Origin of the sequence: Enterobacter sp. CC120223-11 (genome assembly GCF_900215375.1) — a bacterium.
Lineage (GTDB): Bacteria > Pseudomonadota > Gammaproteobacteria > Enterobacterales > Enterobacteriaceae > Scandinavium.
In genome coordinates this window covers 56,651-107,650 of sequence record NZ_OBEF01000017.1, presented here as the reverse complement: position 1 = coordinate 107,650, position 51,000 = coordinate 56,651, and the positions used below count along the sequence as shown (strand labels likewise).

The 51,000-nt window shown below is 57.7% G+C and carries 47 protein-coding genes, 2 tRNA genes, 1 pseudogene and 1 riboswitch (1 of these 51 running past the window's edge); of the genes and pseudogenes, 21 read left to right on the top strand and 29 right to left on the bottom strand.

Annotated features, from left to right (window positions below):
* Positions 1-40: 40 nt before the first annotated feature.
* A tRNA-Asn gene (locus CRO87_RS18170) sits at positions 41-116 on the bottom strand.
* A 69-nt stretch (positions 117-185) separates the two neighbouring features.
* Between CRO87_RS18170 and CRO87_RS22965 the strand changes: the two are divergent.
* Positions 186-398: pseudogene (locus CRO87_RS22965) on the top strand (DUF5951 family protein); the annotation flags it as partial.
* Positions 310-1,734: an EmmdR/YeeO family multidrug/toxin efflux MATE transporter gene (locus tag CRO87_RS18165; RefSeq protein ID WP_097164330.1), complete on the top strand. Its 1,425-nt coding sequence runs from the start codon at positions 310-312 to the stop codon at positions 1,732-1,734. The pseudogene CRO87_RS22965 and the gene CRO87_RS18165, both read left to right, overlap by 89 nt.
* A 55-nt stretch (positions 1,735-1,789) precedes the next feature.
* Here CRO87_RS18165 and CRO87_RS18160 read toward each other — a convergent pair whose 3' ends face one another.
* The 4 genes from CRO87_RS18160 to puuD form a co-directional block, all read right to left on the bottom strand.
* Positions 1,790-3,070 (bottom strand): FAD-binding oxidoreductase, encoded by a 1,281-nt coding sequence (locus CRO87_RS18160; RefSeq protein WP_097164329.1) that lies wholly within the window; start codon positions 3,068-3,070, stop codon positions 1,790-1,792.
* A 2-nt stretch (positions 3,071-3,072) separates the two neighbouring features.
* Positions 3,073-4,560 carry an aldehyde dehydrogenase PuuC gene (gene puuC, locus CRO87_RS18155; RefSeq protein ID WP_097164328.1) on the bottom strand — a complete coding sequence of 496 codons (1,488 nt, stop codon included), beginning with the start codon at positions 4,558-4,560 and terminating at the stop codon, positions 3,073-3,075.
* A gap of 132 nt (positions 4,561-4,692) precedes the next feature.
* Entirely contained in the window at positions 4,693-5,250 is a 558-nt protein-coding gene (gene puuR, locus CRO87_RS18150; RefSeq protein WP_097164327.1) for an HTH-type transcriptional regulator PuuR, read from the bottom strand.
* A 25-nt stretch (positions 5,251-5,275) separates the two neighbouring features.
* The gene (gene puuD, locus CRO87_RS18145; RefSeq protein WP_097164336.1) at positions 5,276-6,040 is read right to left on the bottom strand and encodes a gamma-glutamyl-gamma-aminobutyrate hydrolase; all 765 of its coding nucleotides are present in this window, start codon (positions 6,038-6,040) and stop codon (positions 5,276-5,278) included.
* Positions 6,041-6,252: 212 nt separating this feature from the next.
* Here puuD and CRO87_RS18140 point away from each other — a divergent pair, with 212 nt between their 5' ends.
* The 3 genes from CRO87_RS18140 to CRO87_RS18130 all read left to right on the top strand — a co-directional run bounded on the left by CRO87_RS18140 (position 6,253) and on the right by CRO87_RS18130 (position 9,656).
* Complete coding sequence (locus CRO87_RS18140; RefSeq protein ID WP_097164326.1) at positions 6,253-7,671, top strand: glutamine synthetase family protein; 1,419 nt, start codon at positions 6,253-6,255, stop codon at positions 7,669-7,671.
* Positions 7,672-8,088: 417 nt separating this feature from the next.
* Entirely contained in the window at positions 8,089-9,477 is a 1,389-nt protein-coding gene (locus tag CRO87_RS18135) for an APC family permease (RefSeq protein WP_097164325.1), read from the top strand.
* A 103-nt stretch (positions 9,478-9,580) separates the two neighbouring features.
* A tRNA-Asn gene (locus CRO87_RS18130) sits at positions 9,581-9,656 on the top strand.
* Between the two features lie 48 nt (positions 9,657-9,704).
* Here CRO87_RS18130 and CRO87_RS18125 read toward each other — a convergent pair.
* The 6 genes from CRO87_RS18125 to bioA form a co-directional block, all read right to left on the bottom strand.
* Entirely contained in the window at positions 9,705-10,007 is a 303-nt protein-coding gene (locus CRO87_RS18125; RefSeq protein ID WP_097164324.1) for a helix-turn-helix domain-containing protein, read from the bottom strand.
* A gap of 3 nt (positions 10,008-10,010) precedes the next feature.
* Positions 10,011-10,364, bottom strand: a complete 354-nt coding sequence (locus CRO87_RS18120) for a type II toxin-antitoxin system RelE/ParE family toxin (RefSeq protein ID WP_097164323.1) — start codon at positions 10,362-10,364, stop codon at positions 10,011-10,013.
* A gap of 276 nt (positions 10,365-10,640) precedes the next feature.
* Positions 10,641-12,407: an aminopeptidase P family protein gene (locus tag CRO87_RS18115; RefSeq protein WP_097164322.1), complete on the bottom strand. Its 1,767-nt coding sequence runs from the start codon at positions 12,405-12,407 to the stop codon at positions 10,641-10,643.
* Positions 12,408-12,424: 17 nt separating this feature from the next.
* Positions 12,425-13,879 carry an AMP nucleosidase gene (locus CRO87_RS18110; RefSeq protein ID WP_097164335.1) on the bottom strand — a complete coding sequence of 485 codons (1,455 nt, stop codon included), beginning with the start codon at positions 13,877-13,879 and terminating at the stop codon, positions 12,425-12,427.
* 95 nt (positions 13,880-13,974) lie between these two features.
* Positions 13,975-14,451, bottom strand: a complete 477-nt coding sequence (locus tag CRO87_RS18105) for a kinase inhibitor (protein WP_097164321.1) — start codon at positions 14,449-14,451, stop codon at positions 13,975-13,977.
* Positions 14,452-14,493: 42 nt separating this feature from the next.
* Positions 14,494-15,783 carry an adenosylmethionine--8-amino-7-oxononanoate transaminase gene (bioA, locus tag CRO87_RS18100; RefSeq protein WP_097164334.1) on the bottom strand — a complete coding sequence of 430 codons (1,290 nt, stop codon included), beginning with the start codon at positions 15,781-15,783 and terminating at the stop codon, positions 14,494-14,496.
* Between the two features lie 87 nt (positions 15,784-15,870).
* On the opposite strand from bioA, the gene bioB reads away from it, so the two are divergent.
* Genes bioB through bioD form a run of 4 tightly spaced genes read left to right on the top strand, consistent with a single transcriptional unit; the run spans position 15,871 to position 19,486 of the window.
* Entirely contained in the window at positions 15,871-16,911 is a 1,041-nt protein-coding gene (gene bioB, locus CRO87_RS18095; protein ID WP_097164320.1) for a biotin synthase BioB, read from the top strand.
* A complete protein-coding gene (gene bioF, locus CRO87_RS18090) occupies positions 16,908-18,065 on the top strand; it encodes an 8-amino-7-oxononanoate synthase (RefSeq protein WP_097164319.1) in 1,158 nt (385 codons plus the stop codon). Before bioB ends, bioF begins: the two co-directional genes overlap by 4 nt.
* The gene (gene bioC / locus CRO87_RS18085; protein WP_097164318.1) at positions 18,049-18,804 is read left to right on the top strand and encodes a malonyl-ACP O-methyltransferase BioC; all 756 of its coding nucleotides are present in this window, start codon (positions 18,049-18,051) and stop codon (positions 18,802-18,804) included. The genes bioF and bioC overlap by 17 nt, the downstream gene beginning before the upstream one ends.
* Positions 18,797-19,486 carry a dethiobiotin synthase gene (gene bioD / locus CRO87_RS18080; RefSeq protein WP_097164317.1) on the top strand — a complete coding sequence of 230 codons (690 nt, stop codon included), beginning with the start codon at positions 18,797-18,799 and terminating at the stop codon, positions 19,484-19,486. The genes bioC and bioD overlap by 8 nt, the downstream gene beginning before the upstream one ends.
* On the opposite strand, the gene CRO87_RS18075 is transcribed toward bioD, so the two are convergent.
* Positions 19,461-20,183, bottom strand: a complete 723-nt coding sequence (locus CRO87_RS18075; protein ID WP_097164316.1) for an ABC transporter ATP-binding protein — start codon at positions 20,181-20,183, stop codon at positions 19,461-19,463. The genes bioD and CRO87_RS18075 overlap by 26 nt on opposite strands.
* A gap of 767 nt (positions 20,184-20,950) precedes the next feature.
* Between CRO87_RS18075 and uvrB the strand changes: the two genes are divergently transcribed.
* Positions 20,951-22,972, top strand: coding sequence for an excinuclease ABC subunit UvrB (uvrB, locus tag CRO87_RS18065; protein WP_097164315.1), 2,022 nt, complete (start codon positions 20,951-20,953; stop codon positions 22,970-22,972).
* Between the two features lie 198 nt (positions 22,973-23,170).
* Here the strand turns inward: uvrB and pmrB are convergent, their stop codons facing one another.
* The 4 genes from pmrB to yvcK form a co-directional block, all read right to left on the bottom strand.
* Entirely contained in the window at positions 23,171-24,247 is a 1,077-nt protein-coding gene (gene pmrB, locus CRO87_RS18060; protein WP_097164314.1) for a two-component system sensor histidine kinase PmrB, read from the bottom strand.
* The gene (gene pmrA / locus CRO87_RS18055) at positions 24,248-24,919 is read right to left on the bottom strand and encodes a two-component system response regulator PmrA (protein WP_097164313.1); all 672 of its coding nucleotides are present in this window, start codon (positions 24,917-24,919) and stop codon (positions 24,248-24,250) included.
* The gene (eptA, locus tag CRO87_RS18050) at positions 24,920-26,560 is read right to left on the bottom strand and encodes a phosphoethanolamine transferase EptA (RefSeq protein WP_097164312.1); all 1,641 of its coding nucleotides are present in this window, start codon (positions 26,558-26,560) and stop codon (positions 24,920-24,922) included. It abuts the gene before it with no gap.
* A 107-nt stretch (positions 26,561-26,667) separates the two neighbouring features.
* Positions 26,668-27,576 (bottom strand): uridine diphosphate-N-acetylglucosamine-binding protein YvcK, encoded by a 909-nt coding sequence (gene yvcK, locus CRO87_RS18045; RefSeq protein WP_097164311.1) that lies wholly within the window; start codon positions 27,574-27,576, stop codon positions 26,668-26,670.
* A 222-nt stretch (positions 27,577-27,798) separates the two neighbouring features.
* A riboswitch (molybdenum cofactor riboswitch) is annotated at positions 27,799-27,930 on the top strand.
* Here yvcK and moaA point away from each other — a divergent pair.
* The 6 genes from moaA to CRO87_RS18015 all read left to right on the top strand — a co-directional run bounded on the left by moaA (position 27,916) and on the right by CRO87_RS18015 (position 31,407).
* A complete protein-coding gene (gene moaA / locus CRO87_RS18040) occupies positions 27,916-28,905 on the top strand; it encodes a GTP 3',8-cyclase MoaA (protein WP_097164310.1) in 990 nt (329 codons plus the stop codon). It overlaps the preceding riboswitch by 15 nt.
* Before the next feature lie 27 nt (positions 28,906-28,932).
* On the top strand, positions 28,933-29,445 hold the full coding sequence (gene moaB, locus CRO87_RS18035) for a molybdenum cofactor biosynthesis protein B (protein WP_097164309.1): 513 nt from the start codon (positions 28,933-28,935) through the stop codon (positions 29,443-29,445).
* A 3-nt stretch (positions 29,446-29,448) separates the two neighbouring features.
* Positions 29,449-29,934, top strand: coding sequence for a cyclic pyranopterin monophosphate synthase MoaC (moaC, locus tag CRO87_RS18030; protein ID WP_097164308.1), 486 nt, complete (start codon positions 29,449-29,451; stop codon positions 29,932-29,934).
* On the top strand, positions 29,927-30,172 hold the full coding sequence (gene moaD / locus CRO87_RS18025; RefSeq protein ID WP_097164307.1) for a molybdopterin synthase sulfur carrier subunit: 246 nt from the start codon (positions 29,927-29,929) through the stop codon (positions 30,170-30,172). The genes moaC and moaD overlap by 8 nt, the downstream gene beginning before the upstream one ends.
* Before the next feature lie 2 nt (positions 30,173-30,174).
* Positions 30,175-30,627, top strand: coding sequence for a molybdopterin synthase catalytic subunit MoaE (moaE, locus tag CRO87_RS18020; RefSeq protein WP_097164333.1), 453 nt, complete (start codon positions 30,175-30,177; stop codon positions 30,625-30,627).
* 75 nt (positions 30,628-30,702) lie between these two features.
* Entirely contained in the window at positions 30,703-31,407 is a 705-nt protein-coding gene (locus tag CRO87_RS18015) for a Bax inhibitor-1/YccA family protein (protein WP_097164306.1), read from the top strand.
* Positions 31,408-31,497: 90 nt separating this feature from the next.
* On the opposite strand, the gene CRO87_RS18010 is transcribed toward CRO87_RS18015, so the two are convergent.
* The 4 genes from CRO87_RS18010 to CRO87_RS17995 are packed head-to-tail and all read right to left on the bottom strand — an operon-like array spanning position 31,498 to position 35,042.
* Entirely contained in the window at positions 31,498-32,037 is a 540-nt protein-coding gene (locus CRO87_RS18010; RefSeq protein WP_097164305.1) for a lipocalin family protein, read from the bottom strand.
* 43 nt (positions 32,038-32,080) lie between these two features.
* Positions 32,081-33,043, bottom strand: coding sequence for a lysylphosphatidylglycerol synthase domain-containing protein (locus CRO87_RS18005; RefSeq protein ID WP_097164304.1), 963 nt, complete (start codon positions 33,041-33,043; stop codon positions 32,081-32,083).
* Positions 33,043-34,284: a cardiolipin synthase ClsB gene (clsB, locus tag CRO87_RS18000; protein WP_097164303.1), complete on the bottom strand. Its 1,242-nt coding sequence runs from the start codon at positions 34,282-34,284 to the stop codon at positions 33,043-33,045. The genes CRO87_RS18005 and clsB overlap by 1 nt, the downstream gene beginning before the upstream one ends.
* The gene (locus CRO87_RS17995) at positions 34,281-35,042 is read right to left on the bottom strand and encodes an endonuclease/exonuclease/phosphatase family protein (RefSeq protein ID WP_097164302.1); all 762 of its coding nucleotides are present in this window, start codon (positions 35,040-35,042) and stop codon (positions 34,281-34,283) included. Before CRO87_RS17995 ends, clsB begins: the two co-directional genes overlap by 4 nt.
* A gap of 131 nt (positions 35,043-35,173) precedes the next feature.
* On the opposite strand from CRO87_RS17995, the gene CRO87_RS17990 reads away from it, so the two are divergent.
* Positions 35,174-35,584, top strand: coding sequence for a YbhQ family protein (locus tag CRO87_RS17990; protein WP_097164301.1), 411 nt, complete (start codon positions 35,174-35,176; stop codon positions 35,582-35,584).
* On the opposite strand, the gene CRO87_RS17985 is transcribed toward CRO87_RS17990, so the two are convergent.
* From CRO87_RS17985 to cecR, 5 genes are read right to left on the bottom strand one after another with little or no spacing between them, the layout of a single operon-like run.
* Positions 35,546-36,652 carry an ABC transporter permease gene (locus CRO87_RS17985; protein ID WP_097164300.1) on the bottom strand — a complete coding sequence of 369 codons (1,107 nt, stop codon included), beginning with the start codon at positions 36,650-36,652 and terminating at the stop codon, positions 35,546-35,548. The genes CRO87_RS17990 and CRO87_RS17985 overlap by 39 nt on opposite strands.
* Before the next feature lie 9 nt (positions 36,653-36,661).
* Positions 36,662-37,795 (bottom strand): ABC transporter permease, encoded by a 1,134-nt coding sequence (locus CRO87_RS17980; protein WP_097164299.1) that lies wholly within the window; start codon positions 37,793-37,795, stop codon positions 36,662-36,664.
* Complete coding sequence (locus tag CRO87_RS17975; protein ID WP_097164298.1) at positions 37,785-39,524, bottom strand: ATP-binding cassette domain-containing protein; 1,740 nt, start codon at positions 39,522-39,524, stop codon at positions 37,785-37,787. Before CRO87_RS17975 ends, CRO87_RS17980 begins: the two co-directional genes overlap by 11 nt.
* The gene (hlyD, locus tag CRO87_RS17970) at positions 39,517-40,524 is read right to left on the bottom strand and encodes a secretion protein HlyD (RefSeq protein ID WP_097164297.1); all 1,008 of its coding nucleotides are present in this window, start codon (positions 40,522-40,524) and stop codon (positions 39,517-39,519) included. The genes CRO87_RS17975 and hlyD overlap by 8 nt, the downstream gene beginning before the upstream one ends.
* A 4-nt stretch (positions 40,525-40,528) precedes the next feature.
* Positions 40,529-41,197 carry a transcriptional regulator CecR gene (gene cecR, locus CRO87_RS17965; protein WP_097164296.1) on the bottom strand — a complete coding sequence of 223 codons (669 nt, stop codon included), beginning with the start codon at positions 41,195-41,197 and terminating at the stop codon, positions 40,529-40,531.
* Between the two features lie 233 nt (positions 41,198-41,430).
* On the opposite strand from cecR, the gene rhlE reads away from it, so the two are divergent.
* From rhlE to ybiB, 3 genes are all read left to right on the top strand, one after another.
* Positions 41,431-42,828, top strand: coding sequence for an ATP-dependent RNA helicase RhlE (gene rhlE / locus CRO87_RS17960; protein WP_097164295.1), 1,398 nt, complete (start codon positions 41,431-41,433; stop codon positions 42,826-42,828).
* Positions 42,829-42,924: 96 nt separating this feature from the next.
* A complete protein-coding gene (dinG, locus tag CRO87_RS17955; RefSeq protein ID WP_097164294.1) occupies positions 42,925-45,069 on the top strand; it encodes an ATP-dependent DNA helicase DinG in 2,145 nt (714 codons plus the stop codon).
* 17 nt (positions 45,070-45,086) lie between these two features.
* Complete coding sequence (gene ybiB / locus CRO87_RS17950) at positions 45,087-46,049, top strand: DNA-binding protein YbiB (RefSeq protein WP_097164293.1); 963 nt, start codon at positions 45,087-45,089, stop codon at positions 46,047-46,049.
* A 104-nt stretch (positions 46,050-46,153) separates the two neighbouring features.
* Here the strand turns inward: ybiB and ybiJ are convergent, their stop codons facing one another.
* The 3 genes from ybiJ to CRO87_RS17935 all read right to left on the bottom strand — a co-directional run bounded on the left by ybiJ (position 46,154) and on the right by CRO87_RS17935 (position 47,889).
* Entirely contained in the window at positions 46,154-46,414 is a 261-nt protein-coding gene (ybiJ, locus tag CRO87_RS17945; protein WP_097164292.1) for a DUF1471 family protein YbiJ, read from the bottom strand.
* A 433-nt stretch (positions 46,415-46,847) separates the two neighbouring features.
* The gene (mcbA, locus tag CRO87_RS17940) at positions 46,848-47,111 is read right to left on the bottom strand and encodes a DUF1471 family periplasmic protein McbA (protein WP_097164291.1); all 264 of its coding nucleotides are present in this window, start codon (positions 47,109-47,111) and stop codon (positions 46,848-46,850) included.
* A 163-nt stretch (positions 47,112-47,274) separates the two neighbouring features.
* Entirely contained in the window at positions 47,275-47,889 is a 615-nt protein-coding gene (locus tag CRO87_RS17935) for a flavin reductase family protein (RefSeq protein ID WP_097164290.1), read from the bottom strand.
* A 94-nt stretch (positions 47,890-47,983) separates the two neighbouring features.
* On the opposite strand from CRO87_RS17935, the gene rlmF reads away from it, so the two are divergent.
* Positions 47,984-48,910, top strand: a complete 927-nt coding sequence (gene rlmF / locus CRO87_RS17930) for a 23S rRNA (adenine(1618)-N(6))-methyltransferase RlmF (protein WP_176504337.1) — start codon at positions 47,984-47,986, stop codon at positions 48,908-48,910.
* Here rlmF and ybiO read toward each other — a convergent pair whose 3' ends face one another.
* Positions 48,911-51,000 carry the 3' portion of a mechanosensitive channel protein gene (gene ybiO / locus CRO87_RS17925; RefSeq protein WP_097164288.1) on the bottom strand. Its footprint extends 139 nt past the window's final position, so only the last 2,090 of its 2,229 coding nucleotides appear in the window; its start codon lies off the right edge, out of view; its stop codon occupies positions 48,911-48,913.

Sequence of the window (51,000 nt, the reverse complement as noted above, 5' to 3'; positions counted from 1 at the left end):
AAAAGCAAAAAGCCCGCTCGAAAGCAGGCTTTTTTGAATTTGGCTCCTCTGACTGGACTCGAACCAGTGACATACGGATTAACAGTCCGCCGTTCTACCGACTGAACTACAGAGGAATCGGTTAGGAGGCTTATCTTAGCGGCGAAAAATCTTTTGTCAAACGCCAAAGCGCCTCATTCTGCTCGACTGGCGGTTACGTCAACAATTTGTTGTATTTACCCACAATTTTACGGCAAATCCACATTGCAGGAATGGCGTTTCTCCCTCATTATTTAAAACGAGGTTTCAACTTTCTCTCTAAGGCACCCTTTGAACGTCTCTGCCGCTGTTCGCCAGGCCGTCACCCGCACCACCTGGTACAAAAATCGCAAAACTTACCGTGTACTGTTCTGGCGTGAAATCACCCCCCTTGCCGTACCTATCTTTCTGGAAAATACCTGCGTTCTGCTGATGGGCGTGCTCAGCACCTTCCTGGTGAGCTGGCTGGGTGCAGATGCGATGGCGGGCGTGGGCCTCGCAGACAGTTTTAACATGGTAATCATGGCGTTTTTTGCCGCTATCGATCTTGGGACCACGGTCGTTGTGGCCTTTAGCCTCGGGCGGCGAAACCGGAAGCAGGCGAGGGCGGCAGCCCGTCAGTCGCTGGTCATCATGACCCTGTTCTCGATCATTCTTGCGGCGGTGATCCATTACTTTGGGCGTGAAATTATCGAAGTGGTGGCCGGGGCGGCCACGGCACACGTCAAAGAGCTGGCGCTGACCTACCTCGAGCTAACGGTGCTGAGTTACCCGGCGGCAGCAATTGCGCTGATTGGCAGTGGCGCGCTGCGCGGAGCGGGCAATACCAAAATTCCGCTGCTGATTAACGGCGGGATGAACATCCTCAACATCATTATCAGCAGCATCCTGATTTACGGTGTCTTTTCCTGGGACGGTCTTGGTTTTGCCGGGGCAGGCCTGGGGTTGACTATTTCCCGCTACATCGGCGCGGCGGCGATTGTCGCCGTGCTCGCCGTGGGCTTTAACCCGGCGCTGCGTATTCCGCTGAAGAGCTATATCAAACCGCTAAACTTCGCCATCATCTGGGAAGTGATGGGGATTGGTATCCCAGCGAGCATTGAATCGGTGCTGTTTAACAGCGGCAAATTGCTGACGCAGATGTTTGTCGCGGGGATGGGCACTGACGTTATCGCCGGGAACTTCATTGCCTTCTCGGTGGCGTCGCTGATTAACCTGCCGGGGAACGCGCTGGGTTCGGCGTCCACCATTATTACGGGTAAACGACTCGGCAAAGGGCAAATTGGCCAGGCGGAGAAGCAGCTTCGCCATGTGTTCTGGATGTCGACCATTGTGCTGACGGCAATTGCATGGGGCACCGCGCCTTTTGCCGGGCTGTTTGCTTCGTTCTATACGCATGAAGCAGATGTGAAAGAAGTGGTGAAAGAGCTGCTGTGGCTCAACGCCGCGTTTATGCCCATCTGGTCGGCGTCGTGGGTTTTACCTGCGGGGCTGAAAGGCGCGCGCGATGCACGGTTTGCGATGTGGGTTTCCATGTTCAGCATGTGGGGCGCACGCGTGGTGGTCGGCTATCTGCTGGGAATTGTGCTTGGCATGGGCGTGGTCGGCGTGTGGCTCGGTATGTTCCTCGACTGGGCGGTGCGCGGCGCGGCGTTCTACTGGCGAATGGTTAGCGGGCGCTGGCTATGGAAGTATCCGCGGGTGAAATCGACGTAAAAAAAACGCACAAGGGGGGATCTCCCTTGTGCGTCGGGCAAAACACCAGAGCTCATTACACCCCAAGGCGATCGCGAAGACTGTAGTACGCGGCTCCCATAGCCGTGAACGGAATACGGAACGTGCGGCCACCCGGGAACGGGTAGTGCGGCAGGTTAGCAAAGGCATTGAAGCGTTCGGCATCCCCGCGAAGCAGTTCGGCAATCAGACGACCTGCCAAATGCGTATAGGTGACGCCGTGGCCGCTGCAGCCCTGGCTGTAATAAATATTGTTCTCCAGACGGCCAACCTGCGGCAGGCGAGAGAGTGTCAGCAGGAAGTTGCCGGTCCAACTGTAGTCAATTTTCACGCCTTTCAGCTGCGGGAAGGTCTTCAGCAGGTTTGGCATTACCAGACGTTCGATATCCGCCGGGTCGCGCGCGCCGTACACCACGCCGCCGCCGTAGAGCAGACGGTTGTCGGCAGTCAGTCGGTAGTAATCCAGCAGATAGTTACAGTCTTCCACGCAGTAGTTTTTCGGGATCAGCGAGCGGGCCACGTCCTCACCCAGCGGCTCGGTGGTGAGCACCTGCGTGCCACACGGCATGCTGCGTTTGGCCAGATCCGGCTCGAGCTTATTACCGAGATAGGCGTTCCCCGCCACAATCACGTATTTCGCCGTGACCTGGCCTTTGGCAGTACTCACCACTGCCGGGCTGGTGTGCTGAATGTTAGTCACCGGAGACTGCTCAAACACGCGCCCACCGTTCAGGCGGATAGCATTCGCTTCGCCAATCGCCAGGTTCAGCGGATGAATATGACCGCCGCTGTGGTCAAGCAGCGCGCCGACGTAGCGGTCGCTGTTCACTTCACGCTTCAGCTCGTTGGCATCCAGCAGCTCCAGTTGGGTGTTGCCGTAGCGCTCCCAGTTGGCTTTCTGATCTTCCAGTTTTTCCAGCTGCTTGTGGTTCATCGCCACGAACAGGCCGCCCGGACGATAGTCGCAGTCAATCTGATAGCGCTTGATACGCTCACGGATGATCTCGCCGCCTTCAAACATCATGGCACCGAGCTGTTTTGCCGCTTCCGGGCCATAGCTGCGTTCGATAACGTCGATGTCGCGGCTGTAGGAGTTAACCAACTGCCCGCCGTTGCGGCCGCTGGCGCCAAAGCCGATGCGAGCCGATTCCAGCAGCACCACGTCATAACCCATTTCAGACAGATGCAGCGCCGCGGAGAGGCCAGTGTAGCCGCCGCCGACCACGCACACGTCGCAGGTCAAGGATTCGTTCAGCTCCGGGAACGGTTCATACTGGTTCGCGCTTGCGGCGTAATAGCTGGTGGTATGTTCAGTCATGATTAAGGCTCCAGGGCAATCCAGATAGTTTTAAGTTCGCTAAATTTTTCCAGCGCGTGCAGGGACTTGTCGCGCCCGTTGCCGCTCTGCTTATAGCCGCCAAACGGCACGGTCATGTCGCCATCGTTGTAGTTATTGACGAAGACGGAGCCCGCTTTCAGGCGGCGGCTCATACGGTGCGCACGGGAGAGGTCGCGCGTCCACACGGCGGCACCGAGGCCGTAGTCGCTGTTGTTCGCGATTTCCAGCGCCTGGGCTTCACTGCTAAAGCGGGTGACGACCAGCACCGGGCCGAAGATCTCTTCGCGGCCCACGCGGGCATCCGGGGTGGTGTCCACAAAAATGGTCGGGCCGATGGCCGCAGGATGCTTGCCGTTGCGGCCATCCAGCGCCAGCGTGCCCTGCGTTTCGCCATCGCGAATAAATCCGTGCACGGTTTCGGCATGGGCGCAGTCAATCAGCGTGCCCATGGTGGTGTTCGGGTCGAGCGGGTTGCCCGGCAGCCAGTTTTTGGCCTGCTCTTTTAACAGGGCGATAAACTCATCGGCGATGCTCTCTTCCAGCAGCAACCGCGTCCCGGCGATGCACACCTGGCCTTGGTTGTAGAAGATGCCTGCGGCAGTTGTCGCGGCGGCACTGGCCAGATCCGGGCAGTCGGCGAAAACGATGTTGGCACTTTTGCCACCCGCTTCCAGCCAGACGCGCTTCATGTTGCTGTCGCCCGCGTCTTTCAGCAGTTGTTTACCTGTGCGCGTGGAGCCGGTGAAGGTGATCACGTCCACATCAGGATGCTGAGACAGCGCCTGACCTGCTTCATGACCGAAGCCCGGAATGACGCTGAACACGCCGTCCGGGAGGCCCGCTTCTTTCGCAAGCCCTGCCAGGCGAATGGCGGTTAAAGGTGATTTTTCAGAAGGTTTCAGAATGACGCTGTTGCCTGCGGCAAGTGCCGGGCCGAGTTTCCAGCAGGCCAGCAGCAGCGGGAAGTTCCACGGCACCACGGCGGCCACTACGCCAATCGGCTCACGCACGATCATCGCCAGGTCGTTTACGCCTGTCGTGGCGACTTCGCCATACACTTTGTCGATGGCTTCGGCGTACCAGCGGATAGCGCGGGTCGCGCCGGGAATATCATCACGCAGGCTATGGCGAATCGGTTTGCCGGTGTCGAGCGTTTCCAGCAGGGCCAGCTCCTCGTGATGCTGCTCCATCAAATCCGCCAGCTTGTTCAGCACGGCTTTGCGTTTGGCAGGGGAGGCCTGTGACCATTCGCCACTTTCAAATACGTTGCGAGCGCCGCGCACGGCATGGTCCACATCGGCTTTTTTACCGCGAGCCACCTGCGCCAGCGTGCGCTGTGCTGCCGGATCGACAATCTCAAAGGTGCTGCCGTCCTGCGCCTGACAGTATTCGCCGTTGATAAACAGACGCGTCTCTGGCTGCGCCTGATTCGCCTTATCCTGCCAGTAACTCAGATGCTGAAAGTTCATGGTGATTCCTTCTTATTCAATCAGTTAAATGCTATTTTCGAGAAAATCAGGCTGCAAAATGCCCCAGGAAATAAATCCCGCGAAAAAAGCATCGACTTTAAGGTGGCCTGAGAAACTCAGGCCAGAAGGAAATCAGAACGTGGTGGGGGTATGGGCACTGATGATGCGGCAGATGCCTGCCGAGGTGTTGCTGAAGCTGTGCGGTATGCCGGTGTTGATGGCATAACTCTGCCCTGCAACGAGGTGATAGTCCTGGCCGTTGATGGTCAGAATCACGTCACCTTCCAGTATCGTGCCGATCTCCTCACCCTGGTGTTTGATCCTCTCCCCGGTTGTCGTGCCGGGTTGATACGTCTCGAAGATCATTGCCAGTGTACGGTTCGGATTTCCGTTATGAACCAACTTCATTGATACACCCTGACTGCCCATTTCAATCAGGTCGTCCTGATTGATAACCACCTGCGGCTCGTCAGGTTTTTCCGGGTCCGCGAAGAACTCGGAGAGCGACAGCCCGTAGACTTTCAGCAGCTTTTGCAGCGTACTGATAGCAGGACTCACTTTGTCCTGTTCTATGGTGCTGATGGCGCTATGCGTTAATCCAGACAGTTCGGCGGCACGACGTTGTGAAAGACCCAGTTGCTGGCGGATCTCTGACAAACGTTTACCCGGCGCCAGGCCGTCATCGCTCATATCGGTATTTCCTTAACAGTAGGGGTCAGAGTCGCTGCTTTTCAGCGAGGTGGTTCTGACAGGCGGTGATAAAACCTTCCAGCAACATACGCGAAAGCGCGTATTCGCTACTGTTCCATTCAGGATGCCACTGCACGCCGAGGGCGAACGGGTGATCGTGGACGCTGGCCGCTTCCACCAGACCATCCTGCGAGCGTGCTTCCACACGCAGCAGCGGGCCCAGCGTTTTCGCGCCTTGTCCGTGTAATGAGTTCACCCAAAACGTGTTGCAACCCGGTATTAAAGTAGAAAGCAATCCTCCCTGTTGAACCTGGACTTCATGAGATGGCGCATATTGCTGCTCCACCGGGAGTTCCGAATCTTCACGGTGTTCCAGGAACTGAGGCTGATCGCACAGGCGACGATACAGAGTCCCGCCTGTGGCGACAACCAGTTCCTGCAAACCCCGGCAGATGGCGAAAATGGGAATGCGCCTTTCAAGCCCGGCGGCTATTAGCGCCATGCTCAATTCATCACGCCCGGGATCGGCGTCAGGCTCATCGCCGTTTTCACCATAGAGGTGCGGCTGCACGTTGCTTGGGCTGCCTGGCAGGAAAATTCCATCAAGTTTAGGGAGAAGGGCGTTCAGCAATTCCGGCTCTGCCAGCGCGTGCGGCAGGGCGATTGGCAAACCGCCAGCGTTCAATACGGCATTCAGGTACTTTTCTTGCAATGTCTGGGTCTGGTGACCCTTAAGCCTGTTTCTGCACATCACAACACCGATAACCGGCTTGTCAAATATATTGCCCATGATCGACCTCACATTCTGGACTAAATTATTGCCAAAATCTTCCATATGGCTCTGTTCCGTTCAATATTTTCTCAATCTAGCAGCGTGATAACCTCTTTGCAAACTCAATTTAACATTTGACAAACATTTGGATTGGTATCATTGTCGAAAAGTGGACATTATATTTAACGGTCTGAATCAGTGACCGGCATCCAAAGCAACGGCGGTGAATCATGGAAACCAATATCGTAGAAGTTGAGAATTTTGTTCAGCACTCTGAAGAGAGACGAAGTAGCGCGTTTGCGCGCGAAGTAAAGACTTACCTCGAGCGCTACCCGAACACCCAGTACGTTGACGTGCTGCTGACCGACCTGAACGGCTGCTTCCGCGGAAAACGCATCCCGGTTTCCAGCCTGCGCAAAATAGAGAAAGGCTGCTACTTCCCGGCCTCCGTGTTTGCGATGGATATTCTCGGTAACGTAGTAGAAGAAGGCGGCTTAGGACAGGAGCTGGGCGAGCCGGATCGCAACTGCATTCCGGTGCTGGGCACCTTAACGCCGTCGGCGGCGGACCCGGAATATATCGGTCAGGTACAGCTGACCATGCTGGATGAAGATGGCGCTCCCTTTGACGTTGAGCCGCGGAACGTGCTGAACCGACTCTGGCAGCAGCTGCGCCAGCGCGGCCTGTTCCCCGTGGTAGCGGTAGAGCTGGAGTTCTATTTACTGGATCGTCAGCGTGACAACGAAGGTTACCTGCAGCCGCCCTGCGCGCCAGGCACCGATAACCGCAACACTCAGAGCCAGGTTTACTCCGTTGATAACCTGAACCATTTCGCCGCCGTGTTGGAAGATATCGACGAACTGGCCGTTTTACAGCTGATCCCGGCCGACGGCGCCGTGGCGGAAGCCTCGCCGGGCCAGTTCGAAATCAACCTGCATCACACCGATAACGTGCTGGATGCCTGCGACGATGCGCTGGCGCTGAAACGTCTGGTGCGCACCGTGGCTGAAAAACACAAAATGCACGCCACCTTTATGGCGAAGCCGTACGAAGAGCACGCCGGAAGCGGGATGCACATCCACATCAGCATGCTGAACAGCAAAGGCGAGAACGTGCTGGCCGACGCCGATGGCGAAGATTCCGCCATCCTGAAGCGTGCCCTGGCGGGAATGATAGATTTAATGCCTGCTTCTATGGCACTGTTAGCCCCTAACGTAAACTCCTACCGTCGTTTCCAGCCAGGTATGTATGTGCCAACGCAGGCTTCATGGGGGCATAACAACCGTACCGTCGCGCTGCGTATCCCTTGTGGCGATCGTGACAACCACCGTGTCGAGTACCGCGTAGCGGGTGCCGATGCCAACCCGTATCTGGTGATGGCGTCAATCCTCGCGGGCATTCTGCACGGTCTGGATAACGATCTGCCGCTGCAGGAAGAAGTGGAAGGCAATGGTCTGGAGCAGGAAGGGCTGCCATTCCCAATCCGTCAGAGCGATGCGCTGTGGGAGTTCACTCAGAACGACCATCTGCGTGAACTGATGGGTGAGCGTTTCAGCCATGTCTACCACGCCTGTAAGAACGATGAGTTAATTCAGTTCGAGCGTTTGATCACAGAAACTGAAATTGAGTGGATGCTGAAAAACGCCTGACCGGTACCCGTTGTGCCGGGCGGTACTGCGTTTGCCCGGCCTACGGATCTGTAGGCCCGGTAAGCGTAGCGCCACCGGGCGAAAAGAAAAAGAAGCAGCATCATACGGTCTGAGCGGAGCCAGGCCGGACGTTTTAGCAGGGAAACCTGCCATTTTCCGAAGTCGCGTAACGGAGCGCAGGCGACAACGGGTCTTCAGTTAAACGACAGATTGTATGACGAGGAAATGAGATGATGCAGATGTTCAAATACCCGCACGGCGAAGGCGAATGCCGCTGCCGCATTGATTACGACGGACCAGCGCAAGGTCATTGCCCGACGTTCTCTCCCCTTACTTCACGACTTCCCCCCAGGCTGAGCAGGTTTGCTACAACAATGATTTCATCGCAAACCAGCACGGGCATGGGGGGGCTTCGTCATGGCGACTAACTCATCTCTCGATCTCCCTTCGCAGGCGGGCAAACCGCAGCTGCGTAAATCTTTGAAACTCTGGCAGGTGGTGGTGATGGGCCTTGCCTATCTCACGCCAATGTCGGTGTTTGACACCTTTGGTATCGTGTCCGGTATCAGTAACGGCCACGTTCCGGCTTCCTATCTTCTGGCGCTGGCGGGCGTGCTGTTCACCGCCATCAGCTACGGCAAGCTGGTACGCCAGTTCCCGCAGGCGGGTTCTGCTTATACCTACGCTCAGAAGGCGATCAGTCCCCATGTTGGCTTTATGGTTGGCTGGTCATCGCTGCTCGATTACCTGTTCCTGCCGATGATTAACGTCCTGCTGGCGAAGATCTATCTCTCCGCGCTGTTCCCAGGCGTTGCGCCCTGGATCTGGGTGGTGGGTTTTGTCTGCATTTTGACCGCCGCGAACCTGAAAAGCGTCAACCTGGTAGCGAACTTCAATACCCTGTTCGTGCTGGTGCAGGTGGCCATTATGGTGGTGTTTATTTTCCTCGTCGTGCAGGGTCTGCACAAAGGCGAAGGGGTGGGCACCGTCTGGACGCTGCAGCCGTTTATCAGTCAGAACGCGCATCTGATTCCGATCATCACGGGGGCGACGATTGTCTGCTTCTCGTTCCTCGGCTTTGATGCGGTAACCACGCTTTCGGAAGAAACGCCTGATGCGGCGCGCACCATTCCAAAGGCCATCTTCCTGACGGCGGTCTACGGCGGCATTATCTTTATCGTGGCGTCCTTCTTTATGCAGCTGTTCTTCCCGGACATCAGCCGCTTCAAGAATCCGGATGCTGCGCTGCCGGAGATTGCGCTCTACGTGGGCGGCAAGCTGTTCCAGTCGATCTTCCTGTGTACGACGTTCGTGAACACCCTGGCCTCTGGCCTCGCGTCTCATGCCAGCGTGTCTCGTCTGCTGTACGTCATGGGTCGTGATAACGTCTTCCCGGAGAAATATTTCGGCTACGTGCACCCGAAATGGCGTACCCCGGCGCTGAACGTGCTGATGGTTGGCGTTGTAGCGCTCTCTGCGCTGTTCTTCGACCTGGTGACCGCAACGGCCCTGATTAACTTCGGTGCGCTGGTGGCGTTTACCTTCGTGAACCTGTCGGTGTTCAACCACTTCTGGCGTCGTGAAGGGCGCAACAAAACCTGGAAGGACAAGGTGCACTATTTGATCCTGCCATTGATGGGCGCTGCAACCGTCGCCGTGCTGTGGATCAACCTGGAAATGACCTCGCTGACGCTGGGTCTGGTGTGGGCCGCGGTGGGAATTTTGTACCTGACCTACCTGACGGGTCGCTTCCGCAAGCCGCCGCCGCAGTTCGATGCTGCGAAAGCAGAACAGGCCTGGGAGTGATTTTTACCCACGCTGGAGAAGAAAGCAGCAAACGGTTCAGATTGTGAAAAACAGGCTTTGACAAGCCGGGGGCGCATCGCTAATATGCGCCCCGTTAACCGATTCCTCTGTAGTTCAGTCGGTAGAACGGCGGACTGTTAATCCGTATGTCACTGGTTCGAGTCCAGTCAGAGGAGCCAAATTTAAGAAGCCTGCTTACGAGCAGGCTTTTTGCTTTTGTGGAATCGCTACAGCCTGAATCCAAAATGCGAACCGTCCGGCAGCTCGATATCCAGGTTCAGCTTGCAGCCCGTAGCTTCTACGTAGCGCTTGAGCGTAGAGAGCTTAATGTCCTTTCCTTCCTTCTCCATCCCGGCAACCGTAGGCTGCTTAATGCCCAGTGCGTTAGCCATTTCCACCTGCGTTTTATTCATTTTCTCGCGTAGTTTTGACAGGTTGTAGTTGAGAAGGATCTCCTGGTAGATAACTTCGGCTTCGGCAAGGACCTCAGGTTTGGCTTCTGCAAACATCTGTTCCAGCGTTTTGCCCATTACTCACCTCGATTGATATAAATTATTCAGGTATTCGGTATATTCCCGATCGGCCAACGGGATCATCACGTCATAAAACCGCTTCTCATCCCCGCATTTGTTACCTGCACAGAGCAGAATGCCTTTGCGATCGGGCGAGAAAGCAAAGAAGACCCGGAGTGGATCGCCATGGCTCTGGATCCTTAGTTCCTTCATGTGGCTAAAGCGTGAACTCTTGATCGTATCCGCATAGGGCCTGCCGAGCATTGGTCCTTGTTTCTCAAGGAACCTCAATGTGGCAAGAACGCGAGCTTCTTCTTTGTCTGCGAGTTCCGCATGCCACCTGTCATAAGTTTCAGTTGTATCGATTTCCCACACGTGTTCACCTCAAATATAGGTTAAAAGCGATATAGGTGTAAACCTATATTTCGATAGTGGGGATAATTCGCAGATGTGGAAATCAGGAAAAAAGAAAACGGGAAGCGGAGTTCAGAGAAAAATTAGCTTGTTGCGCCAGGAACATAAAATATGCGCAAAGCTTAGCAAAAAGAGGGATGAGTCTGGATTGAAGGATATTACGTAAGGCATTACGAATGAGAGAAATTGACCCGAAGAGTAGGCCGGGTAAGCGAAGCGCCACCCGGCTTTTTTACGCTATCCCAGCTGAACCCGAATCGGCGCGGTAGCGGCAAACAACCACGGCCGGGCATCGCTGTCCACCAGCGGCGACAGGGTGTCGCGAACCTGCTGGTGATAATCATCCAGCCACTGCTTTTCCTCTTCGCTCAGTAGGTTGATGTCCACCTGACTTAAATCAATCGGGATCATCGTCAGCGATGCAAACTTGCAGAAGCCCGGCATGGCATCCACCACTTCCACCTGGTTTTCGATGCGGATGCCGTACTGACCTTCCAGGTAGTAACCCGGCTCAATGGTGATGATATTGCCTGCCGCCAGCGGCCACGGATTGACCTTTTTGGCGATGCGGTGTGGTGCTTCGTGGATCAGCAGCTGATGGCCCACGCCGTGGCCGGTGCCGTGATCGAAATCGACACCCAGTTGCCACAACGCACGACGTGCAAACGCATCCAGCTGATGGCCGAAGCTGCCGGACGGGAACTGCAGCGTAATCAGCGACAGAAAGCCCTTCAGCACGGCGGTGTAGTGCAGCTTGCGCTGTGCATCGAGCGGGCCATAGGCCTGCGTACGGGTGGCGTCGGAGGTGCCGTTGCTGTACTGGCCGCCGGAATCATTCAGGTAGAAGCTGTCTGCCGTGATGGCGGTATTGGTCGCTTCGCTTGAATGATAGTGGCACATCGCCGCGTTAGCGCCCGCAGCGGAAATGGTGCCAAAGCTTGGCTCGATAAAGGTGGCCTGCTGCTGGCGAAATGCGAACTGTTTTGCCTGTGCTTCCAGCTCGGTCAGCGGGTTGCCTGCGGCGATACGGGCCGGCACCTCGTGCGCCAGCCAGGCAAGGAAATTCACCCATGCTGCGCCGTCAAAACGGTGGCTGTCGCGGTAGCCTTCCAGCTCCACGTCATTTTTGGTCGCTTTGATAAAGGTGATTGGATCAGCGCTCCACAGCACTTCGCCCCCGTGTTGCTCCACGGCAAAACGCAGGGCGACAGGGGCGCTGTCGGCATCCAGCTGAACGCGCTTCCCGTTGGCAATGTGCTGCGTGCGTGGCACTAACTGGTCCATCGGTGAAAGCGTCAGGCTGGCAAGCAGCGCCTGCGGCAGGTCTGTTGTTTTGGCGGCATCGACAAACCACTCGACGTCGCCCGTGCGGCTCAGCAGCACAAACGACAGCGGCACCGGGCTGGTGGCGATATCTGCGCCGCGCACGTTCAGTAGCCAGGCGATGTTGTCCGGCTGGGTGATGGCGAGATAATCGGCACCGTTCGCATCAAGCTTCGCGGCAATACGCGCACGTTTCGACTCGCTGCTTTCCCCGGCGATGCTCAGCGGCATTTCGCGGATTGTGCCGCAGGGCGCAGCAGGGCGATTGTGCCAAACGGCGGTGAACGGATCTTCGGACATAGCGACAAGTTTCGCGCCAGAAGCGTTCAGCGCTGCAAACTGGCTGTTGACCATCAGCAGCGGTTCGAAACCAATGCGACTGTCTGCCGGGAGGTTATTCTCCAGCGGATCGTTATGCAGGTGATGTACGTCCCACGCCTGAAGGTCCACTTCGTTGCGAACCTGCACCTGATAGCGGCCATCGACGAAAATCAATGCGCGATCCGCCAGCACCAGCGCAGCGCCCGCCGAACCGGTAAAACCTGAAATCCAGGCGAGTTTGTCATCGTGCGGGGCGGCGTATTCGCTCTGCCAGGCGTCGGCTCGCGGGACAATCATGCCATCAAGATTTTGCGACTTCAGCCAGTCGCGCAGCGCCGAAAGGGAGGCTGTACTTTGCATTCTTTTCATCCTGAACATTAACGGAACGGCGGTTCGTTGAAGGTGCGCAGCTTGCGGGAGTGCAGCTTGTCACCTTCGGCACGCAGCAGGTCGATGGCGCGAATGCCAATCTGCAGGTGCTCGGAAATTGCGCCTTCATAAAAGCGGTTGGCCTGGCCCGGCAGCTTGATTTCGCCGTGCAGTGGCTTGTCTGACACGCACAGCAACGTGCCATAGGGCACGCGGAAGCGGTAGCCCTGGGCGGCGATGGTGGCGCTTTCCATGTCGATGGCCACGGCGCGGCTGAGGTTGAAGCGCAGGGCCGAGGCGGAATAGCGCAGCTCCCAGTTGCGGTCGTCGGTGGTGACAACGGTGCCGGTGCGCAGGCGGTGTTTGACTTCTTCGCCAGGCATGCCGCTCACTTCCTTGGTAGCGTCGTACAGCGCGCGCTGCACTTCGGCGATGCTTGGGATAGGAATGTCCGGCGGCAGAACAGCATCCAGCACGTGGTCGTCACGCAGATACGCATGAGCCAGCACGTAGTCGCCAATTGTCTGGCTTTCACGCAGGCCGCCGCAGTGGCCAATCATCAGCCACACATCCGGGCGCAGCACGGCCAGATGGTCGCAGATAGTTTTGGCGTTAGCCGGGCCAACGCCGATGTTAACCAACGTAATCCCCTGGCCGTCTTTGGTGATTAAGTGCCAGGCGGGCATCTGGTGTTTTTTCCACGCCAGATCGGAAATGGCGGTTTCCGGTGCTTCGGTATCGGCGGTGATCCACACGCCGCCCGCGCAGGAAAGCGCAACGTACGGGCTATCCGGATCCAGAATCTGGCTGCAACCCCAGCGCACAAATTCATCCACGTAGCGGGTGTAGTTGGTGAACAGCACGAAAGGCTGGAAGTGTTCGACCGGCGTGCCGGTGTAGTGGCGCAGGCGAGCAAGCGAGAAATCCACGCGGCGCGCGTCGAAGTGCGACAGCGGATAGAGCTCGGTCGGGTGGAACAGGCCATCTGCGGTTTCATCGCCAATCTGGGCCAGATCGGTGGTCGGGAAGTGGCGCGTCAGCCCGGCGCTCATCGAGCGGTCCAGCGTCAGCGTGGAGCCGTCAATCACGTACGGATAAGGAATTTCATGCTGCGACAGTTCAACGGTGATGTTTGCACCGTAATCCTGATACAGCGAGGTGAGCTGTTCCAGCAGATAAGGACGGAACAACGTCGGCTGGGTAATGGTCGTGGAGTAGCAGCCCGCATGGGTAAAGCGGCCCCAGGCGCGGGTCTTCAGCGCGCTGTGCGCTTCGCCGTCCCAGGAGACGGAGAGGGAAGGGTAAACGAAAAGCCCTTTCAGTCGGGCTTCAGGCGTGGGCAGCACGCCCTCATTAATATAGCGACCAATCGCTTCACGCAGGGCGGCGACGGATTGATTGTAAAGCGCATCGAGCTGCTCCAGCGCTTGTTCCGGCGTCAGGCCGGTAGCCTTCTTATTCATCATTCGCATCCTGTCTCTTCTCGGCAAGGTTACCCGATAGTATGTCACAGGAATGTGAAACAAAAGCCTGCCGAAGGCAGGCTATGGTACGGAAATCAGCTGAACATTGCCGTGACAGAAGCGCTCGCGAGGCTGTGGAAGTGGACGTTAAAGCCGACCATCGCGCCGCTTGCGCCTTCATCCACTTCAATTTTTGCCACATCTAAGGCATGCACGGTAAAGATGTAGCGATGGGTTTCGCCCTTTGGCGGAGCCGCACCGCCGTAGCCTGCTTTGCCGAAATCGGTTCGCGTCTGAATCGCGCCATCCGGCAGGTCCGCAATGCCGGAGCCTGCGCCCTGCGGCAGGACGCGGGTATCCGCCGGTAGGTTGGCAACAATCCAGTGCCACCAGCCGGAGCCCGTCGGCGCATCGGGGTCGTAACAGGTGACGACAAAACTTTTGGTGCCGGACGGCACCTCATCCCAGGCCAGATGCGGCGACAGGTTGTCACCGTCATAGCCCATGCCGTTAAACACGTGACGGTGCGGCAGCTTGTCGCCATCCTTAAAATCGTGACTGTTCAGTTTCATTCGGGTTGCCCTTCAGCATGTTGAATAATCACGAAGTTTAGCTCAGGCCTTAAAAAGCGTGTTGTCACTGAGAGCGGCTTTAACCGCATCTGTCAGGCGGGTGAGCTGCGCTGAAGTGATGATATACGGCGGCATCAGATAGATAAGTTTGCCGAATGGGCGGATCCACACGCCTTTTTCCACAAAGAATTTTTGCAGCCGTGCCATGTCCACCGGGTGTTTCGTTTCCACCACGCCGATGGCACCCAGAATGCGTACGTCGGCCACGTTCTCCGAATCACGGGCGTCTGCCAGTTCGTGCTTCAGCTGAGCTTCGATGTCCGCCACCTGCTGCTGCCAGTGGCCTTCTTCCAGCAGGGCAAGGCTCTCAGCCGCCACGGCGCAGGCCAGCGGGTTGCCCATAAAGGTTGGGCCGTGCATAAAGCAGCCCGCCTCGCCGTTGCTGATGGTTTCTGCCACGTTGCGTGTGGTGAGCGTGGCGGAGAGCGTCATGGTGCCGCCGGTCAGCGCCTTGCCGAGGCACAGAATGTCCGGGGCGATGCCCGCGTGCTCGCAGGCGAACAGTTTACCGGTGCGGCCAAAGCCGGTGGCGATTTCGTCGGCAATCAGCAGAATGCCTTCGCGGTCGCACATTTTGCGCAGCCGACGCAGCCACTCCGGGTGATACATCCGCATTCCGCCCGCTCCCTGCACAATCGGTTCGACGATAACGGCGGCGATCTCGCTGCGATGTGCCGCCATCAGGCGGGCAAACGGCACCATGTCCATCTCATCCCACTCACCGTCAAAGCGGCTTTGCGGCGCAGGCGCGAACAGGTTTTCCGGCAGGTAGCCTTTCCAGAGGCTGTGCATCGAATTGTCCGGATCGCACACCGACATCGCGCCAAAAGTATCGCCGTGGTAGCCGTTACGGAAGGTGAGAAAACGCTGGCGCGGCTCGCCTTTGGCCTGCCAGTACTGCAATGCCATTTTCATCGCCACTTCCACCGCCACGGAGCCGGAATCCGCCAGGAAGACGCACTCTAACGAATCGGGCGTCATCGTCACCAGTTTGCGGCACAGCGCAACGGCCGCCGGATGCGTGATCCCGCCAAACATCACGTGCGACATCTGCGAAATCTGCTGCTGCATTGCCGCGTTCAGACGTGGGTGATTGTAGCCGTGGATAGTCGCCCACCAGGACGACATGCCGTCGACAAGCTGTTCGCCCGTGGCCAGTTCCAGCTCGCAGCCACGTGCACCGACTACCGGGTAGACGGGCAGCGGCGCGGTCATTGAGGTGTAAGGGTGCCAGATGTGCTGGCTGTCGAAGCGAAGATCGTCCTGGGTCATAATCGACTTGTAAACCATTTTGAAAAGTTTTAGGTTTACGATCCTACACCGAACCGAGAAACAACTGAACCCCTTTTGGAGATGCCAATGGCTCACCACACCCGCTGGACTTTGTCGCAAGTTACTGAACTGTTTAATAAACCCCTGCTGGAACTGCTGTTTGAGGCTCAAACCGTCCACCGCCAGCACTTCGATCCGCGTCAGGTTCAGGTCAGCACGCTGCTGTCGATCAAGACCGGCGCCTGTCCGGAAGACTGTAAATACTGCCCGCAGAGCGCCCGCTACAAAACGGGGCTTGAGGCCGAACGCCTGATGGAAGTGGAGCAGGTGCTGGACTCTGCGCGTAAAGCAAAAAACGCCGGGTCGACCCGTTTTTGTATGGGCGCTGCATGGAAAAACCCGCACGAGCGCGACATGCCGTATCTTGAGCAGATGGTCAAAGGCGTGAAGGAGATGGGGCTTGAAGCCTGCATGACGCTCGGCACGCTCTCCGACACGCAGGCGCAGCGCCTTGGTGAAGCGGGGCTCGATTACTACAACCACAACCTCGATACCTCGCCGGAATTCTACGGCAACATCATCACCACTCGCACCTATCAGGAGCGTCTCGACACCCTCGGCAAAGTGCGCGATGCGGGCATCAAAGTCTGTTCAGGCGGCATTGTCGGCCTGGGAGAAACGGTCACCGACCGCGCCGGGCTGCTGCTCCAGCTGGCGAACCTGCCGACGCCGCCGGAAAGCGTGCCGATCAACATGCTGGTGAAGGTCAAAGGCACGCCGATGGAGAACAACGAAGACGTCGACGCCTTCGATTTTATTCGCACCATCGCCGTGGCGCGCATCATGATGCCGGCCTCGCACGTGCGCCTTTCGGCGGGCCGCGAGAAGATGAACGAGCAGACTCAGGCGATGTGCTTCATGGCCGGGGCGAACTCGATTTTCTACGGCTGCAAGCTGCTGACCACGCCAAACCCGGAAGAGGACAAGGACCTGCTGCTGTTCCGCAAGCTTGGCATCAACCCGCAGCAGACTGCGGTGCTGAGCGGCGACGTGGAACAGCAGCAGAAGCTGGAGCACGCGCTGCTGACGCCGGACACTGAAACGTATTACAACGCGGCGGCGGTATGAGCTGGCAGCAGCGCATCGGGCAGGCATTAGACGAGCGTCGGGCAGCCGACGCCTTTCGCACCCGTTCACCCGTCACACAAGGTGCAGGGCGTTATTTGACGCGCGGTGAGCAGCGCTGGCTCAATTTTTCCGCTAACGATTATCTTGGCCTGAGCCAACATCCGGCTATCGTCGGCGCCTGGCAGCAGGGTGCGGCCCGCTACGGCACCGGCAGCGGCGGCTCCGGGCACGTCACGGGTTACAGCGAAGCGCATCAGCACTTCGAACAACAGCTCGCGGAGTGGCTGGGCTACCCGCGTGCGCTGCTGTTTATTTCGGGCTTTGCCGCTAATCAGGCGGTTATCGCGGCGCTGCTGCACAAAGAGGATCGCATTGTTGCCGACAGGCTCAGCCATGCATCCCTGCTGGAGGCGGCGAACCTCAGCCCGGCGCAGCTTCGTCGGTTTGCCCACAACGACAGCGCACAGCTGGCACAGCTTCTGGCAAAACCGGTTGAAGGCCTTCAGCTGACCGTCACCGAAGGTGTTTTCAGCATGGACGGCGACAGCGCCCCGCTGGCGGAGATTGCCTCGGTGACGGAGGCGGCAAACGGCTGGCTGCTGGTGGACGATGCCCACGGTATTGGTGTCAGCGGGCGTGAAGGGCGGGGCACCTGCGATGAGCAAAACGTTAAACCCGATTTACTGGTCGTAACCTTCGGTAAAGCCTTCGGCCTCAGCGGCGCGGCGGTATTGTGCAGCGAAGAAGTGGCTGATTACCTTTTGCAGTTCGCTCGCCACCTGATTTACAGCACCAGCATGCCGCCCGCGCAGGCTGTGGCGCTGAGTGAAGCGCTGGCGGTGATCCGCAGCGATGACGGCGAAGCGCGTCGCCAGAAGCTGCGGGAACATATCTCTCGCTTTCGCCGTGGGGCCGAATCGCTGGGCCTTCAGCTGACAAATTCGACAAGCGCCATTCAGCCAGTGATTGTCGGTGAGAACCATCGCGCGCTGGCGCTGGCAGAAACAATGCGTGAAGCAGGTTGCTGGCTGACGGCGATCCGCCCGCCGACGGTGCCCGCTGGCACGGCCCGGCTGCGGATAACGCTGACGACGGCTCACCACGCAGAAGATATCGACAGGCTGCTGGAGGCGATGCATGGCGTACGTCAATAAGGCGGCGGTGGCGGCGGCCTTTGGTCGTGCCGCCGGACATTACGATCGGCATGATGATTTGCAGCGCCAGAGCGCGGCGGCGTTGCTGGCTCAGCTGGATGGCCAGGCGTTTGCGAGCGTACTGGACGCAGGCTGCGGGCCGGGCAGCATGAGCCGCTACTGGTCGGAAAAGGGCAGCCGGGTAACGGCCCTGGACCTCTCTTTGCCGATGCTGGATGAAGCGCTCCGGCAACGTTCTGCCCAACACTACGTTCAGGCGGATATCGAAGCTATGCCGCTGGCCGACGGCGAATACGATCTGGCCTGGAGCAACCTCGCCGTGCAGTGGTGTGAGTCGCTGCCTTCGGCGCTCGGCGAGCTGTGTCGCGTGGTGCGTCCTGGCGGCCTCGTTGCGTTCAGCACGCTGGTTGCCGATTCTTTACCGGAGCTGAATCAGGCCTGGCGAGCGCTTGACCGTCAGCCGCACGCCAACCGATTTTTATCTCTGGACGTCATTCTGGCGGCCCTGAGCGGCTACCGCGCCCGACATCAGCTGCACACGCTGCACGTGACCTTCGACGATGCGCTCAGCGCCATGAAATCATTGAAAGGCATTGGCGCGACGCACCTGCATGAGGGGCGGGCGGCACAGACGCTGACCCGCACTCACCTGCAACGGCTGGAGCTGGCGTGGCCCAAAGAGCAGGGCCGTTGCGCCCTGACGTACCATATTTTGACAGGAGTGATTGAACGTGACTGAACGCTATTTTGTCACCGGCACCGACACCGAAGTGGGGAAAACCGTCGCCAGCAGCGCGCTGCTCCAGGCGGCTAATCGCGCGGGTTATCGCACCGCAGGCTACAAACCCGTCGCTTCCGGCAGCGAGATGACGGATGAAGGGTTGCGCAACACCGATGCACTTGCGCTCCAGCGTAACAGCGGCGTGGCGCTGAGCTATGCCGAAGTGAATCCGTACACTTTTGAGGAACCGACGTCGCCGCACATCGTCAGCGAAGATGAAGGGCGTCCTGTTGATGCGCACACGCTCTCGGCCGGGCTGCACGCGCTGTCTCAGAAAGCCGACTGGGTGCTGGTGGAAGGGGCGGGCGGCTGGTACACGCCGCTCTCTTCAACTTACACCTTTGCCGACTGGGTGCAGGCCGAGCAGCTGCCGGTGATCCTCGTGGTGGGCGTGAAGTTGGGCTGTATCAACCATGCGGTGCTGACCGCGCAGGCCGTGCAGCAGGCCGGGCTGATGCTTGCGGGTTGGATTGCCAATGACGTTATTCCCCCAGGCAAGCGTCACACCGAATACATGGCGACGCTCACCCGCATGCTGCCCGCGCCGCTGCTGGGCGAAATTCCTTATCTGAGCGAAGGACCTGAGCGCGCTGAGCCGGGGCAGTATCTTGATCTTACGGCGCTGCGTCCGGCGTCATAAACTGTTCCAGCAGCCGGGTATCAAGCTGACTGACGTTGCCCTGGGCCACGTTACGCCCGCGGTGCAGCAGGCAAAACTTATCCGCTACCCGGCGAATAAACGGCAGGTGCTGCTCGGCCAGCAGCACCGTCAGCCCCAGCTCGCGGTTGAGCCGCAGCAGGCACTCCCCGAACTTGTGCATAAACCCCTGTCCCATACCGCGGGTGGGTTCATCAAGGATCAGGAGTTTCGGGTTGTTAATTAGCGCACTGGCGAGCGCCAGCTGGTACTGGTCATCTTCGGACATCGCCGCACCTTTCACCTGGCGCAGCGGCCAGAGATCGGGCATCAGGTCAAAAATGGCGCTGCCGACGGCGCTGTGGCCTTCGTGCGTGGCACGCATCGCGATCTGCAGGTTCTCCTCCACCGTCATCTGCGAAAAAATACGCTTGTCCTGCGGCACATAGCCGATGCCCATTGCGGCCCTGAGCGGCGGCGTAAGCGTCAGCAAATCCTGCGGCGGCCCGCTGGCTTCCTGCCAGAAGATGCCGCCGCTCTCCACCTTCTGGAACCCGGCAATGCAGTTGACCAGGGTGGTTTTCCCCATGCCCGGCAGCCCCAGTACGCAGGTGCATTCGCCAGGCGGAAGGTCGAGACTGAGATTCCACAGAATATGCTGACTTCCGTAATAGTGATTCACAGCGCGCAAACTCAACATCGGCCTCTCCTTACGTTTTGCCCTCAGTGGCGAAACCGTTTTTGCAATTCCCTTGCCAGGAGAAGGTCGTTGCGGCAAACGGACAGTTCTTTCAGAAAATACCCTAAACATTGCCCTGAAAAAGGGGCAATGGAGCGCAGCGGCTGCACTCTGTCAGTGCCGTTAGTCCGTCATTATGAAGGGTTTTGGTGCAGCGCCAGTGCTGGATTTGTGAGCGATCTCTCATTGCGCAACAAGCGACTTTTTTGATGATTAAAGACAAAAAAGAGCGATAAATAATTTTTATGGGCCGCTTTTCCAGGGCGAAGCCATTTTGCCGGAGTGACAGGGGGGAAGGGCTACAGACAGTTATCCACCATTCCTGTGGATAACCATGTGTATTAGAGTTAGAAAACTTGCGACAGGCAAGAGAATACGCGGCCTGCGCCCAAATTGATGCGAAACGCGGCTTTTTGATATTTTCTTTTTATATTAGCAAGTTAGATAAAAGCAATGGCTGTCAGAAAAGCGTCATCCGCTGCCATAAAAGATTCATTACGCATCTTGACAAATGTTAAATGCGAGAATGTTCTGGGGATAACCCATATGGCGGAGTGTTTTATCTTGTCGCAGATGAAATTTACGCCGCAGTTGCTGGCTTATGGAAGCGCTAACACAGATACGATAATGCGTTACTGTTTTTTTATCCAGTGTTTATTATTGGCAAATTTCGGTGCGACGAGTAGAATTAATCGTCTGCCCGTTTACCCTTCATCAGGTTGTCGTTCATGAGTAAACCGTTAAAACTGCATTCTGCTTTCCGTCCCTCCGGCGACCAGCCTGAAGCCATCCGTCGTCTGGAAGAGGGGCTTGAAGATGGCCTCGCGCACCAGACGCTCCTCGGCGTAACCGGTTCAGGGAAAACGTTTACCATTGCTAACGTCATCGCCGACCTGCAGCGCCCGACCATGCTGCTCGCGCCGAACAAAACCCTGGCGGCACAGCTTTACGGCGAAATGAAAGAGTTCTTTCCGGAAAACGCGGTGGAGTTTTTTGTCTCTTACTACGACTACTACCAGCCGGAAGCCTATGTCCCAAGCTCCGACACCTTCATTGAGAAAGACGCCTCGGTAAACGAACACATCGAACAGATGCGTCTTTCAGCCACCAAAGCCATGCTGGAGCGCCGTGACGTTATCGTGGTGGCCTCGGTATCGGCGATTTACGGCCTCGGCGACCCGGATCTCTACCTGAAAATGATGCTGCATCTAACGGTCGGCATGATTATCGATCAGCGCTCCATTTTGCGCCGCCTGGCAGAATTGCAGTACGCCCGCAACGATCAGGCCTTCCAGCGCGGTACCTTCCGCGTCCGCGGTGAAGTCATAGACATCTTCCCGGCGGAATCGGATGACATCGCCCTGCGCGTGGAGTTGTTCGATGAAGAGGTGGAGCGGCTGTCGCTGTTTGACCCGCTGACCGGGCAGCTGGAATCGACCATCCAGCGTTTTACGGTCTACCCGAAAACGCACTACGTCACTCCGCGCGAGCGCATCCTGCAGGCGATGGAAGAGATCAAAGACGAGCTGGTGGACCGCCGTAAGGTGCTGCTGGACAACAACAAGCTGCTGGAAGAGCAGCGCCTTTCACAGCGCACGCAGTTCGATCTCGAAATGATGAACGAGCTGGGCTACTGCTCGGGCATCGAAAACTACTCCCGCTTCCTCTCCGGGCGCGGGCCAGGCGAGCCACCGCCAACGCTGTTTGACTATCTCCCTGCCGATGGCCTGCTGGTTATCGACGAATCCCACGTTACCGTCCCGCAAATTGGCGGCATGTACCGTGGTGACCGGGCGCGTAAAGAGACGCTGGTGGAGTACGGTTTCCGTCTGCCGTCGGCGCTCGATAACCGTCCGTTAAAATTTGAAGAGTTTGAAGGCCTCGCGCCACAGACCATCTACGTTTCGGCGACGCCAGGCAACTACGAGCTGGAGAAGTCCGGCGATGACGTTGTCGATCAGGTGGTGCGCCCAACGGGTCTGTTGGATCCGATCATTGAAGTACGCCCGGTTGGTACGCAGGTGGATGACCTGCTGTCGGAAATTCGCAAGCGCGTGGCCATCAACGAGCGTGTTCTTGTCACCACGCTCACCAAGCGCATGGCCGAAGACCTGACGGAATACCTGGAAGAGCACGGCGAGCGGGTGCGTTACCTGCACTCCGATATCGACACCGTCGAGCGTATGGAGATCATCCGCGATTTGCGCCTTGGCGAGTTCGATGTGCTGGTCGGGATCAACCTGTTAAGGGAAGGTCTTGATATGCCTGAAGTGTCGCTGGTGGCGATTCTGGACGCCGACAAAGAGGGCTTCCTGCGTTCAGAGCGTTCGCTCATTCAGACCATCGGTCGTGCGGCGCGTAACATCAACGGCAAAGCCATTCTCTACGCCGACAAAATCACGCCGTCGATGGCGAAAGCGATGGGTGAGACGGAGCGCCGTCGCGAGAAGCAGCAGCGTTACAACGAAGAGAACGGCATTGTGCCGCAGGGGCTGAATAAGAAGGTCGTCGATATTCTGTCGTTTGGCGAGAACATCGTGAAGGCCAAAGGCAAAGGCCGTGGCAAAGGTCGCTCGCAGGCCGATATCGAAGCGGCAGAACTGGCCCTGACGCCGAAAGCGCTGCAGCAGAAAATCAGCGAGCTGGAAGCGCAGATGATGAAGCATGCGCAGAATCTGGAGTTTGAAGAGGCGGCGGAAGTACGCGACCGTCTGCATCAGCTGCGCGATCTTTTTATCGCCGCGTCTTAACCGCTTCACAAAAAATAAGACCCCGGTCACGTAACGTTTCCGGGGTCTTAATGTTCCGTTAATCTTCATCCTGGATACTGTCCTCACTTTAATGAGGATAGCCCCATGCCAAAAGATAATATTTCAACGGCGCTGACCGTACTGTTTGCCTTTCTGATTGTCATCGCCTTCTTCCATCAGTGGATCCTGACTTACTGATCAGCGCCCACGTCGTGGAAATTTAATCCACGCCTTCACGCCCGGCCCGGGCTTGCGGTTATGCAAAAAGAACTGCGCATCGTGCAGCTGCGCGATGCGGGTGACGATACTCAGGCCAAGCCCAATGCCGCCGTAGCGGCTGTCCATCCGCACGAATGCTCTACTGAGCTCGCCGCTTTTGGCTTCATCGATCCCCGGCCCTTCGTCCTCTACCGCCAGAATGCCTGCTTCAACCAGAATCGTAATGGTGGAGTTTTCCGGGCTGTAGCGATGGGCGTTTTCCACCAGGTTTCGTACCAGCACCCGCAGCAGCGTGGCGTCGCCGGACACGGTGACTTCATGTTCTTCAGACGGTAATTTCAGACTCTGGCCGCGCAGGCTCAGCATTGTTTCCAGTTCATCCTGAATGGGTTCGAGCACTTCCTTCACTAGCGGCACCTGCTGGTAGCTGCCCGCAGAAAACGACTGCCCCACGCGCGCCAGCTGTAGCAGCTGAGAAATGCTCTGCGTCATCTGATCGAGGCGCTGCAAAAGCGGGTCCACCATCACGCTGTGGGATTTCGCCATCAGCTCCAGGTGCAGGCGCAGCCCGGAAAGCGGCGTGCGCAGCTCATGGGCGACGTCGGCGGTGAACAGTCGTTCGCGTTCCAGGGTCAGGTTCAGACGTTCGACCAGCTGATTGATAGCCGAAGTGACGGCGTCCACTTCGCTGACGGACTGCGGCAGTTCAATGGGTTTGAGATTATCCGGCGTGCGGCTGTTCAGCTCCTGCTGCAAATCGGACAGCGGGCGGGTGATACGCTTCACCGCCTGCAGGCAAATCCACAGCGCCAGGCCGACGATAAGCATGCTGGGGATCAGCAGGCTGGCAACGGCCTCCCGCACTTCGTGTTCAATATGCTTGTGATTGTTGTGCCCTTCGAGCGCGCTTTGTACCAGCAACTGGATCTGTTCCTGGCTTTCGTGCCACAGCCAGAAGACGCTGATGACCTGACAAACCAGCAGAATGGTGGCGATGGTCAGCAGCAGCTGGCGGCGCATGGTCCACTGGATTTTGGGAAGCGTCGGCAGATTCATTTACGCGTCCTCGCTGGTTTTCACCAGCATGTAGCCGAAGCCGCGCACGGTACGAATGCGTGATTTACCGATTTTGTCGCGCAGGTTGTGGATATGCACTTCCAGCGTGTTGGTCGAAGGCTCGTTATCCCAGCTGTAAATATCGTTGTAGAGCACCTCCCGGTGCACCGGGCTGCCCGCTTTGGCCATCAGGCGTGAGAGCAGGGCGTACTCTTTTGGCGTCAATTCAAGTGGTGCTTCGCCAAGCGACACCAGGCGGCGAGTGACGTTGATGCGCAGGTCGCCAATGGCGATTTCGTTATCGCCCTGGTTGTTGTGGCGGCGAAGCAGGGCGCGCACGCGGGCGTTAAGCTCTTCCAGCGCAAAGGGCTTCACCAGATAGTCGTCGGCCCCGGTATCGAGGCCGGTGATGCGGTCTACTACGGTATCACGCGCGGTCAGGATCAGCACCGGCAGGGTGATTTTCTCCCGGCGAATACGGGCGAGGAAACTCAGTCCGTCCTCATCGGGCAAGCCGAGGTCGAGCACGATCAGGCTGTAATGCCCGCTGGCGAGGCACAGCGCCGCTTCGTGCGCGGTGGTTACTCCGTCGCACACGTAGCCTTCGCTTTGCATCGCGAGGATCAGTCCCTGTAACAGTAATGCATCGTCTTCCACTACCAGCACTTTCATTTACTTCGCTCCTCTGCACGGCGTCAGAATATCGTCGCTTGCCTGGTACTCTTTGGTGCTGACGCCCGCCAGGCCAAGCATGGTCGAGAACAGATTATCCTGCGAATAGGGGTTCGTCTGCGCGTCTTTTTTCAGACAGCCGTAATTCACGTTATAGCGCTGTTGATAGTCATCCGACAGCCAGATGAGCATCGGCACATGTTTTTGTGTATCGGGCGCAATAGAGTACGGCAGGCCATGCAGATACACCCCGTTCTCGCCAAGGGACTCACCGTGATCGGAGAGATACACCAGGCTTGTGGTGAAGCGGTTCTGCTTCGACTGTAATAACTTAATGGCCTTGTCGACAATATAATCGACGTTGATGATGGTGTTGTCATAAGTATTCACCAACTGCTCTTTGCTACAGTTCTGAATTTCATTGCTGTCGCAGGTCGGGCTGAACACCCGGCGGTCTTTCGGGTAGCGGTTGTAATAGGTCGGGCCGTGGCTGCCGATGGTGTGCAGGACGATCACGCCGTCGCCCTTCAGGTTATCGATGTACTCTTCAAGGCCGTGGAACAGCACGTCGTCGTAGCATTCGCCGTCGATGCACTGGCCCGGCAGGTTCAGGCGGTTCATGTCCTGGTGCGGCATGCGATCGCAGGCACCTTTGCATCCGCCGTCGTTTTCGTTCCATAGCACGTTCACGCCTGCGCGCTGAATCACGTCCAGCAATCCTTCCTGATGCTGCGCCAGCTGCTCATCATAGTGAGCGCGCGGCATGTTAGAGAACATGCAGGGCACGGATATTGCCGTGGCGGTGCCGCAGGAGGTGGTGTTCGGGAAATAAACCACGTCGTCCTGCTTCAGGCGCGGGTTGGTTTCACGGGCGTAGCCACCGAGGGAGAAGTTCTCCGCGCGGGAGGTTTCACCGAGCACCAGAATCGTCAGATTGCGACGCGGGCCGTTTCTCATTTCTGGCTTCAGGGTGGCATCTTCGCCAATGCGTACCAGCGGCAGGTGTGCCAGACGGTTGTGAGAGTACCAGGAGTTGACGGCGACGATGCTGTTTGACGGGTTGATGGATTTCACCAGCTCCTTGTTGTTGCGAAACAGCGAGGCGTAATCTTTGTAAAACAGCAGCGCGACGGCCACGATGATCAGCGCCGATACCACAATGCTGCTCACGCGCAGTGCCAGACTACGCAGAGGGCTGGCCGGTTTTTTCACCTTGATCCACCAGGCAACGATGACCGCCAGCAGGCCAGTGATGGCCAGCGTCAGCACCATTTTCGTCGACATCAGGGCAAAGCTTTCGGCGGGCGTAGTGTCGATGATATTGGTGATCATTGACCGGTCGATAATGACGCCGAAGGTCATGATGAAGTACTGCGCGGAGGCGCTCAGCAGGATAAACAGGCTGATGGCCAGCCGGTCGAGCCACAGCAGTGAGGCCAGCGTCACCAGAATATTGATGATACAGAACAGCACCAGCGGCATGGTGGCATACACCAGCGTGTTATGCAGGGAATCGACCGGCAGCAGTGAGAATGCCTGCTTAAAGAAGGCGATGTTCAGGAACAGCGCGATATAAGCGGCAAACAGCATCAGGTAGAAAACGTGCCCCATCGCCGGGCGACGCGGTGAAAAACGTGACATCAGGGATCATCCAAAAGACTAAGATGACGGTATGATGACAATTGAGTTTTAAGACAACCTTAAGAACTTAAGGAATCGGCCCGACGGAGGATGCCGGGCACCTAGAGCTAACCTAGCGCCTGCACGGCCTGTTCCAGCGCCTCGCGTAGCAGGTGTCGGTCGTGACGGTAGCGAATATCGCTGGCCTCCAGCGGCACCTGAATGACCACGCGGTCTTCCATGCCTGAGACGTCCACCTTTGGCCCGACAACCACGGCATCAATCACCGGTTTGCCAACGTAATGCTCCATGAGCTCCAGCTTGTCCTTCAGCGACAGGCTGGCGGCAGCGGGGCTGAGCTCTTTGCCAAGGTTACCGATATAGACCATTGGGGCAGGCGTTCTGCGCAAAGCCTTCGCCATCTCATCCAGCAGCAGAATGGGCATCAGGCTGGTGTAGAAACTGCCCGGGCCAATCAGAATTAAATCCGCCTCGGCAATGGCCTGTACTGCCTCGCGGGTGGCGGGGACCGACGGCGTCAGCATCAGCTCTTTCGGGGCGACCTTGAGCAGATCGATATTGACCTCGCCATAGATTTCATGGCCTTCATCGTCAATCGCCATCAGATCCACCGGCACTTCTGACATAGGGATCAGGGAAGCGTCCACTTTCAGCAGATTTCTGATTAAATTGATGGCTTCGAGAGGCCGTACGCTCAGGTGGTCCAGCGACTTTAACATCAGATTTCCGAGGTTATGCCCGGAAAGTTCACCGTTACCGCCAAAACGATATTCAAACATCGCCGAAGCGACGCTCGGTTCGGTGATCAGCTGATTAAGGCAGTTGCGCATGTCCCCCCAGGCAATCCCGCCTTCGGAGCGACGGATGCGGCCCGTGGAGCCGCCGTTATCAGTGGTGGTGACAATACCTGTCAGGCGCGAACCCAGTGAGGAGAGGGAAGACATCACTCGCCCCAGGCCGTGGCCACCGCCGAGGGCGACGACGCGGTCAAGATCCGCAAAAGTACGATTGCGCATAGTATTCCTTATCAGAAACGATCGCTCTGAGCTTAGCGTAACTACTCCTAAAAGACGATCATCGGATCCTGTCAAAATGACGCATATCAATGCAAAAGCAGGATTTTTGCGTATTCTGTAGCGAAACTGCACGATAGTGCCGCTATATATAAGATTATATAGCGAAAGTGCAAAATGGCGAAAGCGTCATTTACGCGCTACTATCGGCATAACCTGCTTCTGAATCAGAAGCGACACTCTAGCCCTTGTGCCTAAGTCTGAGGATATGGCGCACTGGCCGTGACGATGTCACCAGGGTACAGGAAGAAATGACTGTGCCTCCCGTATCTGGAAAGGTGTATGGCCCCACAACTAACCGATGCTTTCGCGCGCAAGTTCTACTATTTGCGTCTGTCGATTACCGACGTGTGCAACTTCCGTTGCACCTATTGCCTGCCCGACGGCTACAAGCCCGGTGCGGTCAGCAACAACGGTTTCCTCTCCGTCGATGAAATTCGCCGCGTGACCCGTGCGTTTTCCGCTATGGGCACGGAAAAAGTGCGCCTGACCGGCGGGGAGCCTTCACTGCGCCGTGATTTCACCGACATCATTGCCGCCGTGCGTGAAAACGACGCCATTCGTCAGCTTGCGGTCACCACCAACGGGTACCGACTCGCGCGCGATGCGCAAAGCTGGCGCGATGCCGGGCTGACTCACGTCAACGTCAGCGTCGACAGCCTCGACGCCCGGCAGTTTCACGCCATCACCGGGCAGGACAAATTTCAGCAGGTGATGGACGGCATTGATGCCGCCTTCGCCGCCGGGTTTGCCAAAGTGAAGGTCAACACCGTGTTGATGCGCGACGTGAACCATCATCAGTTAGACACCTTCCTCGAGTGGATCAAACCGCGCCCCATTCAGCTGCGCTTCATCGAACTGATGGAAACGGGCGAGGGCAGCGAACTGTTCCGCAAACACCACATCTCCGGCATGGTGCTGCGCGATGAGCTGCTCAAACGCGGCTGGATCCACCAGATTCGAAGCCGCAGCGACGGCCCGGCGCAGGTCTTCTGCCACCCCGATTACGCCGGGGAAATTGGCCTTATCATGCCCTATGAAAAAGACTTCTGCGCCAGCTGCAATCGCCTGCGCGTCTCGTCCACGGGTAAACTGCACCTGTGCCTGTTCGGCGACGGCGGCGTGGATCTTCGCGATCTGCTCACCGACGATGCGCAGCAGCCTGAGCTGGAAACGCGTATTTCAGGCGCATTAGCGCAGAAAAAGCAGACCCATTTCCTGCATCAGGGCGACACCGGTATTACCCAAAATCTGTCCTACATCGGCGGCTGAGCCGTTCAAAGAATATGGAGGTTTACCATGAGTCAGGTCAGTGCTGAATTTATGCCGACCCGTATCGCTATTCTTACCGTCTCCAGCCGTCGCGGCGAAGAGGACGACACGTCCGGGCACTATCTGCGGGACGCTGCTCACGATGCGGGCCACACCATCGTCGATAAAGCCATCGTCAAAGAGAACCGCTACGCCATTCGCGCCCAGGTTTCCGCGTGGATTGCCCGTGATGACGTGCAGGTGGTGCTGATTAACGGCGGCACAGGTTTTACCGACGGCGATCAGGCCCCGGAAGCGCTGCGCCCGCTGTTTGACCGTGAAGTGGAAGGCTTTGGCGAAGTATTCCGCATGCTCTCCTTCGAAGAGATTGGCACCTCAACGCTGCAATCCCGCGCTATCGCAGGCGTGGCGAATAATACGTTGATTTTTGCCATGCCGGGTTCAACCAAAGCCTGCCGTACCGCATGGGAAAACATCATCGCGCCGCAGCTTGATGCGCGCACCCGCCCGTGCAACTTCCACCCTCATTTAAAGAAATAAGCCATGTCACAACTGACGCATATCAACGCCGCTGGCGAAGCCCATATGGTGGACGTCTCCGCCAAAGCGGAAACGGTGCGCGAAGCCCGTGCCGAAGCTTTCGTTACCATGCTGCCGGAAACGCTCACCATGATTATCGACGGCAGCCACCACAAAGGTGACGTCTTCGCCACCGCCCGTATTGCAGGCATTCAGGCGGCGAAAAGAACCTGGGATCTGATCCCATTATGCCATCCGCTGATGCTCAGCAAGGTGGAGGTGAATTTACAAGCGCAGCCGGAACACAACCGGGTGCGTATCGAATCGCTGTGCCGCCTGACCGGCAAAACCGGCGTCGAAATGGAAGCGCTCACCGCCGCATCAGTGGCGGCGCTGACCATCTACGACATGTGCAAAGCGGTACAAAAAGATATGGTGATTGGCCCGCTGCGCCTGCTGGCGAAAAGCGGCGGCAAATCCGGAGACTTCAGGGCAGAAGCTGATGATTAAGATTTTATTTTTCGCCCAGGTGCGCGAACTGGTCGGCACGGATTCTCTGTCGCTGGACACCCAGGCGACCACCGTTGAAGCACTGCGTCAGCAGCTGGCTGCTCAGGGTTCCCGCTGGGCGCTGGCGCTGGAAGAGGGCAAACTGCTCACCGCCGTAAACCAGACGCTCGTTGAGAGTTCACACGCCATCAAAGAGGGTGACGAAGTGGCATTCTTCCCGCCGGTAACGGGAGGCTGATGATGAGTGAGACTTTAATTCGCGTCACTCCCGATCGCTTTAACGTCGGCACGGAATACGACTGGCTGGCGGAGCGCGACGAAGACGGTGCGGTGGTCACCTTCACCGGGAAAGTGCGCAATCACAACCTCGGCGACAGCGTGAAAGCCCTGACGCTGGAGCACTATCCAGGCATGACGGAAAAGGCGCTGGCAGAAATTGTTGAAGAAGCGCGAGGCCGCTGGCGTTTAGGCCGCGTGTTGGTGATTCATCGCATCGGCGAAATGTGGCCGGGCGAAGAGATTGTGTTCGTCGGCGTCACCAGCGTCCACCGGGGCAGCGCGTTTGCCGCCGGGGAGTTCATCATGGATTACCTGAAAACCCGCGCGCCGTTCTGGAAACGCGAAGCGACGCCGGAGGGTGACCGCTGGGTGGAGTCCCGCGAAAGTGACCAGGAAGCGGCAAAGCGCTGGTAAAAAACGTTTTTCAGACTTGCTCGATCCGGGCATGTGATACGCTTACATTACACCCACTTTTCAGAGGTATTCATCATGGACCGATACACGCGTCCCGATTCAATCGTGCAGGCGCGCTCTGGCCTGCAAACCTACATGGCGCAGGTTTACGGCTGGATGACCTGCGGGCTGCTGCTGACGGCGTTCGTTGCGTGGTTTGCGGCGAGCACGCCCGCGGTGATGATGTTCGTCTTCTCCAGCAAAATCACCTTCTTTGGCCTGATCATCGCCCAGCTGGCGCTGGTCTTTGTGCTTTCGGGCATGGTGCAGCGTCTGAGTGCAGGCGTCGCCACCACGCTGTTTATGCTCTATTCAGCGCTAACGGGCCTGACGCTTTCCAGTATTTTCCTTGCCTACACATACAGCTCCATTGCCAGCACCTTTATCGTGACGGCGGGGATGTTCGGCGCAATGAGCCTCTACGGTTACACCACGAAGCGCGACTTAACCGGCATGGGCAAAATGCTGTTTATGGCGCTGATTGGTATCGTCCTGGCGTCGCTGGTGAACATCTGGCTGAAAAGCACGCCGCTGATGTGGGCAGTGACCTATATCGGCGTGGTGGTGTTCGTTGGCCTGACGGCGTATGACACCCAGAAGCTGAAAATGATTGGCGAGCAGATTGATACCCGCGACAGCAGCAACCTGCGCAAGTACGCCATTCTCGGCGCGCTGACCCTGTACCTCGACTTCATCAACCTGTTCCTGATGCTGCTGCGCATCATGGGCAATCGTCGCTAATGACTCGCGCCCCTCTCCCGAGATGGGAAAGGGGCGCTGTTTTAGAATTTTCCCTTCTGGCTCATTACCTTCTGCTCAATCAGATAGCGGTCATGAAGCAGAATTATCCTGCTTCACCCAGATGAGCTTATTCACCGGGAAGTGATGCGCTCTGGCAATCTCAAGGTATTTCACTCTGATGTCCGCCGGGATGTCCGGCGTGCGGGAGAGGATCCATAGGTAATCGCGACTCTGTCCGGCCACCAGCGCATATTTATAGTCCGGATCGATAGCAATGACGTTATATCCCGCGTAAAACGGCCCGAAGAACGAGACTTTCAGTGCAGCCACGTCCTCAGGACCATTGAATTTCGCTTTCCCTTCGCTCTGCTTCCATTTCATCTTCTGCGGATCGTACCCGCGATTAATGACCTGAATGGAACCGTCATCGTTCATCGAATATTGCGCAGTGACGTTGTTCAGTCCACGTTCGAAATAATAATCGAATCGCGCAATTTCATACCATTTGCCGAGATAACGTCCGGCATCAAAATTGTGAACGGGCTGAATGCCCTCGGGCAAGCCCGGAGAGCGGCAGGCCGCCAGTGCTATCAAGGCGGTAAATCCTGTCGCAACGTGCCATAGCTTCATGTTTGTCTCCTTCCTGAAGATGTTTGTTCAACCTGAGAGGCGCTCACTCGGCCAGCGCCTTCTGATTCTTCGCTTTCAGCTTCTTTGCCCGGCCCTCAAGCCACAGATACCCCACCGTCGCCAGTGCCAGCGGAATAAAGAAATAGAGCAGACGATAGGCCAGCAGCGCCGCAATGATGGTGCCCTGTGAAGCATGTTCGCCTGAGAGCAGCGCAATAAATACCGCCTCCAGTACGCCAATGCCCGCGGGAATATGCACGATGACGCCAGCAATACTGCTGACCAGCAGTACGCCGAGTACAAAGAAATAGTGCACTTGCTGGCCGAGCAACAGCCAGATAATGGCCCCCATCGCCATCCAGTTGGCGCTGGAAATCAGCATCTGCAGCAGGGCGAAGCGCCACGACGGCAGAACCAATTTTTGCCCTTTAATCGTCAGATGGCGGCGTTTCGCGAACGCGCAGGCCCACAGATAGACGGCAATAAACAGTAACAGCGCGCCGCCGATAAGCCGCAGCGTGCCGTCGCGGATATACCAGTGTGCGGGGAGTTCGACCACGCCGATGGAGAAAATCACTCCGCCGAGCAGAATGTAGCCGAGCCAGTTGGTGGCAATGCTTAGCGAGAAGATTCGGGTGATGGTGCTGCCGGGCAACCCCAGACGCGAATAGAGCCGGTAGCGCATGCCGATGCCGCCGACCCAGGTGCTGAGGGTCAGATTGAAGGCGTAGCAGATGCAGGACACCAGCATGACCTGCCGCTTCGCAAGCTTATGGCCGCAGTAAACCCGCCCCAGCAAATCGTAACAGCCGTAGATCAGATAGCTGACGATGGTCAGCGCCACCGCGCCAAGCAGCGCGGCGCGATCGTAATTGCGAATGATCTTCCACACTTCCTGCCAGTCGACCTTTTGGGCGTAAACCACCAGCAGCACGGCCACGGCGAGGAAAAAAAGCCAGGTGAGGATCTTTTTAGCCAGACGCCAGCGAGGATGAGCATGAGACATCAGGGTTTCACCCCCGGGTTTTCAGGTTCTGCGCGATCTTGTGTGTCAGTCATGGATTGCCTGTGCGGCTGCACCTGCGCCAGACGGGGCGTATGCGCAGGTAGCCAGCCGACCACCGCCGGGAAATGGCGCAGGAAGTGGAACGCCAGCACGCTTTTGGTCAGGTTCCACCAGCTGCGTTTCGGGACCATCGTCTCGTCCACCTGCTGACAATCCTGCGCAAGGATGCCGTGAAGATTCTCCCTCAGGGTGTGGTTGAAGGCGCGATCGTGAATGATGAGGTTCGCCTCCAGGTTCAGCGACAGGCTGAGCGGATCGAGGTTGCTGGAGCCGACCGTCACCCAGTGTTCGTCCATCAGCGCCACTTTGCCGTGTAGCGGGCGGCGCTGGTACTCGTAAATCTGCACGCCGCCTTTGAGCAGATAACGGTAAAGCAGCCGCGCCCCGACTTTCACAATCGGCATGTCCGGTTCACCCTGAACCACCAGTTTGACCGAAACGCCACGACGCGCGGTGTTGCGGATGGCGTGCAGCAGCCGGTAGCCGGGGAAGAAATAGGCGTTGGCAATAATGACTTCCCGCTTCGCGTTGGCGAGCATCTTCAGGTAATGGCGCTCGATATCGTCACGGTGTTCGTGATTATCACGCCAGACGAACAGCGCCTGCGCCTCGCCGGGCGTGCGGTTTTCTTCCGGGCGATGGCGGCGTCGCCAGAAGCGGCGCGTTTCGGCGTGGCCGGGCAGGTTTTCCAGCTCGAACAGCAGAATGTCCTGCACCACCGGCCCTTCAACGCGCACGGCATAATCCTGTTTCGCCTCCGGGCCGTAGTCTGCCAGGTGATCGGCGGAGTAGTTAATGCCGCCAACAAACGCCACCGAGCCGTCTATCACCACAATCTTCCTGTGCATCCGGCGGAAGAGATTGGTACGCATGCCGAACAGGCGAGGGCGCGGATCGTAATAGCGGAACACCACGCCCGCCCCGGTCAGTTCGCCAACGAAGCGCTCGCTGAGGTCCGGCGAGCCGTAGCCGTCCAGCAGCACCTCAACGCTGACGCCTCTCTGTGCGGCTTTCAGCAGCGCGTCATGCAGCTGCCAGCCCACGCTGTCCTCAAACCAGATAAAGGTTTCAAGAATGATTTTACGTTCAGCTTTCTCAATGGCGCTAAACACGGCGGGATAGTACTGCTCGCCGTTCTCCAGGAGCTGAATCTGATTGCCTTCGCGCCAGCCGCATTTCATAGGTGGATCTCCGCGCTGAGCGGCGCATGGTCGGATAAATGTCGCCACTCCCGCAGCGGGAGCGTCATCGGGTGGCTGGCTCGTGCGTTTTTTACGTAAATTCTGTCGAGGCGAAGCAGCGGAAAGCGAACCGGGAAAGTGCGCACCGGACGGCCGTTTGCCGCAGTAAAAATCTCCTGCAGCCCGGCATCTCGCTGTAAGGGCTGATTGGCCCGCTGACGCCAGTCGTTAAAATCGCCAGCGACCAGCACGGGTTCGCCTTCCGGCAGGCCGTTTATCCACTCGCTGAGCATGGTCAGCTGAGCCTGACGGTGCGCCTCGCGCAGCCCAAGATGCACGCAGATAACGTGAACGACGGTGGTTAGCTCCGGCGGCTCGATGCGGCAGTAAAGCAGCCCGCGCTTTTCGCTTTCGCCGACGGAAATATCGCGATTCTCATAATGCGCAATGGGAAAGCGCGACAGCACAGCATTGCCGTGATGGCCTTCGGGATAGACCGCGTTGCGCCCGTAGGCGTAATCCTGCCACAGCGTATCGGCGAGAAATTCATAGTGGCTGGTGTTCGGCCAGTTCTCAACGCGCAGCGACCAGGCGTCGTGTGCGCCAAGCACTTCCTGCAGGCAGACGATATCCGCGCCGACGGCGCGAACCGCGTCGCGAAGCTCGGGTAAAATGAAGCGACGATTAAAAGCGGTGAACCCTTTGTGGGTATTGATCGTCAAAATTTTTAATGAAAAAGGGTGCGACGAATGAGTCATATTTTTCCTGTTCGCATCACTGTCCTGAATAAAATAGTGTAGTAGGCGTCACAAAAAGGTGCGGTGTTACGGAATTTTCCGTAAAGTCCGGTACTCTCAGTTACAGTTGAAAATGCTTCGGGGGAACGGACATGAAGTGGCAACAACGAATTCGTGTCGCAACAGGCCTTAGCTGCTGGCAGATTGTTTTGCATTTGCTGGTGGTTGCTGCGCTTGTTTTGGGATGGATGAGCGGGGCGCTGGTCCGCGTGGGATTAGGGCTCTGTGCGCTTTATGCGTTGACGGTGATTTTCATGCTGGCGCTCCAGCGCCACCACGATGCGCGCTGGCGTGAGATAGGCGACTTTCTCGAAGAGCTGACCACCACCTGGTATTTCGGGGCGGCGGTGATCGTCCTGTGGCTGCTGTCGCGGGTGCTGCACAACAACCTGCTGCTGGCCCTGGCCGGCGTGGTGATCCTGGCCGGGCCTGCGCTGCTGTCGCTGCTCACCAAAGACAAAAAGCTACGCAACGTTACGCCGAAACATCGCGTACGCCACTGAGCCCGTCGTGGCCGCTATCACCAGCAGCGGCCACAAACTTCCCCAAATAATGTCAAAACTCGCATCCTTCAGGTAAATCTGCTTGGTAATGTCCGTAAAGTGACGAATCGGGTTAATCCAGGTCACGTCCTGTAGCCACACCGGCATGTTCTCCACGGGCGATACGTACCCCGAGAGCAGAATCGCGGGCATCATAAACACAAACACCCCGATAAACGCCTGCTGCTGCGTTTCGCACAGCGAGGAGATCAGCAACCCGAAGCCCACCAATGAGAGTCCGTACACCAGCATGGTGAAGTAAAAGAGCAAAAGCGATCCGGCAAAGGGGATCTGATAGGCAAAAATCCCTACCGCCAACACGATGCTGGCCTGGAAGGTGGCGACAATTAGCGCAGGAACCGCTTTGCCGACGAAAATTTGCCAGGTTGCGAGCGGCGATACTAAAAGCTGATCGAGCGTGCCCTGTTCGCGCTCGCGGGCGACGGACAGCGACGTCACAATCATCACGCCGATGGTAGTGATCATCGCAATCAGCGACGGCACCACAAACCACTTGTAGTCCAGATTCGGGTTGTACCAGTTACGCACCACCAGCTCGCTGTTGTTCGGCTTCGGCTTGCCCTCAATCAGCTCCTGCTGATAATCCTCCACGATGCGTTGCAGGTAGTTGGCGGCAATCTGTGCGCTGTTTGAGTTGCGTCCGTCGAGCAGGAGCTGCATTGGCGCGGTCTGCCCGCTGTCGAGATTGCGCGAGAAATCCGACGGGAAGCGCACCACCAGCAGGGATTTCTGCGTGTCGATGGTGGGCTGGATTTCCTGCGGGCTGCGCAGGAGGAGCACGTGGGTGAACGCCTTCGCGCGGGCAAAGCGCTGGGTCAGCTCGACGGCATGTTTGCCGCTGTCCTCGTTGTAAATGGCGATGGTGGCGTTGGTCACCTCAAGCGTGGCGGCGAACGGGAACAACAGCACCTGAATCAGCACCGGCATGATCAGAATGGCGCGGGTCTGCGGCTCGCGCAGCAGCGACTGTAGCTCTTTGCGGATCAGCGTCCATAAACGATGAAACATGGATTCTCCTTAGTCCAGCCTACGCTTGGTTTTCAGCCACGTCAGGCCGATAAACATCACCGCCGAGGCAATCAAAAACAGCGTGTTCACCATCAGCACCACCGGGATGTTCCCGGCGAGAAACAGGCTTTGCAGCGTGCTAACGAAATAGCGGGCCGGGATCACATACGTTACCGCACGAATCGCGGCGGGCATGCTGTCTATCTGGAAAATAAACCCGGACAGCATAATCGACGGTAAAAACGCCGCGTTCAGCGCGACTTGGGCGGCGTTGAACTGATTGCGGGTGATGGTGGAGATCAGTAGCCCCATACCCAGCGTGCTCAGCAAAAACAGGCTGGTTATTAAAAACAGCACCAGCAGCGAGCCGCGGTAGGGCACGCCCATGATGAACACCGACACCAGCATGCACAGCCCCATCGCCAGCATGCCGAGGAAGTAGTAGGGGATGAGCTTGCACAGCAGCAGCTCGGCGCGAGTGACTTCGGTGGAAAGCAGGGCCTCCATTGTGCCGCGCTCCCACTCGCGGGCGACCACCAGCGAAGTCAGGATCGCGCCGATCACCGTCATGATGATTGTGATCGCCCCTGGAATAATAAAGTGCTGGCTGATGGCCGCCGGGTTGAACCAGTAGCGCAGCTGCACGTCAATCAGCGGCTCGAAGGATTCGCCTCTGTCCTCCGCCCGCTGCATCTGCCAGATTTGCCATATTCCCTGCACGTAGCCCTGCACGAAGTTGGCGGTATTCGGCTCGCTGCCGTCGGTGATGACCTGCAACGGCGCGGTGTCGCCCGCGCGGTTCATCTGGGCGGCGAAGTTCACCGGGATCACCACCAGGCCGCGAATTTTCCCGGCCTGCATTTTCTGGATAAGCTCCTGACGGTTGTCGCTGAGCGTGGCGTCAATATAGGGTGAACCGGTCATAGTGTGGGCGAAGTCCAGCGCCTCTTCGCTTTGCTGCTCGAGCAGAATGCCGACGCGCAGCTTGCTGGAGTCGAGGTTGATACCGTAGCCGAAGATAAACAGCAGCATCAGCGGGATCACCACGGCAATCAGCCAGCTGCTGGGGTCACGAACGATTTGACGCGTCTCTTTCACGCACAGGGCGCGCACGCGTCGCCAGGAGAGAACGCTACCGGACATCGTGATGCTCCTTATCCCAGTCGTTAATCAGCGTGATGAATGCCTGCTCCATGGTCGGGTCGGTGGTTTCCTCGTCGGCGGCCTGAGCCTTTAAATCATCCGGCGTGCCGCTGGCGATAAGCTTGCCGCGATAGACCAGGCCGATTCGGTCACAGTATTCGGCCTCATCCATAAAGTGGGTGGTGACCATCACGGTGACGCCTTTTTCGACCATGCTGTTGATATGCAGCCAGAACTCACGGCGGGTTATTGGGTCCACGCCGGAAGTGGGTTCGTCGAGAAACAGAATGTCCGGCTCGTGCATCAGGGAACAGGCCAGCGCCAGGCGCTGCTTATAGCCGAGCGGTAAATCGTCCGTCGCGTGGCTGCTGATGCTTTTCAGGCCGAACGCCTCGCTCATTTTGCCGATCTTCTCGTTCTGTGCGCTGCCGCGCAGGCCGTAGACGCCGGAGAAGAAACGCAGGTTTTGCTCGACCGTCAGGTTGCCGTAAAGCGAGAACTTTTGCGCCATGTAGCCCAGATGCTGGCGCGCCTTGCCGGAGCTGACTTTGAGATCCATATCCAGCACCAGCGCTCTGCCGGAAGTAGGCACCAGCAGGCCGCACATCATTTTGAAAGTGGTGGACTTGCCTGCGCCATTTGGCCCGAGCAGGCCGAAAATCTCCCCGCGCTTCACGGCAAAATTGACGTGGTCGGTGGCGGCGAAATCGCCAAATTTCTTGGTCAGCTCTTTGGCTTCAATCACCGTTTCGCCAGGCGTGCCGTCCACGGTGTGCAGAATGGCGGCCAGCGGTGACTCGGACGTGCCCGCGCCGCCTAACAGATCGATAAAAGCATCCTCGAAGCGCGGGGCAGTTTCCTCAATCTCAATCTCTGGCATGCCGTTGGCGTGGCGGATCTGTTCGGCGGTGGCCTCTTTGCTGAGGATAAGCCGCACCGAGCGGCCCTGAATCATGCCGTCGCTGACCTGCGGCAGCTTCAGCGCCCGCTGTAACAGCCGCCGGTTGTTTTCCGTCGGGCTGTTCATCAGGAAGCTGCGTCCGCGCATGGTGTCGGTCAGCGCTTTCGGTTCGCCCTGATAGAGCAATTCGCCTTCGTTCAGCAGCAGCACGTCGCGGCACTGTTCCGCTTCATCGAGATAGGAGGTGCTCCAGAGAATCAGCATGCCGTCGCCCGCCAGTTCATGCACCATCTGCCACAGTTCGCGGCGGGAGATGGGGTCTACGCCGACGCCGGGTTCATCAAGCAGCAGCACTTTCGGCTCGCCGACGAGAGTACAGGCGAGGCCGAGTTTCTGCTTCATACCGCCGGAGAGCTTGCCCGCCAGTCGCCCGGTGAACGGGCCAAGAGAGGTAAACTCAAGCAGCTTCGCGAAGGTTTTCTCCCGCTGTTCGCCGGTGACGCTGCGCAGATCGGCGTAAAGCTTCAGGTTTTCCATCACCGTCAGGTCTTCATACAGGCCAAACTTTTGCGGCATGTAGCCGAGCACCGCGTGCAGGGCGCTGTTGTCCTCAATCGGGTCGTAGCCGATGACGCTGACTTTGCCTTCGTCCGGTTTCAGCAGGCCCGCGAGCATGCGCATCAGCGTGGTTTTTCCTGCGCCGTCGGGGCCGACCAGCCCGGTGACATAGCCCGACTGAATGCGGCAGTCGAGCCGGGCGACCGCAGGTTTATCCATGCCCTCAAAGCGTTTGATAAGCCCCTCGAGCTTAATCACCGCCTCACTCATGCGCTTCTCCCTGCGCGTCTTTTTGCCCGAAACTGACGGTGACCGGCATCCCCTGACGCAGCGCGTCGTCGGCGTCGGTCACGATGATGCGAAGGCGATAAACCAGATCGGTACGCAGGTCAGGCGTTTCCACCGTTTTCGGCGTGAATTCGGCGGTGGGTGAGACGAAGCCGATTTTGCCGTGATAAGGCTTGTTCGGGCGACCGTCGGTGTAGAGCAGCAGCTCGCGGCCTGGCTGAGCCTGGTTCAGGTTGCTTTCATCAACGTAGGCGCGTACCCAGACCGGGCGAGTGAGGGAGAGCGTCAGCACTGTGCTGCCCGCGTTGAGCATGCTGCCGGGCTCTACGGCGCGGGTGAGAATGGTGCCGTCAGACGGGGCGAGAAGCGTTGTGTCCTGCAAATCCAGCTGCGATTGCGCAAGCTGTGCCTGAGCCTGTTCGAGGCTGGCCTTTGCCTGGGCGATTTCCTGTGGGCGGTTCCCGGCGTGGTACTGGCTGAGCTTATCCTGCGCTGATTTCAGCGTCGCCTGAGCCTGGTCACGGGCCGATTTAGCGTTTTCTAAATCGTTGGCGGAAACGGTGCGGCTTTTCCATAAACCCTGCTGACGCTGATAAAAGTTCTGCGCATAATCGTAGGCAGCCTTTGCCTGACCTACGGCGGCAGCGGCCTGGGCGATTTCTTCATCACGATAGCCTGCCACCAGCAAATCATATTTTGCCTGCGCCGCAGCCACGTTGGCTTTGGCCTGCATCAGGGCATTTTCATAGGGCACATGATCGAGTTCGCCGAGCGTCTGCCCGGCTTTCACCGCATCGCCTTCATCCACCTGTAATGCCTGCAAACGGCCTCCGACGCGGAAGCTCATATTCACGGTGCGGATATCCACATTGCCGTACAGCGTGAGGCCAGTATCCTTGCGGCTCTGATACCAGAATGCACCAGCGGCAATCGCCGCGACAATCAGCGCGACGGTCAGACCGAGGATGATGGGTTTCTTCATGACTTCAGCTCCTTTGCGATAGTCCGTTCAGCAAGAGATCGATATGGCAGGTAATCACCTGGAAAATGCGCTCCGCTTTTTCTTCATCAAACTGAGTCCAGCCGGTGCGCAGCAGAATAGTTTCACGTCCGAGGCGGAAGGCGAGGATCTCACCGAGCAGGGCGTGAGTGTGCAAAATGGTGTCCGTCTCCGTAGGATCGCGCCCGGTATAGGCCGCAACAAGCCGCGTTAAATGGCCGTGCAGCGGGGCAATCACCTGATCGTGAATCAGCTGATAGGCGGGAGAAGGCGAAAGTTGCTCACGCGAGATAAACTTACTGAGGTTGACTGTTTCATCCTGGGTCAGCAGCAGGATCATGTTCTGGCTGGCGCGCAGGATCAGCGCACGAATCTCGGTTTTATCGGGCGAAGGCTGGCTCAACAGCGCCTCGCCCGCCTCGGCATGAGGGCGAAAATTGCTGCCGATAAAGTCGGCGATCCACTGGGCGCAGGCGAGGTATAAATCCTCTTTTGAACCAAAGTAGTAGGGGATAGCCGCGATATTTTGCCCCGCCAGCCCGGCGATATCGCGGGTGGTGGCATGCAGGCCATATTCGCCAAACTGGGCGATGGCGGCGGCAATCAGCTGGCTCCTGGCCTGCTCGCCTTTGCTGGTGATCGGCGTGGTAATCATCGGGTCTCTGAAAGTTAATCAATCGATTGATTAAATTTATGACTGATTTTTCACCTTGTCCACTCTGGCTGGTAAATAATTTCGCTGAAAAAGAGATGAGGGATATTTTATGCGGTGCGTCACAAAAACTGCTACACTCCGCCCCTTGCTGACATTATCGTTTTTGTCTTTTTGCCCTGTCACTATCCCCCTGAAAACGATACCTGTCATGGTCGGGGCGGTTCGGAGTAGTTATGTCTTTTGAAACCCTTGGCCTGAATGCTGAGATCCTGCGCGCGATTGCCGAGCAGGGTTACACTCAGCCTACCCCAATTCAGCAGCAGGCGATCCCTTGCGTATTGCAGGGCCGCGACCTGATGGCCAGCGCCCAGACGGGTACCGGTAAAACCGCAGGCTTTACGCTGCCGCTGCTGCAGCTGCTTACCCAAAGCGAACCTCACGCCAAAGGCCGTCGCCCGGTGCGCGCCCTGATCCTGACCCCAACCCGTGAGCTGGCGGCGCAGGTGGGCGAAAACGTTCGCGAATACAGCCAATACCTCAACATTCGTTCGATGGTGGTGTTTGGCGGCGTGAGCATCAACCCGCAGATGATGAAGCTGCGCGGCGGCGTGGACGTGCTGGTGGCAACGCCGGGCCGTCTGCTGGACCTGGAACACCAGAACGCGGTGAGCCTCGATAAAGTCGAAATTCTCGTGCTGGACGAAGCCGACCGCATGCTGGACATGGGCTTTATCCACGACATTCGCCGCGTGCTGTCGAAGCTGCCGCCGAAGCGTCAGAACCTGCTGTTCTCCGCGACTTTCTCGGACGACATCAAAGCGCTGGCGTCCAAACTGCTGCACAACCCGCTGGAAGTGGAAGTGGCTCGCCGCAACACCGCCTCCGAGCAGGTGACGCAGCACGTCCATTTCGTCGACAAGAAGCGCAAGCGCGAGCTGCTGTCACAGATGATTGGCGAAGGCGACTGGAAGCAGGTGCTGGTCTTCACCCGTACCAAACACGGCGCCAACCACCTTGCCGAGCAGCTGAATAAAGATGGTATCCGCAGTGCGGCCATCCACGGTAACAAGAGCCAGGGCGCTCGTACCCGTGCGCTGGCTGATTTCAAATCTGGCGATCTGCGCGTGCTGGTAGCAACGGATATCGCGGCCCGCGGTCTGGATATCGAAGAGCTGCCGCACGTGGTGAACTACGAGCTGCCGAACGTGCCGGAAGATTACGTGCACCGTATCGGTCGTACCGGGCGTGCTGCGGCCACCGGTGAAGCGCTCTCTCTGGTCTGCGTGGATGAACACAAGCTGCTGCGCGACATTGAGCGTCTGCTGAAGAAAGAGATCCCACGCATCGCGCTGGAAGGTTACGAAGTCGATCCGAGCATCCAGGCGGAGCCGATTCAGAATGGTCGTCAGGGCCGCGGTGGTAACGGGGGCGGTCGTGGTCAGGGGCAGCCTCGTCGTAACGACGGCGGTCAGGCTCGCCGCAGCGACAAACCTGCGGGCAACGGCCAGGCACGCCGGAGCGATAAACCGGCGTCCGGAAGCGGTCAGCCGCGTCGTGCTGACGGTGAGCAGCCGCGCCGCGAAGGTGCGCCGCGCCGTCGCCGCCCGCGTAAACCTGCCGCTGCGCAGTAATTCTCGAGTATGGCCGCAAATCGCGGCCATTTTTTTTGCCCCCACCGCCGGAAAATGCCAGAATAGTGGCTGTTTATACAGTATCCGGACATTCCGATGGCACTCACCGCCGCGCTCAAGGCGCAAATCGCCGCCTGGTATAAGGCGCTTCAGGAGCAAATCCCCGACTTTATTCCCCGGGCCCCGCAGCGGCAGATGATTGCCGACGTGGCGAAAACGCTCGCCGGAGAAGAGGGCAGGCACCTGGCCATCGAGGCACCAACTGGCGTCGGTAAAACGCTCTCCTATCTGATTCCCGGCATCGCCATCGCCCGTGAAGAGCAGAAAACGCTGGTGGTCAGTACCGCCAACGTGGCGTTGCAGGATCAGATCTACAGCAAAGACCTGCCGCTGCTGAAAAAAATCATTCCCGAGCTGCGCTTTACCGCCGCCTTTGGTCGTGGGCGTTATGTCTGTCCGCGAAACCTGACCGCGCTCTCCAGCACCGAGCCGAACCAGCAGGATCTGCTGGCGTTCCTCGAGGACGACCTCACGCCAAACAGTCAGGAAGAGCAGAAGCGCTGCGCGAAGCTGAAAGCCGATCTCGACACCTACAAATGGGACGGCCTGCGCGATCACACCGATCAGGCCATTGACGACGCACTCTGGAGCCGCCTGAGCACCGACAAAGCGAGCTGCCTTAACCGTAACTGCCACTATTATCGCGAGTGCCCATTTTTCGTCGCCCGCCGTGAAATTCAGGAAGCGGAAGTGGTCGTGGCCAATCACGCGCTGGTGATGGCGGCGATGGAAAGTGAAGCGGTATTGCCGGAGCCCAAGAATTTACTGCTGGTGCTCGATGAAGGCCACCATCTGCCGGACGTCGCCCGCGATGCGCTGGAGATGAGCGCGGAGATTACCTCTGGCTGGTATCGGCTCCAGCTTGACCTGTTCAGCAAGCTGGTAGCGACCTGCATGGAGCAGTTCCGCCCGAAAACCTTCCCGCCGCTGGCGGCGCCTGAACGCCTCAAAGAGCATTGCGATGAGCTGTACGAGCACATCGTTTCGCTGAACAATATTCTCTCGCTTTACATGCCTGAGGGGCTGGAAGCTGAACACCGCTTTGCGATGGGTGAACTGCCGGACGAGGTGATGGTTATCTGCCAGCGGCTGGCGAAGCTGACGGAGATGCTGCGTGGGTTATCGGAGCTGTTTCTTAACGACCTGAGTGAGAAAACCGGTTCACACGATATCGTCCGCCTGCATCGCGTGCTGCTGCAAATGAACCGCGCGCTAGGCATGTTTGAGTCCCAGAGCAAACTCTGGCGGCTCGCAGCGATGGTGCAGGCCTCCGGCGCGCCGGTCACCAAATGGGCAACGCGCGATCTGCGCGACGGCCAGCCGCACGTCTGGTTTCACTGCGTGGGGATTCGCGTCAGCGATCAGCTGGAGAAGCTGCTGTGGCGGCGCGTGCCGCATATCATCGTCACCTCCGCCACGCTGCGTTCGCTGAACAGCTTCTCCCGCCTCCAGGAAATGAGCGGGCTGAAGGAGAAGGCAGGCGACAGGTTTGTGGCGCTGGATTCACCCTTTAACCACGTTGAACAGGGCAAAATAGTGATTCCTAAGATGCGCGTAGAGCCGTCGATGGAGAACGAAGAGCAGCATCTGGCGGAAATGGCGGCCTACTTCCGCGAGCAGGTGGAAGCGAAAAAGCACCTGGGCATGCTGGTGCTGTTTGCCAGCGGGCGTGCGATGCAGCGTTTTCTGGAATATGTGCCGGACCTGCGCCTGCTGCTGCTGGTACAGGGCGATCAGCCGCGTTACCGGCTGGTGGAGCTGCACCGCAAGCGGGTTGAAGGCGGTGAGCGCAGCGTGCTGGTGGGGCTACAGTCCTTTGCCGAAGGGCTGGATCTGAAAGGCGAACTGCTGAGCCAGGTCCATATCCACAAAATCGCGTTTCCACCCATCGACAGCCCGGTGGTGATCACCGAGGGTGAATGGCTGAAAAGCCTCAACCGCTATCCGTTTGAGGTGCAAAGCCTGCCGAGCGCGTCGTTTAACCTCATTCAGCAGGTGGGGCGTCTTATCCGTAGCCACAGCTGCTGGGGCGAAGTGGTGATTTACGACAAGCGTCTGCTGACCAAAAACTACGGCCCGCGCCTGCTGAACGCGCTGCCGGTATTTCCCATTGAGCAACCCGCCGCGCCAGAAGGTATAGTAAAAAGCAAACCGAAACCGACTCGTCGCAAACGGCGCTGAGCCGTCAGGAGCACTGCATGGATTATCGCAATATCATTAAAGAAGTGGGGCGCGGCAAGAATCATGCCCGCGACCTGGACACCGACACCGCCCGCGGCCTGTATGCGCAGATGCTGAAGGGTGAAGTGTCGGAGCTGGAGCTTGGCGGCATTCTGATTGCGCTGCGTATCAAAGGTGAGGGCGAGGCGGAAATGCAGGGCTTCTATGAAGCGATGCAGCACCACACCGTCAAACTGACGCCGCCTGCGACAAAGCCGATGCCGATTGTGATCCCAAGCTATAACGGCGCGCGCAAGCAGGCGAACCTCACGCCGCTGCTGGCGATGCTGCTGCACAAGCTTGGTTTCCCTGTGCTGGTGCACGGCGTCAGCCACGATCCCACCCGCATACTGACCGAAACCATTTTCATGCTGTTGGGCATTGAACCCACGCTTCACGCCGGGCAGGCACAGGCAAAACTGGACAGCAACCAGCCGGTCTATATGCCGGTGGGCGCGTTCTGTCCGCCGCTGGAAAACCAGCTGGCGATGCGTTGGCGAATGGGCGTGCGTAACAGCGCGCATACCCTGGCCAAGCTGGCGACGCCGTTTGCCGAAGATGCCGCGCTGCGTCTTTCCAGCGTATCTCACCCGGAATACGTGCCGCGCGTGGGTAAGTTCTTTACGGGTATTGGTGGCCGGGCGCTGCTGATGCACGGCACGGAAGGCGAGGTTTACGCCAATCCTCAGCGCTGTCCGCAGATAAGCCTGATTGATGCGACAGGGGCACAGGTGCTGATCGAGAGGGAAACGGAGACGCGAGAGGCACAGCTGCCAGCGTCAAAGGATCCGGAAGTGACCGCCAGATGGATTGAGCGCTGCGTGGCGGGCGTCGAGCCTGTGCCGGAATCACTCAAAATGCAGATGGCCTGCTGCCTCGTGGCGACCGGTGAAGTGCCTGATTATGCCTCGGGGCTGCAGCGGGTGAATGCGCTCTGGTAAACGACAGACAAAAAAAAGCCCGTCCAGTGGCCGGACGGGCAAGACAAGGGTTAAACAGGTACAGCAGGGCAATAATCAATGAGGGGTAAAACGTTGTCCGGCAATTACTTGTAAATCACCGCAGTACCGCTGATTTTGTTATTGGTGTTTGCAGAAGTAATGCTGTAACCGGTAGCGCCTGCAGCAGCGGCTTTCTCTGCCAGTTTCGCTTCCATACCGTCCAGAGTGCTTGCACCTTCTACGGACACAGTACCGATTTTATTCAGGCTCTGCGCTTCAGCGTTGGATACCGGCTGAGCGGCGAACACGCCGAAAGAGAGAGCGGAAAGAGCGATAGCAACAGCAGCAGTTTTGATGGTTTTCATGGTTAATCTCTCGCAGGTTATTCTTTAAAAGTGACGTTGTTCCGTCGATGTGATGAGTATCACGCTTTTCTGCGGAAGATAAAATCGAATAGACTTGACAGACTTCATCGAAAAAATTGAATGTTAAATAAATTACTGATTATTAATAAAATAAAATCAGAAAACGGAAGCGAAGCGATGGAAGTAAATTTGAGGGCACAGATTGCGACTTCTTTCAGCAAAAACTGTGCTCGTAAATATGGAGTGATAATCTGTATTTTAAGCTGTAGTTTTGTCAGTAAGGCTGCATTTTACGAATGGTTCGGAACTATACACCGATCCTAAGGTGAAATTAAAGGATTTGTTCTGCCGTTATTTTGAGAGAGGAATGATGCAGAAAAAAGAATGCGCCTGCTAGGCGAGGCGCATTTTGGAGGGGAAAAACTCAGACAGATTATTTGTAGATAGTAGCCGTGCCGAACATTTTGTTCTCACCGCTGGCAGAGTTCACTACAAACCCTTTCGCGCCTTGCTCCTGGGCCTTTTCAGCCAGCTTATCCTGCAAATCTCCTAAGTCGCTCGCACCAGAAACCGATACCGTACCTGCAGCGCGCAGCTGCCCGGTATCACCCTTCATCAGTTGTTGCGGTTCGGCGGATGCCGAGAAAGAGAGCATCGACAACGCACCAGCAGCAACCAGAACCAACAGTCTTTTCATGTGCACATCCTCTCTGTTTCCACGGGGGATGCGTTAAGTGTAGGTGCTGAAGAAGTGTGACATGCCGCAAAAAATTGATGATGATCTGCTTATTTTTTGAACAACATTAATTGACAATGAACTGACAAATCAGCCACATACAAGTGGCTGATAAGATAAAGGATTAACGTGCGTCCGGGCGCACTAAATCGAAACGCTGACTTTCGTCGATGGTGTAATACGCGGTTGGGCCACCTGCGCGCAGCGCGGGCCGGGCTTTGGCGGTCTGATAAATGCCGTTTTCCAGCAGTGATTCCGCAATATGCACCGCAACCACTTCACCTAATACCAGCCAGGAATCGACCGCAGTGCCATCGGCGGCGGCCAGCTGAATGCACTGTGACAGTCGGCATTCAAAGTTCACCGGGCTTTCGGCCACGCGAGGGGCGCGAACGAGGCGACTTTCGGCGGGAGTTAATCCTGCGCGGGTAAATTCGTTTTCACCGTGAGGGAGGCTCGCGGAGGTTTCATTCATCGCGTGGGCGAGATCGACGGTCGCGAGGTTCCAGACGAATTCACGTGTTTCAACAATATTGCGGACGCTGTCTTTCCACCCGCTGCTGGCGAAGCCTATGATCGGTGGACGATAGTTAAAGCAGTTGAAGAAGCTGTAGGGCGCAAGATTGTGCCTGCCCTGAGCATCTGCGGAAGCAATCCAGCCAATCGGGCGAGGGCCAATAATGGCGTTGAGCGGGTCGTGGGGCAGTCCGTGTCCGTCTGAAGGCTGATAAAAGTACATAGCGCACCTGGCTGTTTAAAGGATTATGCAGACTCACTTATTTACGCCACCCGCGTCAACGGGTATCTTACGCTGCCGTCAACAGGAGGATGCCATGAAAGCCCAAAAGCCGGGGTTACACCCGCGTAACCGTCACCACGCCCGCTATGATTTACCTGCATTGTGCAAAGAGACTCCCGCGCTGTCGGCGTTTATCGTCACCAGCCCGGCCGGGGAGCAGACGATTAACTTTGCCGATCCCGAGGCGGTGAAAACCCTGAATCAGGCGCTGCTGGCGCACTTTTATCAGGTGAAAGCGTGGCACATTCCGCAGGGCTTCCTCTGCCCGCCGGTGCCGGGCCGTGCCGACTATATGCACCATCTGGCCGATCTGCTGGCTGAATCCAGCGGTGGCAAGGTGCCAAATGGCGCCAGCGTGCTGGATATCGGCACCGGGGCGAACCTGATTTATCCGCTGATCGGCAGCCATGAGTACGGCTGGCGCTTCACCGGAACCGAGGTGAATGCCGAAGCCATCGCCGCCGCGCAGGCGATTATCGAGGCCAACCCGGGCCTGAGTCGCCAGATCCGTTTGCGTCGGCAGAAGGATCCGCAGGCAATTCTGACGGGCATGATCCATAAAAATGAAAACTTTGATGCGATGGTGTGCAACCCGCCGTTCCACGACTCAGCTGAAAGCGCCCGTGAGGGCAACGAGCGCAAGCGTCGTAACCTTGGGCAGCAAACCGAGGCGCTGAACTTTGGCGGCCAGCAGCAGGAGCTGTGGTGTGAAGGCGGTGAAGTGGCGTTTATCCGCACGATGATCGACGAAAGCCGTCAGTTTGCAAAACAGGTGCTGTGGTTTACCACGCTGGTGTCAAAAGGCGACAACCTGCCGATGCTCTATTCCGCGCTGACCGCCGCGGGCGCGGTCAAAGTGGTGAAAAAAGAGATGGCCCAGGGACAGAAACAGAGCCGCTTTATCGCCTGGACCTTCCTCGATGAAGACAAACGCCGTCGCTTTGCTGCCCGCGCGCGCTGATCACAGCGTCGGCTGATTCGGCATTGGCGGTTCTGAGGCCGCTATTGCCGGAGTACCCGGTGCGGGCAAAACTTGATATGTCTGCACCGGAGCACGAATACCTGCCTTATCGAAGTGTTTTTTCACCTGCGTATCCAGGGCGAAGCGCACCGTCCACTGCTTCAGCGGCAGCGTGGTGAACGAGGCCCGCAGCGTGAACGACGTGTTAGTCAGCCCGACCAGCCCGGCGAAGGAAGGTTCGCCAATCACCAGTCCGCGAATTTCCTCCTGCTCCATTAACTCTGCTACCGCAGCCTTGAGCGCATCATTGGCTTTGTCTACATCTTCACTACGATCGACGTCGTAGTTCGCCACCACCGAACCGATGCCGCGCACGAAGTTGGCAAAGGTGGTGATCGATGACCACGGAATGATGTGGTAGGCCCCGGTGTCCTGACGGACGCCAACGGAGCGAATCGACATCCGCTCCACGGTACCGGTGAGCGGCCCGATGGTCACCAGATCGCCGGTGTTCATCCCGTTTTCAAACTGAATGAAGACCCCGGTAATGATGTCCTTCACCAGCGTTTGCGAGCCGAAGGAGATCGCCAACCCCAGCGCGCCTGCACCGGCCAGCAGCGGGGCAATGTTCACGCCAATTTCCGACAGCAGGATCATCACCGTGATGGTGCTGATGACCACCGCCAGCGCATTGCGAAACAGCGTCAGCAGCGTGCGGGCGCGGGCGCTCGGCAGCGGGCGGCCGTGAATGTCGGAGGCCAGGCGATTTTCAATCAGGCTTGCCAGCAGCGTCCAGCCAATCGCCGAGAAGAAGAGGATCAGCGCAATGCGGATCAGCACATCCACGGTTTTCTCACCTGCGCCGTAATGCAGCCAGTTCCAGAAATCAAAGAGGCCCCAGGCGCTCAGCAGCAGCATGATTGCCACACAGACCGTCAGAATGCGCGCGGCCTTCAGCGAGGCGGATAGCCAGCCGTTGAGCCGTTTTTGCAGCTCCGGATAGTTGCGCTGCGTCTCGGGTGACAGGGTGATGGTTTTTGCAATCCAGCGCGACAGAATGCCAGAGATAAACGCGGCAACACCAATAATGGCAAGGCTCCTTACCGACGCGCCCATCATAAATTTCAGGCTGTTGCCTGGATCGAAGAGCGAGAAGAAGAACAGCACGATAAAGTAGGCGCTGGCCAGCCAGTGCCAGATCAGCGCAAAGGCGCGAATAAACAGGCTGAAGAACGCCAGCGAGCGGTTGGCAAGCCCGACCAGGCTTTCGGTGATCGCTTTTTTATTGTGGAAAATGAGCCACAGCGCCTGGACGGTGATGCCGAGCATAATAATGATATTCACCAGCGCCCCGGCCTGAACGTTCACCTGATTGGAAATGATAGGCACTGCAACGATAAGTCCGTAGCCGATGAAACTACTCAGCAGGCTCAGGCGCAGGCTCCAGTAGCGGGCGGTGTCATCGCTGATGTTGAACGGGCGCAGGTCCGGGACGCGCGGGCAGAAAATCAGGCGCAGAATCGCTTTGAAAAACTCAATCAGCGCGAAGGCATTCAGGAACAGGCTTTGCTGAAAGGCGATGGTGCGGCTGCCTCCGTTGAGTCTGTCGCTGAGCATTTGCCCGACGAACAGTGTCAGGCCAAGCAGAAGCAGGTCCATGACGACCGCCAGGGTAATCATCGCCGGAAGGTGCAGCCAGCTGCTGCGGTCACGGTTTTTTCGGCGTCCCCACTGGCCCATTTTGCGATACAGGGGCAGCGCGCACAGGCGCAACAGGGCGTAAAAAGCAAAGACCAGAACCGCCAGCAGCAAAAAATGAGTGACGGCGTTGCTGAACGTCTGCGCATTGAAGGGTTTATGCGGCGCGGTGGAAATGTTCCGCCACAGCTGAGCGAAGCGGCTGGAGAAGGCTTCGCCGTAATGGCGGCTGATATCTGTGACGCTTTCCAGCACGGTTTTTTCTTCGCTGACAGGCGGCGGCGTGAGCGTCAGGACTTTTTCCTGCGGCGGCGTGGCGGCGGCGGTGCGTAGCTGCTTAATCAGCTCCTGGCGCGAGGTATCGTTTTCCAGCACGTCCGCCAGCGCGGCAT

Excerpts from the sequence above, each read along its gene's own strand:
- ybiB (WP_097164293.1), top strand. The coding sequence starts at position 45,087 with ATGGATTATCGCAATATCATTAAAGAAGTGGGGCGCGGCAAGAATCAT.
- bioB (WP_097164320.1), top strand. The coding sequence starts at position 15,871 with ATGGCTCACCACACCCGCTGGACTTTGTCGCAAGTTACTGAACTGTTT.
- CRO87_RS18125 (WP_097164324.1), bottom strand. The coding sequence starts at position 10,007 with ATGGGCAAAACGCTGGAACAGATGTTTGCAGAAGCCAAACCTGAGGTC.
- puuC (WP_097164328.1), bottom strand. The coding sequence starts at position 4,560 with ATGAACTTTCAGCATCTGAGTTACTGGCAGGATAAGGCGAATCAGGCG.
- eptA (WP_097164312.1), bottom strand. The coding sequence starts at position 26,560 with ATGTCACGTTTTTCACCGCGTCGCCCGGCGATGGGGCACGTTTTCTAC.
- bioF (WP_097164319.1), top strand. The coding sequence starts at position 16,908 with ATGAGCTGGCAGCAGCGCATCGGGCAGGCATTAGACGAGCGTCGGGCA.
- CRO87_RS17975 (WP_097164298.1), bottom strand. The coding sequence starts at position 39,524 with ATGAGTGAGGCGGTGATTAAGCTCGAGGGGCTTATCAAACGCTTTGAG.
- CRO87_RS17980 (WP_097164299.1), bottom strand. The coding sequence starts at position 37,795 with ATGTCCGGTAGCGTTCTCTCCTGGCGACGCGTGCGCGCCCTGTGCGTG.
- bioC (WP_097164318.1), top strand. The coding sequence starts at position 18,049 with ATGGCGTACGTCAATAAGGCGGCGGTGGCGGCGGCCTTTGGTCGTGCC.
- moaD (WP_097164307.1), top strand. The coding sequence starts at position 29,927 with ATGATTAAGATTTTATTTTTCGCCCAGGTGCGCGAACTGGTCGGCACG.
- pmrB (WP_097164314.1), bottom strand. The coding sequence starts at position 24,247 with ATGAATCTGCCGACGCTTCCCAAAATCCAGTGGACCATGCGCCGCCAG.
- CRO87_RS18135 (WP_097164325.1), top strand. The coding sequence starts at position 8,089 with ATGGCGACTAACTCATCTCTCGATCTCCCTTCGCAGGCGGGCAAACCG.
- CRO87_RS17985 (WP_097164300.1), bottom strand. The coding sequence starts at position 36,652 with ATGTTTCATCGTTTATGGACGCTGATCCGCAAAGAGCTACAGTCGCTG.
- rhlE (WP_097164295.1), top strand. The coding sequence starts at position 41,431 with ATGTCTTTTGAAACCCTTGGCCTGAATGCTGAGATCCTGCGCGCGATT.
- CRO87_RS17935 (WP_097164290.1), bottom strand. The coding sequence starts at position 47,889 with ATGTACTTTTATCAGCCTTCAGACGGACACGGACTGCCCCACGACCCG.
- dinG (WP_097164294.1), top strand. The coding sequence starts at position 42,925 with ATGGCACTCACCGCCGCGCTCAAGGCGCAAATCGCCGCCTGGTATAAG.
- moaA (WP_097164310.1), top strand. The coding sequence starts at position 27,916 with ATGGCCCCACAACTAACCGATGCTTTCGCGCGCAAGTTCTACTATTTG.
- CRO87_RS18110 (WP_097164335.1), bottom strand. The coding sequence starts at position 13,879 with ATGAATAAGAAGGCTACCGGCCTGACGCCGGAACAAGCGCTGGAGCAG.
- hlyD (WP_097164297.1), bottom strand. The coding sequence starts at position 40,524 with ATGAAGAAACCCATCATCCTCGGTCTGACCGTCGCGCTGATTGTCGCG.
- pmrA (WP_097164313.1), bottom strand. The coding sequence starts at position 24,919 with ATGAAAGTGCTGGTAGTGGAAGACGATGCATTACTGTTACAGGGACTG.
- CRO87_RS18160 (WP_097164329.1), bottom strand. The coding sequence starts at position 3,070 with ATGACTGAACATACCACCAGCTATTACGCCGCAAGCGCGAACCAGTAT.
- CRO87_RS18010 (WP_097164305.1), bottom strand. The coding sequence starts at position 32,037 with ATGAAGCTATGGCACGTTGCGACAGGATTTACCGCCTTGATAGCACTG.
- bioA (WP_097164334.1), bottom strand. The coding sequence starts at position 15,783 with ATGACCCAGGACGATCTTCGCTTCGACAGCCAGCACATCTGGCACCCT.
- moaC (WP_097164308.1), top strand. The coding sequence starts at position 29,449 with ATGTCACAACTGACGCATATCAACGCCGCTGGCGAAGCCCATATGGTG.
- CRO87_RS18115 (WP_097164322.1), bottom strand. The coding sequence starts at position 12,407 with ATGCAAAGTACAGCCTCCCTTTCGGCGCTGCGCGACTGGCTGAAGTCG.
- puuR (WP_097164327.1), bottom strand. The coding sequence starts at position 5,250 with ATGAGCGATGACGGCCTGGCGCCGGGTAAACGTTTGTCAGAGATCCGC.
- CRO87_RS18015 (WP_097164306.1), top strand. The coding sequence starts at position 30,703 with ATGGACCGATACACGCGTCCCGATTCAATCGTGCAGGCGCGCTCTGGC.
- CRO87_RS18005 (WP_097164304.1), bottom strand. The coding sequence starts at position 33,043 with ATGTCTCATGCTCATCCTCGCTGGCGTCTGGCTAAAAAGATCCTCACC.
- cecR (WP_097164296.1), bottom strand. The coding sequence starts at position 41,197 with ATGATTACCACGCCGATCACCAGCAAAGGCGAGCAGGCCAGGAGCCAG.
- CRO87_RS17995 (WP_097164302.1), bottom strand. The coding sequence starts at position 35,042 with ATGACTCATTCGTCGCACCCTTTTTCATTAAAAATTTTGACGATCAAT.
- moaB (WP_097164309.1), top strand. The coding sequence starts at position 28,933 with ATGAGTCAGGTCAGTGCTGAATTTATGCCGACCCGTATCGCTATTCTT.
- moaE (WP_097164333.1), top strand. The coding sequence starts at position 30,175 with ATGAGTGAGACTTTAATTCGCGTCACTCCCGATCGCTTTAACGTCGGC.
- ybiJ (WP_097164292.1), bottom strand. The coding sequence starts at position 46,414 with ATGAAAACCATCAAAACTGCTGCTGTTGCTATCGCTCTTTCCGCTCTC.
- yvcK (WP_097164311.1), bottom strand. The coding sequence starts at position 27,576 with ATGCGCAATCGTACTTTTGCGGATCTTGACCGCGTCGTCGCCCTCGGC.
- mcbA (WP_097164291.1), bottom strand. The coding sequence starts at position 47,111 with ATGAAAAGACTGTTGGTTCTGGTTGCTGCTGGTGCGTTGTCGATGCTC.
- CRO87_RS18105 (WP_097164321.1), bottom strand. The coding sequence starts at position 14,451 with ATGAAACTGAACAGTCACGATTTTAAGGATGGCGACAAGCTGCCGCAC.
- rlmF (WP_176504337.1), top strand. The coding sequence starts at position 47,984 with ATGAAAGCCCAAAAGCCGGGGTTACACCCGCGTAACCGTCACCACGCC.
- puuD (WP_097164336.1), bottom strand. The coding sequence starts at position 6,040 with ATGGGCAATATATTTGACAAGCCGGTTATCGGTGTTGTGATGTGCAGA.
- CRO87_RS17990 (WP_097164301.1), top strand. The coding sequence starts at position 35,174 with ATGAAGTGGCAACAACGAATTCGTGTCGCAACAGGCCTTAGCTGCTGG.
- CRO87_RS18075 (WP_097164316.1), bottom strand. The coding sequence starts at position 20,183 with ATGTTGAGTTTGCGCGCTGTGAATCACTATTACGGAAGTCAGCATATT.
- clsB (WP_097164303.1), bottom strand. The coding sequence starts at position 34,284 with ATGAAATGCGGCTGGCGCGAAGGCAATCAGATTCAGCTCCTGGAGAAC.
- uvrB (WP_097164315.1), top strand. The coding sequence starts at position 20,951 with ATGAGTAAACCGTTAAAACTGCATTCTGCTTTCCGTCCCTCCGGCGAC.
- CRO87_RS18140 (WP_097164326.1), top strand. The coding sequence starts at position 6,253 with ATGGAAACCAATATCGTAGAAGTTGAGAATTTTGTTCAGCACTCTGAA.